We start from the raw sequence: 57671 nt of genomic DNA, 5'->3' as shown, positions 1-57671 counted from the left end.
ACAGCTGACGGCGCTGCTGGAGGGCAGCACGGCATGAGCCGAAACGCCGACCTGGCCCGACGTTTCGGGTCCCCGCTCTACGTCTACGACCTCGACCGGGTCACGGCCGCCCGGCGCGACCTGTTCGCCGCGCTGCCCGACGGGGTCGCGCTGTACTTCTCGTTCAAGGCCAACCCGCATCCGGAGATCGCCCGCGCGCTGCGCGTCGCCGAGAACGGGGCCGGCGACGGCCGGGTCTGCCGCGCGGAGGTCAGCTCGACCGGGGAGCTCGCGGCCGCGATGGACGCCGGGTTCGACGCCGCCGACGTGCTCTACACCGGGCCGGGAAAGACGAACGGCGAGCTGACCGCCGCGATCGCCACCGGCGTGCGCGTGTTCTCCGTGGAGTCGCTGTCCGATCTGCGCCATGTCGGCGCGGCCGCGACCGGGCACGGCGTCACCGTGGACTGCCTGCTGCGCGTCAACAGCGCCAGCACCAGCTCGTCGACCAGCATCCGGATGACCGGCACCCCGTCGCAGTTCGGCCTGGACAGCGAGACGCTGCCCGAGATCCTGGCGGAACTGCGGGACGTGCCGGGCACACGGCTGGCCGGCATGCACCTGTTCTCGCTGAGCAACGCCCAGGACGAGGCCAGCCTGATCGCGGAGTTCCGGCACACCATCTCGGTGGCCGCCGACCTGCACCGCCGGCTGGGCCTGCCGGTGCGGCTGCTGGACATCGGCGGCGGCTTCGCCGCCCCGTACCTGGTGCCCGGCGACCGGCCGGTGTACCCGGGGCTCCGGTCGGCGCTGGCCGCCACGCTCGACGAGCACTTCCCGGACTGGCGGACCGGCACGCCGGAGGTCGCGTGCGAGTCCGGCCGGCACCTGGTCGGCGACGGCGGACAGCTGGTGTGCACGGTCGTCAACGTGAAGGAGAGCCGCGGCCAGCGGTTCGTCATCCTCGACGCCGGCATCAACATCCTCGGCGGGATGTCCGGGCTGGGCCGGCTGCTGCCGGTCACCGTCGGCTTCGACGAGGAGGCGATGGCCGGCGAGGTCGACCTCGGCCGGTTGGAGACGGCCAACCTGGTCGGCCCCTTGTGCACGCCCGGCGACATTCTCGGCCGCGGCGTGCCGGCGCCGGCGCTGTCCCCGGGCGACGTTGTGACCATTCCCAACGCGGGAGCCTACGGGGTGACCGCGAGCCTGCTGATGTTCCTCGGCCGGCCGGCGCCGGTCGAGGTGATCCTGCGCGGCGACGAGGTCGTGTCCGCGTCCCGCATCGAGTTCCACCGCAAGTACGAGTGACCGTCGACCGAGCCTGGGGAGCGAGCCCGACATGACCAGTTCCGAGCACAACGCCGCGGCGCCGTTCCTGCTCGAACTGCACGCCGCGCCGGCCGGCGAACGCCGCCGCCGGTTGGTGGACCTGGTCGCCGAGCGGACTCGGGAAATCCTGCTGGCGCTGCTGCCCGACGCGCCCGACCGGATCGACCCGGCGCTGGGCTTCCGCGATCTCGGCCTGGACTCGTTCGGCGCGGTGGACCTGCGCGACCAGTTGACCGAGGACGTCGGCCGGCCGCTGCCGGTGACGATCGCGTTCGACCACCCCACGCCGGCCGCGGTCGCCGACTTCCTGATGGCGGAGCTGTTCGGCGACGCCGACGGCGCGGACGAGGTGCGCGCGGTCGTGGCTTCCGACGAGCCGATCGCGATCGTTGGCATCGGTTGCCGCTACCCGGCCGGCATCAACACCCCCGAGGACCTGTGGCGGTTCGTCGTCGACGGCCGGGAAAGCCTGACGCCGTTCCCGACCGACCGCGGCTGGGACCTGGACCAGCTGTTCGACGACAACCCGGACGCCGTCAACACCAGCTACGCGCGTGAGGGCCACTTCCTGCACAACGCCTCGGAGTTCGACCCCGACTTCTTCGGCATCAACCCGCGCGAGGCCGTCGCGATGGACCCGCAGCAGCGGCTGGTGCTGGAGACGGCGTGGGAGGCGGTCGAGCGCGCCGGCATCGATCCCCGGTCGCTGCGCGGCAGCCAGACCGGTGTGTTCATCGGCGCCGAGCCGCAGGACTACGGCCCCCGGCTGCACGAGGCACCGGCCGAGGTCGAGGGATATCTCGTCACCGGCAACGCGCCGAGCGTCGTGTCCGGGCGCGTCGCCTACGTGTTCGGCTTGCAGGGACCCACGTTCACGGTCGACACCGCGTGCTCGGCCTCGCTGGTCGCGCTGCACCTGGCGTGTCAGGCGCTCCGCACCGGTGAGACGGGGCTGGCGCTGGCCGGCGGCGTGACCATGATGTCCACGCCGGGCACCTACACCGCGTTCAGCCGGCAGCGCGCCATCGCACCGGACGGGCGGTGCAAGGCGTTCGCCGCCTCGGCCGATGGCACCGGCTTTTCCGAGGGCGCCGGCATCCTGCTGCTGGAGCGGTTGTCGGACGCGCAGCGCAACGGGCATCCGGTGGTCGCGGTGATCAGGGGTTCCGCGATCAACCAGGACGGCGCCAGCAGCGGCCTCACTGCGCCCAACGGTGTCGCCCAGGAGCGGCTGATCCGCCAGGCGTTGGCCAACGCCGGGCTGACCGCGGCGGACGTGGACGCCGTCGAGGCGCACGGCACCGGAACCCGGCTCGGCGACCCGATCGAGGCGCACGCGCTGATGGGCACCTACGGCCGCGACCGGGGCGAGCGCCCAGACCTGCGCCTGGGGTCCATCAAGTCGAACATCGGCCACACCCAGGCGGCCGCCGGCTCGGCCGGCGTGATCAAGATGGTGATGGCGATGCGGCACGGCGTGCTGCCCCGCACACTGCACGTGGACGAACCGTCGCCGTACATCGACTGGTCGCGCGGCGGCGTGCGGCTGTTGACCGAGAACGTGCCGTGGGACAAGGAATCCGGCCCGCGCCGAGCGGGCGTGTCGTCCTTCGGCGTCAGCGGCACGAACGCGCACGTGATCCTGGAGGAGGCGCCGGCCACGCTCCCGGCCTCCTCGCAGCCGTGGGACGGGCCGGTGCCGGTCGTGGTGTCGGGACGCACCGAGCAGGCGCTGCGGGCCCAGGCCGAACAGCTCGCCGCCCAGCTGGCCGGTCATGTCGGCGATGTGTCCCTTGTGGACCTGGCGTACTCCTCGCTCATCACGCGATCGCAGTGGGAGCACCGCGCCGTCGTGGTCGCGGACGATCGAGCGGAGTTGGTCGCGGGCCTGACCGCGCTCGGCGCCGGTGAGTCGGCGGCGAACGTCGTGCCGGGCACGGCGCAGGCCGCCGATGCCGGGCCGGTGTTCGTGTTCCCCGGCCAGGGATCGCAGTGGGTGGGCATGGCGGTGGAGTTGCTGGACTCCTCGCCGGCATTCGCCGAGCGGTTCCGGGAGTGCGCGGCGGCCGTCGAGCAGTTCGTGGACTGGTCCGTCGAAGATGCGGTGCGAGGCGTGCCCGGCGCAGCGTCGCTGGAGCGCATCGAGGTCGTGCAGCCGGTCCTGTTCGCGGTCATGGTGTCGTTGGCGGCGTTGTGGGAGTCGGTGGGCGTCCGGCCGGCCGCCGTGGTGGGCCACTCGCAGGGCGAGGTGGCCGCCGCGTGCATCGCCGGTGGGCTGTCGGTGGTCGACGCGGCCTGCCTGGTGGTGCTGCGCAGCCGGCTGTTCGCCCGCGAACTCGTCGGCAAGGGTGGCGTCGTCGCGGTCGCCCTCGGCGCCGACGAGCTCACGGATGTGCTGACGCCGTGGGCGAATCGTCTCTCGATCGGCGGCATGAACGGCCCGCGTTCGTCCACTGTGGTCGGTGAGCCGGACGCCCTCGCGGAGCTCGTCAAGTGGTGCGAGTCGCGAGAGATCCGAGCGCGGCTGATCGCCTCCACCGTCGCGTCGCACTGCGCCCAGGTGGATCCGCTGCACGACGAGCTGGTGGACATGCTGGCCTGGATCGACCCGCGGTCCGGAGGTGTGCCGTTCTACTCCACCGTGACCGGCGAACTCGTGGACACCAGCGAGCTGGGCCCGGAGTACTGGTTCGACAACGCCCGCCGCCCGGTGAACTTCCGCGGCGTGATCGAGCGGCTGGCGGCCGCCGGCCACCGGGTGTTCGTGGAGGTCAGCCCGCATCCGGTGCTCACCGTCGGTGTCGAGGACACGCTGGCGGCGGCCGGTGTCGACGGCGTCGTGGTCGGGACGCTGCGCCGTGATGAGGGTGGGCTGAAGCGGTTCCTGCTGTCGGCGGCCGGGTTGCACGTCGGCGGCGTGGCCGTCGACTGGGGCATCGACGGCAACCAGGTCGAGCTGCCGACGTACGCGTTCCAGCGCGAGCGCTACTGGCTCGACGTCGTCGCGACGGTTGGCGACGTCGCCTCTGCCGGCCTGATCTCCGCCGAGCACCCGTTGCTCGGCGCGGCGCTCGCGTTCGCCGACTCCGACGGAGTCGCCCTGTCCGGGCGGTTGTCGCTGCGCTCGCACCCGTGGCTGGCCGACCACGCCGCCAACGGCCAGATCCTGTTCCCCGGCACCGGGTTCGTCGAGATCGCGGTGCGCGCCGGCGACCAGGTCGGCTGCGGCTTCCTGGAGGAGCTGACGCTGGAGGCGCCGCTGCCGCTGCCCGAGACCGGCGGCGTCCAGCTCCAGGTGCTCGTCGGCGCCCCCGATGATTCGGGCCGCCGGCCGGTGAGCGTGCATTCCCGCGCCGATGACGAACAACCGTGGACCAGACACGCCACCGGATTCGTGGCCGTCGATGGCGCGTCCGAGGCGTTCACCCTCGCGGAATGGCCGCCGGCCGACGCGCAAGCCTTTGACCTGACCGGCTTCTACGAGGGACTCGCCACCCAGGGCTACGGCTACGGCCCGGCCTTCCAAGGTGTGCGGGCCGCGTGGCGGCGCGGTGACGAGATATTCGCCGAAGTGGCGCTGCCCGAGAAGATCGACGCCGGTGCGTTCGGCCTGCACCCGGCGTTGCTCGATGCGTCGCTGCACGCGGAATCGCTGCTGAACAACGGAACCGAAGGCGTGAGCCTGCCGTTCGCGTGGAGCGGGTTCGCGCTGCACGCCGCCGGCGCCGCCGCGCTGCGGGTGCGCCTGTGGGCCCCGTCATCGGACACGGTGTCGTTGCAGCTGGCCGATTCCTCCGGCACTGCCGTCGCCACGGTCGAGTCGCTGGTGTCCCGGCCGATCGCCCCGGCCACACAGCCGGCGGCCCGGGCGGACTCGCTGTACCGGGTCGACTGGGTGCCCGCGTCGGTGGACGCGCCGTTCCCGGGTCGGGCGGCGTCGCTGGGCGCCGATGACGCCGAGGGCGCGGACGTCGTGTTCGTCAACTTCGAAGCGGCCTCGGACGTTCTGGGCGCGGCTCATGCCGATGCCCACCGCGCGTTGGAACTGGCCCAGTCATGGGACGGTGACGGCAAGCTCGTCTTCGTCACGACCGGTGCGGTGGCGGCCGGCGCCACCGACGAGGTGCCGGACCTGGCGCACGCCCCGCTGTGGGGCCTGATCCGCACGGCCCAGACGGAGAACCCCGACCGCTTTGTGTTGCTGGACCTGGACTCGGCCGATGCGCCGATGGACACGGTGCTGGCCGCGATCGGCGCCGGCGAGCCGCAACTGGCCGTGCGCGACGGCGTGGTCCTCGCGCCTCGACTGGCCCGCGCGGCCACGAGCGAGTCGCTGTTGCCGCCGGCCGGCGTGGCCGAGTGGCGGCTGCACTCCGCGAAGAAGGAGAGTCTGAGCGACTTGGAGCTGGTGCCGTGGCCGCAGGCCGCCGCGCCGCTCGCGCCGGGCGAGGTGCGGGTGGCCATCCGGGCCGCCGGGCTGAACTTCCGGGATGTCGTCGTGGCGCTGGGCATGGTGCCGGAGAACGACGAGCCGATCGGCGGCGAGGTCGCCGGTGTGGTGCTGGAGGTCGCCTCGGACGTCACCGATCTCGCGCCCGGCGACCGGGTGATGGGGTTGCTGGACGGCGCGTTCGGGCCGGTGGGCGTGACGGATCGCCGGCTGCTGGCCAGGATGCCCGAAGACTGGTCGTTCACCAGGGCCGCCTCGCTCCCGGTGGTCTACCTGACCGCGTACTACGGGCTGATGGAGCTCGGTCGGCTGCGGGCCGGCGAGTCGGTGCTGATCCACGCCGCTGCCGGTGGTGTCGGCATGGCCGCGGTTCAGCTGGCTCGGCACCTCGGCGCGGAGGTGTACGGCACGGCGAGCCCGGTCAAGTGGGGCGTGCTGCGCGGGCTGGGGTTGGACGACGAGCACATCGCGTCGTCGCGGACCCTCGAGTTCGCGGAGAAGTTCGGTGGCGTGGACGTCGTGCTCAACTCGCTGTCCGGTGAGTTCACCGACGCCTCACTGCGGCTGCTGTCGCCGGGCGGCCGGTTCCTGGAGATGGGCAAGACCGACCAGCGCGATCCCGGCGAACTGCCCGGCGTCGAGTACATCGTCTACTCGCTGATGGAGGCCGGGCCGGACCGCCTGCGGGACATGCTGGCCACGGTGCTGGCACTGCTGGAGCAGGGGGCGGTGCACCCGCTGCCGGTGCGCGCGTGGGACGTCCGCCGGGCTCGCGACGCGTTCCGGTTCATGTCACGGGCCAAGCACATCGGCAAGGTCGTGCTGACCATGCCGTCCGCGCTCGACCCCGCCGGCACCGTGTTGATCAGCGGATCCGGGACGCTCGGCGGCATCGTGGCCCGGCACCTGGTGACCGCGCACGGTGTCCGGAACCTGGTGTTCGCCAGCCGCGGCGGCGGCAGCGCGGACGTCGCCGACGAGCTGACCGAACTCGGCGCCTCGGTGACGACTCGCGCGTGCGACATCGCCGACCGGGAAGCGCTGGCGCGGTTGCTGGCGGAGATTCCGTCGCTGACTGGTGTGGTGCACACGGCCGGCGTGCTCGACGACGGCACGCTGGGATCGCTGACCCCGGACCGGATCGACACCACCTTCCGGCCGAAGGTCGACGCCGCCTGGCAGCTGCACGAGCTGACCAGGGACAAGGACCTGGCGATGTTCGTGCTGTACTCCTCGGCCGCCGGCATCCTCGGCGACGCCGGCCAGGGCAACTACGCGGCGGCCAACACCTTCCTGGACGCGCTTGCCGCGCACCGCCGCGCCGAGGGGCTGCCCGCTTCCTCGCTGGCGTGGGGCTTCTGGGCGCAGCGCAGCGAGATGAGCGCCCACCTGGGCGACGCCGACGTGGCCCGGATGGAAGGTGCGGGCAGCCGGGGCATCTCCGCCCAGGAAGGCATGGCGCTGTTCGACCGGGCCCGTGTGGTCGACGAGCCGCTGCTCGTGCCGATCCCGTTGAACACGGCGAACATGCGCGATGTGCCCGCACTGCTGCGCGGGTTGGTCCGCTCGCCGGCGCGACGGATCGTGGACGCGAGCGCGACCCCCGCCGCCGGCTCCGCGCTCGAACAGCGGCTCGCGGCCCTGCCCGCCACCGAACAGGACCGCGTGCTGGTGACGCTGGTGCGTACCCAGGCGGCCGCGGTGCTCGGCCACGCCGACCCGGGTGCGGTGGATGCCGTGCGCGCGTTCCGGGATCTGGGCTTCGACTCGCTGACGGCGGTCGAGTTGCGCAACCGGCTCAACGCCGCGACCGGCCTCCGGCTGCCGGCCACCGTCGTGTTCGACCACCCGAACGCCACCGAGCTCGCGCGGTTGCTGAAGGCCAAGGTGCTCGGCGCTGTCACGGCGGCCGAACCGCCGGTGCCGGCGGTTCGGGCGGCGGACGACGACCCGATCGTCATCGTGGCGATGAGCTGTCGCTATCCGGGCGGCGTCGAATCCCCGGAAGACCTGTGGCGGCTGGTGGTCGACGGCGGCGACGCGATCTCCGCCTTCCCCGCCAACCGCGGCTGGGACCTGGCCGGCCTGTACCACCCCGATCCAGCCAACCCGGGCACGAGCTACTCCAACGAGGGCGGATTCCTGCACGACGCCGACGAGTTCGACGCCGCGTTCTTCGGCATCTCGCCGCGTGAGGCGCTGGCCACCGACCCGCAGCAGCGGCTCACGCTGGAGGCGGCATGGCAGGTGCTCGAACGGGCCGGCATCGATCCTCGTTCGCTGCGGGGCAGCTCGACGGGCGTCTTCGTCGGCGCGACGGCCACCGGGTACGCCGAGGGCCGGTCCACCCTGCCCGACGGCGTCGAGGGGTACCTGACCACCGGCGTCTCGACCTCGGTGATCTCGGGGCGGGTGGCCTACGTGCTCGGCCTGGAGGGGCCGGCCGTCACCGTCGACACCGCCTGCTCGTCCTCGCTGGTGACGATTCACCTCGCCGCGGAGTCGTTGCGGCGCGGCGACAGCACGCTGGCCATCGCCGGTGGCGTCACCGTGCTGTCGACGCCCGAGCTGTTCGTGGAGTTCTCCCGGCAGCGGGGGCTGGCCGCCGACGGCCGCTGCAAGGCGTACTCCGACTCCGCGGACGGGACCGGCTTCGCCGAGGGCGCGGGCATGGTGTTGCTGGAACGGCTGTCCGACGCCGAGCGCAACGGACACCCGGTGTTGGCGGTCGTGCGTGGCTCGGCGATCAACCAGGACGGCGCGTCCAACGGCCTGTCGGCGCCGAGCGGACCCGCGCAGCAACGGGTGATCCGCCGCGCGCTCGCTGCCGCCGGGCTCTCGGCGTCCGATGTGGACATTGTCGAAGGACACGGCACCGGCACGACGCTCGGCGACCCGATCGAGGCCCAGGCGCTGCTGGAAACCTATGGGCAGGGACGCGCCGACGGGCAGCCGCTGTGGCTGGGCACCGTCAAGTCCAACATCGGCCACTCCCAGTGCGCGGCCGGCGTGGCCGGTGTGATCAAGATGGTGATGGCGTTGCGGCACGAGGTTCTGCCCCGCACGCTGCACGCGGAGCCGCGATCGTCCCATGTGGACTGGACGGCGGGTGCGATCGAGCTGCTCACCGAGAACCACCGGTGGGACAAGGACTCCGGGCCGAGGCGCGTCGGCGTGTCCTCGTTCGGCATCAGCGGCACCAACGCGCACATCATCCTGGAACAGGCGCCGCCGACCCGGACTCCGGACGCCGTCGAGTTCGGTGGGCCGCTGCCGGTCGTGGTCAGCGCCCGCTCCGAGGCGGCGTTGCGGGCCCAGGCCGCTCGGCTGTTGGAGCTGGACCGCCCGAACCCCGCCGACCTCGCGTACTCGCTGGCCACCACGCGATCCGCGTTCGAGCACCGGGCGGTTGTCCTCGCCGACGACCTCACGCGCGGCCTGACCGCGTTGGCCGAGGGGGCGACCAGCTCTGACGTGATCAGGGGCGAGGTGTCCGACGGCAAGCTGGCGTTCCTGTTCACCGGCCAGGGTAGCCAGCGACTCGGCATGGGCCGCGCCCTGTATGACGTTTTCCCGGCGTACACAAAGAAGTTCGACGAGGTCACAGCGCTGCTGGAGCCGTCGACGCGGGCGGTGATGTTCGGCGACGACGCCGAGCTCCTGCACCAGACCGTGCACGCCCAGGCCGCTCTGTTCGCGGTCGAGGTGTCGCTGTTCGCGCTGCTGGAGTCGTGGGGTGTTCGGCCGGATTACCTGGTGGGACATTCGATTGGCGAGATCGCCGCGGCCCACGTGGCCGGTGTGTTGTCCCTACCGGATGCCTGCCGGCTGGTGAGCGCCCGTGGCCGGCTGATGCAGGCATTGCCCGGCGGTGGCGCGATGATCGCGGTGCAGGCCACCGAGGAGCAGGTCCTGCCCCTGCTGTCGGACGGCGTGTCGATCGCCGCGGTCAACGGGCCGTCGGCCGTCGTCGTCTCGGGTGACGACGACGCCGCCGAAGCGGTGGCGACGCACTTCGCCGACCTGGGGCACAAGACGCGTCGACTCAAGGTCTCGCACGCGTTCCACTCGCCGCGGATGGAGCCGATGCTGGCCGAGTTCCGCGAGGTGGCGGAGTCGTTGAGCTACCAGGCGCCGAGCATCCCGATCGTCTCCACCCTCGGTGACGGCGACGTCGCCGAGGCCGAGTACTGGGTTCGCCAGGTCCGTGGGGCCGTCCGTTTCCTCGACGCGGTGCGGCATCTCGACGTCGAGGGGGTGACGACGTTCCTGGAGCTCGGGCCGGACGGTGTGCTCTCGGCGATGGCGCAGGACTGCTTGGACGGCGGGAACAGGGCGTTTGTGCCGCTGCTGCGCAAGGACCGCGACGAGGTCCACGCCGCCGTGTCGGCGCTGGCCTCAGCCTTCGCACGGGGCGTCGCGGTGGACTGGGACGGCGTGTTCGCCGGCGGGCGGCGGATCGATCTGCCGACCTACGCCTTCCAGCGGGAGAACTTCTGGCTGACTGCCGGCGGTGCGGTCGGCGACGCCTCCGGGCTCGGCCAGCAGGCGGTCGGACATCCGTTGCTGGGCGCGGCCGTGACGCTGCCGGATTCCGGCGGGGCCGTGCTGACCGGCCGGTTCTCGGTGAGCAACCAGCCGTGGCTGGCCGACCACGTCATCCTGGACACCATCTTGTTCCCCGGCACCGGCTTCATCGAGCTGGCGCTGCGGGCCGGCGATCAGGTCGGCTGCGAGTCGATCGAGGAGCTGACGCTCGAAGCGCCGCTGGTGCTGACCGCTCACGAAGCCGTGGACGTGCACGTCACCGTCGACGCCGCCGACGATTCCGGGCGACGCCCGATGTCGGTGTATTCGCGGACATCCTACGGACCGTGGACCCGGCATGCCACCGGCGTGCTGACGACCCGCGACCGCACGGCGGACTTCTCCCTGGCGGAGTGGCCGCCGGCCGAGGCGACGCCGATCGACGTCGACGACCTGTACGACCGGATGACCAGCGAGGGAGTGGGCTACGGGCCGTCGTTCCGTGGGCTGCGCGCGGCCTGGCGACGTGGCGAAGAGGTGTTCGCCGAGGTCGAGCTCCCGGCCCAGGCAGCAGATGATGCCGGGCGGTTCGGCGTGCATCCCGCGTTGCTCGACGCCGCCCTGCACACGGTTGAGCTGGACGGGAATGCCGAAGCAGGCCAGCCGCAGTTGCCGTTCGCATGGAGCGACATCACCCTGCACGCGACGGGGGCGGCGAAGGTTCGCGTCCGTATGGTGCGCACGGAAACGGAAGCGGCGTCGCTCCAGTTGGCCGACGTCACGGGCGCACCGGTGGCCGAGGTCGGCGCGCTGGTCATGCGCCCGGTTTCCGCGGACCGGCTCAACGCCGGCAAGGCTGTCCCGAACGACTCGCTGTTCCTGGTCGAATGGACCGGCGTGCCCACCGACGACGCTCAGCAGGATGTCTTCGTGTTCGGCGAGGAGGAGGGTCTGCTGCTGACGGCGCTGCGATCCGCCGGCGTCGCGGCCAAGTCTACTGTGGACGCTCAGAACATGACCCTGCTCGACGTCGGCCAGGCGGACACGGCGAAGGAACTCACGCGGCGCACGCTGGCGTTCTTGCAGTCCTGGCTACGGGACGAGGACTCCCCGGTGCTCGGCGTGGTGACCTCGGCCGCGGTGGCAGCCCGGCCCGAGGATGCCTTGGTCGACCCCGCGCACGCCGCGCTCTGGGGCCTGGTGCGGGCGGCACAGGAGGAGAACCACGGCCGGCTGAGGCTGATCGACGTCGACGGCAGCGACGCGTCCTACCGGGCGCTGCCCGCGGCGCTGGCCGGCGACGAACCGCAGCTGGCGCTGCGTGAGGGCGAGGCGCTCGTGCCGCGCCTGATCAGAACGTCCGATGTGGAAACTCTGGCCACGCCCGACGCGCCGTGGCGCTTGGACATCACCGCCCAGGGCACCCTGGACAACCTGGCCCTGGTCGAGTGCGACACCGCCGATCGGAATCTGGCGCCCGGCGAGGTGCGGATCGCGGTCCGGGCGGCCGGCGTCAACTTCCGTGACGTCCTGATCTCGCTGGGCATGTATCCCGGCAAGCCGGAACTCGGCTGCGAGGCCGCTGGTGTCGTCGTGGCCGTCGGCCCAGAGGTTGCCGAGTTCGCCCCGGGGGACGAGGTGCTCGGTCTGTTCGACGGCGGCTTCGGCCCGTACGCCGTCGCGGACCGGCGAATGGTTGTGGCCAAACCGAAGCGGCTGACCTTCGCCGAGGCCGCGTCCGTGCCCGCGGTGTTCGCCACCGCCTACTACGGTCTGGTCGACCTCACGGGGCTGCGTGCGGGGGAGAAGGTGCTCGTACACGCCGCCGCCGGTGGCGTCGGCATGGCGGCCGTGCAACTCGCCACCCACTTGGGGGCCGAGGTGTTCGGCACGGCCAGCAGGGGGAAGTGGTCTGTCCTCAGTGGACTCGGCATCGACGAGGACCACATCGCCTCGTCCCGTGACGTCGAGTTCGTCACGCGCTTCGCCGAGGTGACCGGGGGAAGCGGCGTCGATGTCGTGTTGAACTCGCTGGCCCGCGAGTTCGTCGACGCCTCGCTCGACCTGCTGCCCAGGGGCGGCCGCTTCGCTGAGATGGGCAAGACCGATGTCCGCGAGGCCGGCGAGGTCGCACGCGATCACGCCGGCGTGGACTACCGGGCGTTCGACCTGTCCGATGCCGGACCGGACCGGACCAAGGAGATCCTCACCGAGCTGGTCGGCCTGATCGAGCGGGGCGTGCTCACGCCGTTGCCGCTGCGGACCTGGGATGTGCGCAAGGCCCCGGACGCGTTCCGGTACCTGGCCCAGGCCAGGCATGTCGGCAAGGTCGTGCTCACCGTGCCGAACGCGGACCCGATCCGCGGTGCCGTACTGGTCACCGGCGGCACCGGCGGCTTGGGCAGCCTCGTCGCCCGGCATCTGGTCACCGAGCACGGCGTGCGCGACCTGGTGCTGACCAGCCGACGCGGCATCGACGCGCCCGGCGCACAGCAGCTGACCGACGAACTCGCCGAACTCGGTGCGCGGGTCCGCGTTGTCGCCTGCGACGTGTCCGACCGCGACGCACTCGCCGCGGTGATCGACGGCGTCGACCTGAGGGCAGTCGTGCACACGGCCGGCGTGGTCGACGACGGCGTGTTCGGTTCGCTCACGGACGAGCAACTGGACCGGGTCTGGGACCCGAAGGCGGATGCGGCGCGGCACCTGCACGAGCTGACCCGCCATCGCGATCTCGACGCGTTCGTGCTGTTCTCCTCGTCGGCCGGGACGTTGGATGGGGCCGGACAGGGCAACTATGCTGCCGCCAACGCGTTCCTGGACGGCGTCGCGGCGCGGAGGCGGGCCAGCGGCCTGCCGGCCGTCTCCCTGGCGTGGGGCATGTGGGCTCCCGAGACCGGCGGCATGACCAGCAAGCTGGCCGACGTCGACATCCAACGGCTGAACCGGTCCGGCGTGTTGCCGCTGTCCGGGCAGCGCGGACTGGCGCTGCTGGACGAGTCGTTCGCCCGGCCCGAGCCGACTCTGGTCCCGATCCGACTGGACCTCGCCGCGCTGCGGTCGCGACCCGAAGGGACGCAGGCGATCCTGCGGGGCCTGGTGGGCAAGGCCGTGCGGCGAACGGCATCGGCGGCGACCGCGGATACCGAGCTGACCCTGGAACAGCGGCTCGGCTCGCTGACAAGGACGGGTCGGGAGCGGCTGCTGACCGACCTGGTGTGCGACCACGTCGCCGCGGTGCTCGGACACACCAGCCGGGCCGCGCTGGATCCCAACCGGCCGTTCAAGGAACTGGGGTTCGACTCGTTGACCGCGGTGGAACTGCGCAACCGGCTGAGCACGGTGGCCGACGTGCGGCTGCCGGCGACGCTCATCTTCGACCACCCGACGCCGGCCGCGGTCGCCGACCTCATGCGCACCGAGCTGATGGGGGAGGACGAGCCGGAGCTGTCGCCGATCGAGGCCGAGCTGGCCCGCCTTGAGTCCATTGTGGACGAGGCGGCGTCCGGTGGGGCGCTGCCCGACGACGCGGCGCGGCAACGCATCGCGGCCCGCCTGCGGGCGCTGGCCGCGAACTGGGGCGAGCAGTTCGGCCCCGCGAACGGGAAGTCGGAACGAGGTGATATCGCGGCCGCCACCGCTGAGGACCTGTTCGACATCCTCGACAGTGAGCTCGAGACGTTTAACTAGTGCGACACCACGACGCTGGGGGCGTCTCGTGAGAGGAGAAACACGCGTGACGAGTGCGAACGCACTTCCGAAGTTTCCCATGGGCCGGCGGCCGGCGTGTCCGTTCGCCCAACCGGAAGGCTACGCCGAGCTTCGAGACACAGAACCGATCGCGAAAGTGGAGTTGCCCACCGGCGGCACCGCCTGGCTGGTGACCAGGATGGCCGACGCGCAGGCTGTGCTGAGCGACCCGCGCTTCAGCAACAACTCGGCCCGCGACGGCTATCCAGTGCTGCAACCGGGGCAGGCGCTGTCGGCCGACGAGCGCACGCCGATCTTCGTCGAGATGGACGAGCCGGAGCACACCACTTACCGGCGGATGCTCATCCCCGAGTTCACCGTGCGGCGGGCCAAGGAGATGCGGCCGGAGATCCAGGGCCAGGCCGAGGAACTGGTCGACCAGATGCTGGCGAACGGCAGTTCGGCCGACCTGGTGCAGACCTACTCGCTGGCCCTGCCGTCGCTGGTGATCTGCGGGCTGCTCGGAGTTCCCTACGAGGACAGGGACTTCTTCCAGTCCAGGGTGTCGGCGGCGGTCAGCCTGGCGTCCTCGCCCGCGGACTTCGAGGCCGCGTTCGCGGACATCGTCGAGTACATCGGCAAGCTGGTCGCGGAGAAGATGGACAACCCGACCGACGACGTGATCGGCCGGCTGGTCACCGGCCCGATGGCCGACGGGAAGCTCGACCACGAGCGGCTGTCCAGCATCGGCGCGCTGTTGCTGGCCGGCGGGCACGAGTCCACGGCGAACATGATCTCGCTGGGCATCGCGCACCTGATCACGGCGCCCGAGCTTCGGGAGACGCTGCGGCAGCAGCCGGAGCGCTATCCGGACGTGGTCGAGGAATTGCTGCGCTACCACTCGATCGCCGACGTCAACGTGACGCGGGTGGCGCTGGCGGACGTCGAGGTGGGCGGTCGGCTGATCAGGGCCGGCGAGGGCGTGGCGGTGTCGCTCGGCTCGGCCGACCACGACGAGTCGGTCTTCGCCGAGCCGGCCGGGTTCGACATCGATCGCCGCAACAAGCGGCACATCGCCTTCGGCCACGGCTATCACCAGTGCCTGGGGATGAGCCTGGCCCGGGTGGAGCTGGAGATCGCCTATCGAACGATTTTCGACAAGATCCCGAACCTTCGGCTGGACGTGCCGCTGGAGGAGTTGCCGTTCAAGTACAACGGAATGCTGTTCGGGCTGCACGCGCTGCCGGTGAGCTGGTGACGGCCGCCCGGTAGCCGATGCGCGGGAACAGTCCAGGTCCAGGGCCGGCCAGGGCCCTGGGCCTGGTCGCGCCCAAGCGATAATCGCTCGCGTAACAATTTGCCTTGGCGCACAACGGACCCAGTCGTTTTCTCCCCGAAAACCGTTGCCACGCGTATGGTTCGGCCATGACGAGCGGAATCGTGAAGGCTGGGCCGCGCGAGTGGGTCGCTCTCGTGGTGCTCATGCTGCCCGTACTGGTGATCGCCGCCACCGCGACCGTGCTCAGTTTCGCGCTGCCGTTCGTCAGCGCGAGCCTGGCGCCGACCAGCGTCGAACTGCTGTGGATCGTCGACGTCTACGCCTTCGTGCTGTCAGGTTTGCTGCTGGTGATGGGCAATCTCGGTGATCGGATAGGCCGACGAAGACTGTTGCTGATCGGCACAGCCGTGCTCGCGGTCTTCTCGGTGGCGGCCGCGGTCACCGGCACGGCCTGGGTGCTGTTGCTGATCCGGGCGGTGCACGGCGCCGCCGCGGCGGCGGTGATGCCGTCCACGTTGTCGCTGATCCGCACGATATTCCGGGACGGGCAACAGCGCCGGTTCGCGATCGCGGTGTGGGCCGGCACGTTCGCCGCCGGCGGCGCGCTCGGCCCGATCGCCGGCGGGCTGTTGTTGCAGCATTTCGGCTGGGGATCGGTGTTTCTGGTCAACGTGCCGCTGCTGCTCCCGGCGCTGCTGTTCGGCTGGCGGCTGCTGCCCGAGTACCGTGATCCGCGCCCAGGGCCGTTCGACCTGCTCAGCGTGACGTTGTCGCTCGCGGCGGTGCTCCCGGTGATCTACGGGATCAAGTCCATCGCCGCGGAGGGTCCCGGCTTGTTCGACGTCGTGCTCATCGCCGCCGGCCTCGGTGTCGGCGTGCTGTTCGCGCGCCGCCAACGGCGGCTCGCGCAACCGATGCTGGATCTCGGGCTGTTCAGGAACATCTCGTTCAGCACGGCGCTGCTGTCCACCACGATGGCGGTGTTCGCGCTGGTGGGCATGTTCTTCTTCGTCGGCCAGTACCTCCAGTCGGTGCTGGGCATGGGGCCGCTGGAAGCGGGCCTGTGGACGGTGCCGGCGGCCGTGCTCGCCGGCGTCGGTGCGACCGGCGCGGCCGCACTGGCCAAGTGGGTCAAACCCGGCGTGGTCATCAGCGTCGGAATGATGTTGGCCGCGGCCGGTTTTGTGCTGCTCGCCGTCACCGACCGGGTGAACGGCCTGGTGCTCCTGGTCGCCGGTTTGTCGTTGGTGGGCTTGGGCATCGGCATCGTGCAGTCGTTGGCCACGGACATGGCCGTGGCCAACGCGCCGATCGAGCGGGCCGGTGCGGCGTCGGCGGTGCTGGAGTCCGCCACGGAGTTCGGCGGCGCGATCGGCATCACGGTCCTCGGCAGCGTCGGCGCGGCGACCTACCACCGTGAGCTGGCGCGGCTCGCGCCGGCCGACCTGCCGGCGACCGCGCTGCACGCCGCCAGCCAGACGGTCGGTGACGCGGTGGCGATCGCGCGGGGGCTGGGCGGCGAGGCCGGCCGGGAACTGCTGGCCGCCGCGCGAATGGCCTTCGGCGAGGGTATGCACGCGGCCGCGGTGGTCGGAGCCATCCTCATGATCGCGGCGGCGCTGCTGTGCGCCGTGGTGTTGAGCCGTGACACGGTGCGGCGAACGGAGTAGTCGGCGAGCCGATCGACGGTAGACTTATGTCCTCAGGGTAGCTGAGGGATTACCAGGGGTATCCTCCCGATGTGCGTGTGGTGCGCCGGCACCTAGTGTCGGTCACGACAATCTGGTTGGAACGCATGGAGGTTTGGATGCTTTCGTCGGTGTCAACGGTTGTCCCGGCGCCTCGCCCATCCCGGCCGGCCTCGGCGGTGGAGATCACGGGGCTGTGCAAGCAGTTCGGCGATGACGTCGTCGTGTCGGGGTTCGGCCTGTCGGCGCGGCGGGGCAGCGTCGTCGGGGTGGTCGGCCGCGGCAAGACGACGGTGCTGGCGATGCTGGCCGGTGTGCTGCCGCCGGACGAGGGCACCGTCGAGGTCCTCGGCGTCGACGTGTGGCGGGAACGGCGCCGCGCGAGCGCGCTGATGGCCAGCACCCCGTTGGACGGGGCCGCGCCGCCGTCGCCGGCCCTGACCGGATGGGCGATGCTGGTGGGCGCCGGCCTGCTGCAGGGCATGGGCGCGGAGCAGGTGGTGGACAAGACGGGGGAGTTGCTCGGATCGACCGGACTCGCCCACGCCGGCGGAGAACTGGTGGAGAGTTACACGCCCGGCATGCGCAGCCGGCTCCACCTGGCGCGGGCGCTGTTGAGAAGTCCGCGGCTGCTGGTGCTCGACGAACCGTTCCGCGACGTGGACGCGGGCTCCGCCCGGACGATCGCCGCCGTGTTGGACGAGTTCACCGCGACCGGCGGAACCGTTGTGCTCTCTGGCGACCACCCCGATGGAGTGTGCGATGACGTGTTGCTGCTGGGCGCACGTTAGGTGCCGAACGGACGTGCAGGTCACGGTCACGCGGTCGGGCGATCTGGAGCTGATTGCCACCGCGACGGGATCGAGGTACCGATGCGGACCGCTGATGACCGCGATGTGGATCGTGCTGCGTCAGCACAACTGGTGCCTCGACTCGGCCGTGGGGACGCTGGCCGAGGCGTGGCGGGAGGACAGCAGGTCGGTCCGCCGCAGCCTGGACGCGTGCCTCACCACTCTCCTTGACGCACGCCTGGTCGACTTCCGGGCGTGATCCGCCCGGCCGCGGTACGAGCTACGGCAAATTTCGGCCCTGCCGGGCAACAGCAGGTCCAAGGGATTGACCATGACGTGTTCTTGCATGAGCATTAACAGCTGTTACGTGTGAGCGTGGCGCTGGAGTTTGGGGGATGCCGGATCCGCCGGAGAGCGCGGCCCAGCGAGGCGGGCGCGGTCGGCCGGTGACCGGTGCAACGAGGTTCTGGTCCGTGGTCGCCATTCGGTGGACATGAGGCCGGCTGGGGATGGTGTCGTGGATGTCGTTCGTGCATCGTGCCGAGGAGTTGGCCGCCTTCCGCGCCGCCCTCGCCGACACGAGGCAGGGCAAGGGGCGGGTGCTGCTGGTCACCGGACCGCTCGCCGGCGGCAAGACCGCGCTGCTGCGGCGGTTCTGCGACGACGCGGTCGCCGGCGGGGCGCAGCTGCTGCTGGCCACCGGCTCGCGGGCGGAGCGCGGGCTGCGCATGGGTGTGATCGACCAGTTGTTCCGCACGCCCGCGGCGCCGGCCGAGATCATGGAGAAGGCTCGGCCGCTGCTGTCGGGCGAACCGTCGGACGCGAGCTCGCCTGACGACGATCCGTCGACTTCGCAGCAGTCGGACCCGCGTACCGTCCGTGCGCTGTGCGACCTGCTGCTGGAGTTGGCCAACCGCGGTCCGCTGGTGATCGCGATCGACGACGTGCACGTCGCTGACGAACCGTCGCTCCAGGTCCTGCTGTACCTGCGCCGAAGGGTCAAGCGGGCGCGGATCCTGTTGGTGATGACCGAATGGGCGCGCCCGTCGCCGACGCACCCGATGTTCCGTGCCGAGGTCATGCGGTTGCCGCACCGGCATCTCAACCTGGGTCTGCTGCCGCCGGAAGCCATCGCCGACCTGGTGACCGCCGCCGGCGGCCCGCCCGTGACCGCGGCGACCGCCCGTGCCTACCACTCGTTGACGGGCGGCAACCCGCTGCTGGTCGGCGCCCTGGTCAAGGACAACCCGGAGCTCGGGGCGGGGGAGCAGCCGGTGGTGGGCCGCGCCTACCGGCAGGCGGTGCTGGCCTGCCTGCACCGCTGGGAACCGCGGCTGCTGGTGGTGGCCAGGGCGGTGGCGATGCTCGACGGGCACGCGACCGTGGATCTCGTCGCGGCGCTGGCCGGTCTGCCGCCGACCGCGGTGGCCTCCGAGCTGGAGGTGTTGACCAACGCCGGTCTGCTGGTCGACTCCCGGTTCCGGCACGTGCAGGGCACCGCCGCGGTGCTCGACGCCATCGCCCCCGCGCAACGGATTCCGATGCACGCGCGCGCGGCCGAGATCCTCTACCGACACGGCGCGCCCGCGGCCGAGGTGACCAGCCAGTTGATCGCCGCCGGGGCGGCGCCCGGCGCGTGGGCGGTCGGCGTGCTCCGGGAGAGCGCGAACCAGGCTCTCACCGCCGACAACGTCGAGTTCGTCGTCGAGGCGCTGGAGCTGGCCGCGTCGTCGTGCGGGGACGAACGCGAACGCGTCGAGATCCTGCTCGCGCTGGTCCGAGCCCTGTGGTGGGTCAACCCCACGCTCGCCGGCCTGCGGCTGTCCCCGCTGCTGGAGGCGTTGCGGGAGAACAGGTTGTCCGCGATGGACATGTCCATGGTCATCCGATATGTGCTGTGGCACGGCAATGCGGATGATCACCACGCCGGCATCGCGCGGGTGATGGCCGTGGACAGCGCGACCGACGACCCGGTCAGCGCCGCGATGTTCCTGGTCGGGCACCAGTGGGTGTACGGCCTCAGCGACGAGTGCGGGTGCGTCGCCCAGGCCGAGCGACTGTGCGCCGACAGCCCCAGCCCGTGGATCCGGGCCGCGCTGTCGTTGCGCTCGGTGTTCCGCGCGGACCACAACGACCAGGTCATCCGCAACGCCAGCTACATACTGCGCAGCTACCGGCTCGGCGAGAACATCCCGGAGATGATGACCTCGGCCGTGTTCGTGTTGATGTACGCCGGCCGCCCGGATCTCGCGGCCTACTGGTGCGACGGCCTCATCGAGGAAGCGACCCACCGCGGCGCCGTCACCGGTCAGGCGCTGCTGACCGCTGCACGGGCGGAGATCGCGTTCCGCCAGGGTGAGCTGGAGAACGCCATGGCGCTGGCCCGGCGGGCCCTCACGGTGTTGCCCGGGCCGAACTGGGGCGTGGTCGTCGCGGTGCCGCTGTCGGTGCTGGTGCTGGCCGCCACCGCGCTGGGCCGGCACGACGAGGCGGCCGACGTGCTCGGCGAGCCCGTGCCGGTGGCGATGAGCGAGACGATGCTGGGTTTGTGGTACGTGCGGGCGCGCGGACACCACTACCTGGCGACGGACCAGGTGTTGGCAGCGGTCGCCGACTTCGCGCATTGCGGCGCCCTGGCCCAGAGGTTGCGCATCGACATCCCCGAGCTGGTGCCGTGGCGCAGCGACCTGGCCGAAGCCCACCTGGTGCTGGGCAACGAGAAGCTGGCCCACGACCTGGTCCGCGAGCAGTTGGAGCTGGCCAAGGGCGGTCTGAGCCGGGCACGGTCGCTGCGGGTGCTCGCGGCGTGCAGCGACCCGCGCGAGCGTCCCGGTCTGCTCAACGAGGCGATCGACGCGTTGCAGGAATACGGGGACCGGATCGAGCGTGCCCGGGCGATGGCGGAGCTGAGCAAGGCCTACGACGAGCTCGGCGACTTCTCGCGGGCCCGGACCGTGGCGCGCTCGGCCGACCACGAAGCCAACGGGCAGCACAGCGGGACGAAGTCCGCCCAGGTGGTCCGGGTCAGCGACAAGGAGCCCGCCGCGGACACGCCGATACTCAGCGACGCCGAGCTGAGGGTGGCGCGGTTGGCCGCGCGTGGGCACACCAACCGGGAGATCAGCAACCGGCTGAGTATCACGCCGAGCACTGTCGAACAGCACCTGACTCGGATCTACCGCAAGCTCAACGTGAACAGTCGGGTGGACTTGCCGGACCGGCTGTCGGCGCCGCCGGGCATCGAGTCCTAGCGCGTTGCGGACCCTGGTGGCTGTTCTCCGCAGTCTCACCGGACTCCTGTCGGGCTCGGTTCCTCGATTCCGGCTCTGACCTGCCGATCCGTGGCGGGCCGAGTCGTATTCGCTTGTCACCCCGGCAAGGTCGGTTCGACGCCAGACGCGGCAGTCGGCGAGATCAGGTAAAGCAGCGAGAACAGCACCTCGTGATCATTGCAAGCGGCTACCTGGCAACCAGGAACGCCCAGGTCTGATACCCAAGCGAGTTTCCGAGCCGCACAGGTCCCCACCGCACCGCAAGCACCGAGGATGAACGCGTTCGCCGAACGCTGGATCTGCTCGCTCCGACGTGAATGCACCGATCGACTGCTCATCACCGGCCGTAGCCACCTCCACCACGTGCTGGACGCGTATCAAGCGCACGAGACGCCTCGCGGGACTACTTTTCGACCACGACAAGGAATTTCTCTGTGTCAGCAGGGGGAGTCGGACACGGTGTCGCGGCGCCCAACACAGAGCTGAGTGTTCATGGCGTAAACATGCCAAATATCCCCGGTTGGTGACTGATGTTGACAACCACGACCCTCACCGGTCGGTAGCGGCTGGCTGGTCGGCCACGTGATGTGGCTACCGGTTCCGGTCCGAACGACAGGCGAACGTCAAGCTTTCGTCATAGAGGTTCCGGCCCGGGACGGAGAGGATGTGCTGCAACGGCAGTCGGCGCCGGACCGAGGCCGGGGCCGATCCTCGACCGAACGGAAAGAAACACCGCATGAAGACAATGGTGAGGACCCGGGGCGCCGTTACGGGGATGCTTGCGACCTTTGCCGTCCTGGGCTGCCTGGCGTTGAGCGCGATGCAGGCCTCAGCCGTGACCCCACGACCGATGCCGGCCGCCGCCGCGCTGCCCGTCGTTGACATGGAAGCCGTCGTCCTGGCCGCTCAGATCGATCCCCGGCGTGCCGACAACACGCTGACCCCGGGTGCCAAGGACTCCGTTCTGGCCGTTGAGCGGGCACTCCAGGCCTGCAATCTGCTCGACGCCCGCTGGGTCGACGGCTATTTCGGAACCACGACCATCGCGGCGTACGCGGCCTACCAGCGTTCGCTCGGGTACACCGGACTCGCCGCGAACGGGCTGCCCGGCGCGGGTTCGTTGACCACGCTCGGGCAGGGCCGGTTCACCGTCACCCGCGTGATCGGACCGGGCGCGCGGGTTCAGCGCGACGGGTACGTCATCGACTCCCGCACCCAGGCGATGCTCACCGAGACCGAACGCCTGCTGGGCTTTCGTCTCGTGCTGTCGCAGGGCTCCTACAACCCTGGCGGCGACCCGACGTCCGCCGGCACCCACGACGGCGGCGGCGTCGTGGACATCAACATCGACGGCCTGTCCGCCGACACCCGCACCGCCGTCGCCCGTGCACTGCGCCAGGTCGGATTCGCGGCCTGGATCCGCAACCCGACCCAGGGCGACTGGCCATGGCACATCCACGCCGCGGCGATCAGCGACACCGACCTGTCCACCCAGGCCCAGAACCAGACCGGTGACTACTACCTGGGCTTCAACGGCCTCGCCAACCACGGCCCCGACGACGGGCCCCGGATCCCGATCCAGACGTGGGAGGACTACCAGCGCGCGCACTGACCACAAGCCGGCTCCGATCACTGACACCGCACAAAGGGGAACCGTGAGAAACGCACGCATGATGCTCGCCGTAGCCGGGGCCGCACTAGCCCTGGTCGCCCCGCTCCTGGCCGCCACCGCCTCGCCCGCGTTCGCCGCCGGCCGGGACGGGACCTGCGACAGCGGCGAGTTCTGCTACTACTACAACAGCAACGAGGCCGGCTCGCTCTCCGACTTCACCGGCTCGATCAGCGACCTCGGCGCAACCCAGCCGACCTGCTACGACTTCAAGAGCGCCGGCGCCGGCCAGGGCGTGTGCGTGAAGAACAACGCGGCATCGGTGTGGAACCGCACCTCGTACACGGTGCGGGTCTACTTCAACAGCGGCTTCGGCGGGGCGAGCCAGGACTTCGCGCCCGGCGCGAAGGGCAACCTCAACGCCACGCTGAAGAACAACAACGCCAGCCACCAGTTCCTCACCGGGGGCGGCGGCGCGCAAACCCCGCGCAACGACTACGACGGCAATGCCCGGGGCTTCGCCCAGAACAACTGCACCGCCTTCGCGGCCTACCGGATCGCCAGCAGGCTCGGCGTCCCCAACTTCAGCAACTCCTACGGCGGAACGACCTGGGGCAACGCCGGGACCTGGGACGACGCCGCCCGCCGCGTCGGCGTCAAGGTCGACACCACCCCGCAGGTCGGCGCCATCGCCGTCAACGACGTGCACAAGGTCGGCCACGTCGCCTATGTCAACGCGGTCTACTCCGACGGCTCGTTCGACGTCGAGGAATACAACTGGAACAACCCCCTCGCCTACGGCACCCGCTCGCACGTCCACGTGAGCAGCGCCCAGGCCGACTTCCAGTGGATGCTCCACTTCTGACCGGCCAGTGACCACCCTCGGGGTGCCGGCAGCCCATGCCGGCACCCCGACGCAATGCCCTGCCCACTTTCCAGAACCGGTTGAAGCCGCACGGCCCGCTGACGAGAGCGGTCTGACTGGCCTGTGCCGTCTCGGCGGCTGACTGTTTCCAGGGGCAGGAAATGGGCGCAGGGAGCTGCGGCACTCCGGCGATCATGCTCGCGTGGGTGATTGACACCAACGGGTTCGCACTCGACCACTTCTTCGATCGGCCCGGCCGCGTGTCGTGTCACCGTGGCGCGGCGGTCGACTGTCCATTGTGGAGTCGTCGGTCCACGGCGCTCGGCCGGCTCGTGGCGAGCGGCGCGTGATCTCGGCCGGGATCGACCATTGCTGGACGGACGTCCAAGTCCTCGTGAGCAACGCCGGCGTCCTCGCGGTTGGCGCGGTCCACGAGATCGACACCGACGAGTTCGGCTGCGAGATCGACGTGAACCTGTTGGGCGCGCGCCGGTTGGTCCGCGCACTCGTGCCCGGCATGGTGGCCCGCCGGCGCGGCGACGTGGTGTTCGTCTTCTCCTGCACGGCCCGGCCACGGTCTACGGCCACAGCTGTCGGACTATGTTGCACGGAGTTGTGATGTTGTGTAGAACCATGCAGAACTAGCTCTGCCCTCATTGTTTCGGTCTAACAAGGTCGAAGCTGGGCAATAAGGCGTCCCCGGCATCATGTCGCCATGCAATCGCTTGTATTCGCAATTCTAGATTCCCAATGCGGGCGGGGCGTGAGGTAGTGCATCTCGGCCACCGTGTCATAGGACCGGCGGTTCGGGGGGCCTGTAGCTGCGCGGGAGGAAATCCGCCTCAGCGACGGCAGGGGCTGGAAACCTCGGGCCCGCAGGTCCGCGAGGAACCCCGCTACCCCGCGCATAGCCTCGATGTGGTGGGCGGTGTCACCGTCCACCCCGGCCGCGCACGCGCCCCGGTTGTTCCACACGCGATCCCAGGCCGCCAGAAGGAAGCCATGATCTTCGGCCATCCGAAATACAGCCATGAATAGTCAAAATAACTTTACCAAACCTGCTGAGGAGTGTAGGGTGGGGTTGTTGGCGACTGTATTCTGGGGGCGAACAGTGGGCGATTACGAAATAAGCCACGAGGACACCATGGGTAGGCAGTTTCGACTGTTCTCGCCCGATGTTGCCTCTGTGATTCGCGACACCGATCGAAAGATGTCACATTTCGCCAAGCGTAACAGATTTGAGCTGTACAACAGTATTCGCGTCGAGCTCAACAAGGTCTGGCGGGTGGACTCGTTCTGCATCGGATTGAGAAGGGCTGACAATGCCGTTTTCTATCCGTACAATTTTGACGACGGGCGCAACTTTCCACCCAACTTCAACGTCTACGGAAGAAACGGTCTTGCGGCCTGGCTGCAGCGAAACGGACGCCCGTACTGGTTCAAGTACGATCAAGGGGCGTTGTTGGCCAATGGGCACCGATTTGGCAATTTCGATAAATCGGCCCGAGATGCGGTCGTCGCTCCCATGCTGGCCGATAACGATGGTCACCGCAGGGTGCTTGGGTCCATCGGCATGTACTCGTACCAACCGGACACCTATGACAGTGAAACCGTGAGCGCCCTCGGCTACATCGCGGCCGCGCTGACGTTGATACTGTTTCATGAGCGCGTAGAATCGTCCACCGGAGAGCTCGACGCCAGCGACCTGCCAACCTATTCAACGCTGATCATCGAGCTGATCGACAGATTCGGCGGCGATCTGGAGCGTGCGATCCAGTCCGTCGACCGCGCCATCGCCGGGATAGAAACGGACATGGCTCACGTCCGGGGTGAGCTGAGCGGGTTCCGGTCGGCCTGTCGGAACCTCCAGGTGGAAGTGATGGAGGCGCTCGCCAGTCCCAACACGGAGCCGGCGCGGCTGATGAATCTGCTCACCCCGAGAGAGCGGGTCGTCGCCAATCTGATCGCGCACGGTTTCGCCAACAAGCAGGTCGCCGAAAGGTTGCACATCTCCGAGCTCACCGCCAAGACGCACACCTCTCGAATTCTGAAAAAGTTCAAGGCGAAGCAGCGGTCCGAGATAGCGACGAAAATATCCTCCATGGTGCAGTTCGGTGGTTCATTCGAAATGATCGAACAACCGTAGTCAGTCTTCGAGGTTCCCGAAGGTGGTCGGAGCGCAGTGACGGCCGGCGTCGCCGGCCGTCACTGCTGACGATCCCGCACGTCTCCAACCGTATTCGCGAAAGATCAAGGCTGTGCGCGCAGCGACATCGACACGCCACGTCCAGCGAAGAAAGTCGCGAAGGTCTGTGCCGCCAGCACGCCATATCGCGCCGCATCACTGTGCCCGGACGGATTCCGGAAATGGATCAACTCCCGATCATGGCCGGTCACCAGAACAAGATGTCCGCCGCGCCCAGGCGCCTCCCGGTCCGGACGACGAATCTCCTTGTGAACCGAGGCCATGACCAACCGGCCCTGATTCAGTTCGTCGCGGATTCCGTCCATTGTGAGGTCTGGGCATACCTGCGCGAAAATGCCGTATGTGGCTCGCACGTAGTCGACGAACGGGCGGTAGAGCAGCCCCGCGATCCCTCCGTCCGGCTGCTCGACATAACCACCGGCAGCAGTGCAGCCGCGCAGCAGCGCGAACAGCGTAGGTGCCTGCCCGTCGCGGTGCTCCAACACCATCTGGAGGCAAGCCATCCCACAACAGTGCCGGCACCACCGCCCGTATTCCGCGCGGCTGGCGGCGCCGGATAGATGCCAGAGCGGATCAGTGGCCGGATCGGCGCCGTCATACGCGATCGCGTCGATGAGATCCGGAGACTGGTATTGGGTTCGGACCATGACGTTGTCATGGACGGTCCGAGACGGTTGCCCATGCCCCGTGCATGCCCGACAGCTCATTCCCCCTCCTCTCGCCGGCCAGATCGACCAAACGCCGGAAGGTTGGCCAGTCGACGTTGCCGCCACTCAGCACGGCCGCGATCCGACCACGTCCGGTTGGCACCAGGTTTGCCGCCACCGCGGCCAGGGCGCAAGCCCCGCTGGGCTCGATCAGCACCTTCAGGTGTTCCAGGCACAATGCCATGGTCTCACTGATCGCATCGTCATCCACCACCACGACATCGTCCAGGAGTCCTCGCAGCACCGCGAACGGCTGCGGACTTGGGGAGGTGTGGCCGAGTCCGTCGGCTATCGTCTTCGACGGCGGTATCACAACCCGATGTCCGAGTCGCAACGACAGCGCGGTGTCGTCGGCGCCGGCGGGCTCAACGCCTATCACCCGAACCGAGTCGCTCATATCCTTGGCGATTGTGGCGCAGCCCGCCGCAAGTCCACCGCCGCCGATCGGCACCACGAGCGTCGAAATGTCCGGTGCGTCCTGGAGAATTTCCAGGCCAACCGTGCCGGCGCCGGCCATCACCCGGGCCGAGTTGGCGGACGGAACGACAGTAAGGCCCTCATCGGCGGCCAGTTCGGCCACCAACGCGTCACGGTCGTCCCGCAAGCGGTCGTAGTAGACCACCTTGGCCCCATGTCGCTGGACCGCCGCGAGCTTGATCTGGGGAACATCCTGGGGAATGACCACGGTTGCCGGCGCGTCGAGCATCTTCGCGGCGACGGCGAGCGCGTGGGCATGGTTGCCGGACGATGCCGCGATCACCCCTTGGGCCAGTTCCCGCTCGGGTATCGCGAGCAGATGGTTGAGAACGCCGCGAAACTTGAACGCCCCCGTTCGCTGAAGATTCTCTGCTTTGCACAGCACGGACGCCCCCACGGCTGCGTCCAACTCGGGAGACGCCAACAACGGCGTCCTGGTTGTACGGGAACCAAGCCGCGTGGCCGCTTTCCTGATGTCTTCTCCGGTTATCACAAGTTTCCTCCCCTGGTCGCGAAGACCCCGCATCGCGGTCACACGCTGGCCGTGCTCGGTGACAATTCCCGTGTGAACGCCGTGTTGAGAATAAGCCGAACCAGTTCGTCGTACCCTATGCCCGCGACCGACGCCATGGTCGCCATATTTCCGCCGGCGGACAGCCCTGGCAGGGTATTGATCTCGAGAATCGCCGGCCCAGCGGGGCCCAGCACGAAGTCGACCCGCGATAGGCCGTGGCATCCGGCGGTCTCGTGTGCGGCTCGGGCCATGTTCCTCAGCTGTGCTGTGAGCTCCTCGTCGAGCCGAGCCGGACAGTGATACGTGTAGAGATCTTCGTTCCGTTTGGCTGAGTAGTCGTAGAACTGGACCTTCGGCTCGATCTCCAATGGCGGCAGGGTCAGCACGCCGTCTTCGCACGCTATGTTGCCGACCGTGAACGAACGGCTGCCCATGAACGGTTCCACCAGGAATTCGCCCCTGTCCGCGCCGACAGCCACCATGGCATCCCGCAGCTCCGCTTCCCTGGTCGCCACCATGATGTCGATGCTGCCCCCTTCGGCCAGCGGCTTCAGAATGACCGGGAAGCCGAACTCCGTCCGGACTTCCTCGGCCAGCTGGCCGATATCCACCCCACCACCGATCACCCGGTCCGGCAGAACCTTGAGGCCGGCGGCGGACAGCACGATCTTGGCGAGTTTCTTGTCCATGCACAGCGCACTGGCCAGAACGCCGGATCCGGTGTACGGAATACCCAGCGTTTCCAGGTAACCTTGGCAGTGTCCGTCCTCGCCCCACTTGCCGGCCAAGGTCAGGAACGCCACGTCCTTGCGCGCCACAGTGGCGGGGAAGTCGCTCTGCTCGGTGTCGACCAGTTGCACGTCGAAGCCCTGCTTCACCAGCGACGCGGTCACCGTTCGCCCGGAGAGCAGGGACCGCGGCCGCTCCCGGGACCGGCCCCCGGCGACGATGGCGATGGCAAGGCGGCTCAGCTCAATCATGGTTGTTCGCTCCTTTTCGTATGGAGCGACCAGGCAACGCGGCCAGCTGTTGTGGCTTGGTCCCACAGCACATCGCGAAGACGCACGCACTGGTCAGCGCGACCGCGCCACAGAACAACCAACTAACCGCGTGTCCGCCCAGTGCCCCCCCAATAGAGAACAGTTCGATGCCAATCAAGTTGCCCGCTACCGCGCCGACCGCCCATCCGACGGAAATGAATCCGAGGTACGCGGCTTGCTGCTCGCGCGGTGCTGCCTCCTGCGCCGCGGCGTCGAGACACGGCGCGACCACCAGCTCGGCCAGCGAGAACAGCACCGTGAACAGGAGTAGGCCCGGCGTTCCGCGCACCCAGACCAGCGCGAAGAACGCGACGGCCATGATCGCCATGCCGACCCCGAGCAGTCGGCCCATCGAGTCGACCCTCTTCATCGTCGGAGCCAGTAGTGGGTACTGAAGCGCGATGATCACCACTGCGTTGAGAGTGGTGAGCAGGCCGACCATGCCTTTCGTGTCGAACGACTCCGACGCGTACAGCGGCACGGTGAGGGTGAACTGGCTGAAGCAGATCCAGAAGCCGACACTCGTCGTCATCAGGACGATCATCCGGCGGTTCTTCAGCACTGCACTGGCTCGCTCGAAAACACCAAGCGATGAATCGCCGAGTCGGCGCACTGGCCGCAGCGAGGCGCAGAGGGAGAGGCACACCAGAAACAGTGCGGAGGAAATACCCAAGGCGACGTCGAATTCGCGATAGAGGACGCCCCCGAGCAGCGGCCCGACACTCGCGCCCGCGTTGGTGGCCGTTGTGCGCAGGACGAACACCTTGCGGCCGAACTTCTCGGAGTACTGCGCCAGCACCGCCTTGGAGGCCGGCAGGAACAGGGCCCCGCCAACGCCTGCGATCGCCATGGCCACCATCACCAACGGCACGCCGCCGGCCATGGTCAGCGCGCCGTAGCCAAGGGCGCACAGTGCGAACCCCAGCACCATCATGCGCCTCGGGCTGTAGCGGTCGCTGGCGATCCCGGAGATGAAGGACCCGCCCCGCTGGGTGAGCACCAGGGTTGTGATCGACAACCCGGCCAACTGCACCGGCATCCCGCGCGAATCGACCAGGAATATTGCGAGCAGGGGGAGGATCATGAACGTCGCGGTGGTCGACAGGCCGATTACGAGCGTGGCGAGAATCAGGTCCCGATGACCAAGCCGCCGGGCGAGCCCGCTGGATCCGCACACTACAGTAACTCCGCGTTGTCCGCTTCGGCGTCGACCGAAGGATCCGTGACCACACGGATATGGCTATCGAGAAACTCCCGCACCCTCGTGATGTTCTTGACGAGCGGATCGACCAGAACATAACGCACACAGTAGTTCCACGGATTGTGATCGGGTTTGATTCGTTGCCCAACGTGGACCTTGACCTCGTACTTCACGACCTGCGGCAGTTCATCCAGGAACTCAAGACCTGTCACCGAGGTCACCACGCCGGCCTCGGCGTAGATCGTGCCTACGAAGCTGAACCTGGAAGCGGCACCGGTGGGCACCGGGTCTACCGATTGTCCGCTGAGCAGCCGCGCGAATGCCAACGGCAGGTTGAACCCCTGAGTCCACCAAATCTGCTCGGATCTCAGGATGCCGGGCAACCGGGCGGCGCATTCAATTATGCGTGGCCCGTCCGGGGAGAGTTTCCACTCGGAGTGGAAGATGCCGAGATCCGCGTTTATGGCCTCCAGGAACCGCTCCTCAGCGTCGATCAACTCCCGGTGACATTCTGGCGAAAGTGGTGCGGGTACGACATTTCCAATCTCCAGGAACTCCGCGGAAAACTCCATGAGCGAGACGTTGTGGAAAATGGCCCGACCGTCCTGGACAAGTGTCTCCACGGATACCTGCGGGCCGGTCAGCCGCTCCTCCGCCATGTACCGCCAGGACAGCGATCGGTCCTTGACGGCGCGCGGTCCCTGGTGCTGCGTGGTGCGCCGCCATGCGGTTTCGGCCTGGTGCGCGCCGGACAGTTCCACGACACCGAGCGAGGCATGGCGGTTGGCAGGCTTGAGGATCACCTCGCCGCCTACCGCCGCTACGAAGTTCCGCACCTCCTGCGCGCTGCTGACCTCGGCGAACGCCGGCTGCCTGATACCCGCCCGCGCACACATCTCGCGCAGCGTCAACTTGTCGGTGCAGGCGTCGATGGCCAACGCGCTCGGTCGCGGCAGGCCGAGCGTGCCGGCTATCTCAAAGGCGGCTATGACGCCGTACTCCCGGCCCGGCATGACAGCGTCGAAGCCGACCTCCTTGTGCCACTCGGCCACGACGTCGCGATAGTCCGAGCTCTGCTGATATCGCGCCGTACGAACGCCTACGATGCCGCCCGCATCGGGGATGTCAAGCCTCAGGTAGGGCATATCCGCATCGTGCAGAGTCGGCTCCTCCAGGAGGTAGACCTTGGTTTCCGAGTCAGTGGTCACGTCAGCGAGAAGCCGAGCCACAGACAAATGGTATCCAACAAGTAGAATATTAACCATTCGACCTTCTGTGTTGATTGCAGTCATCTTTGGCTCGATAAGTCACACTATAGAGACTTTTGTTGGATGTAAAGCTGTCTACGACAAAGTTGTACGTCGCGGACCAGACGGTCGCGAAACCCCAGGTAGTGAGCCAGTCCGGCGGAGATGGGACTGCCTCATCGGCGATGGCCCCATCAAGACGCTCAAGCGGCAGACATGCGGTCGAGCGAAGTGTGGGACGGAATGGACTCTGGCGTCTTGCCGGCCATGACGATGTCCCGCTCGCTGTTGATGGACAAGGTGTGCACGATCGGTAACTCAACGAAGAGTGTTGGAATGCGCTGTCCGGTGGGGTGGGGCAGGGTGGTTTCACATTCGGGTTGCACACCGTCCGGAGACTGACCGCCCTGACCCTAGGTCGATGGTCGAGGCGAGTGCTCACCCACCAGTGGCTACCGGGCACAGAGTCCGTCAGTGTGGCTGACCAGGCAGCTCCCATTAGGCAAACCGGAAGCTGCTACCCCTGATGCGGACAGCCTCTAGTTGGAGAAGTCCTTCCAGTAGCGGGCGGACATCGTGCGGCGGTCGTCGTAGCCGTGGTGCTGATAGAAGGCATTGGCATCGACCCGTGAGCGCAGCGTTGTCACTTCGACGGCGACGCAGTTCCACTGCCGGGCCAGGTCCTCGGCGGCGCTGACCAGCTGGCTGCCCGCCCCCGTGCGGCGGGCCGCTTCGTCGACGACGAGGCTCTCGATGCGGGCCCAGCGCCCGGTTTTCTCGAGGTACGGGATGGCGTGCAGGGAAAGGCAACCGACGGCGCACTGGTTCTGCTCAGCCACGAGGATGGCGCTGAACGGATCGTCGAACCACATTTCGAACCGCCGTGCGACGTCCTGCGCCGTGCTGTCGTACCCGAGTTGGCACATCAGGCTGGCGATCTGGTCGGCGTCCGCGGGAGCAGCTCGGCGTATGGTGACTGTCACGTCGTCAACGTACTACCGCTCGGACTGCGGTGTGCCGGCGATCGCCCGGCGGACGCCCAAACCCGTCATCGAGGATTCGCTTCCGGCACCACGACATCGAAGTCGCTGTCCAATCCCGTGCTGGGGGTGTCGGCCGGAAGAAGCGCGTCCGCTATCCGCCACAGTGCGGCTTTTCTGGATCCCTTGAGGAGCACGACATCGCCGGCGCGCAGTTCTTCACGCAGGAGCACCGTCGCGGCTTCGACGTCCGACACCAGCTCAGAGTGTGTGCCCTGGCCCGCGCTTCTCGCGGCGGCTTCATGGATCTGGCGTGCGTCCTCGCCGATGACCACGACGCGGTCGGCGAACTGCGCGGCGAGCCGCCCCCAGGCGTCGTGCCTGACGTCCGCCGTGAAGCCGGGTTCGCGCGCCGTTCCGAGGAGGGCCCACTTCCGCGCGTTGCCGCCGTTGGCCATCGCGGCGAGAGTGCGCAGGGCCGCATGCACCGATCCCGAGCTCACGTTGCGCGCGTCGTCGATCAGGGTGACCCCGTCCGATGTCCGATGGACAGCCATCCGATGTGGCGGCGTCGTCTCGTCGTTCCGCAAACCGGAGATGACGTCGTCGATCGTTGCGCCGAGCTCCAGCGCGACGGCCGAGGCCGCCAGCGCGTTGTAGATCTGATGCTCGCCGTGGGTCGGCAGTGCTACTCGCGCGGAACCACTGATGCTGGGCAGGTCCACCCGCAAGGTGAACCGCGGTCTTGCGTGATCGTCGAGTTCTATGTCGATGGCGCGAACGTGCGCGTCGGCTCCGCGGCCGGTCAGCACGACTCGGGCCGAGGTGCGGCTGGCCATGGCCGCCACACGCGCGTCGTCGGCGTTGAGGACGGCGACCCCACCGGCGGACGCATCCGGCAATGCCTCCACAAGCTCGCCCTTGGCAGTGGCGATCGCGTCCTGGGATCCGAAACTGCCGAGGTGCGCGTCGCCGACGTTCAGCACGACCCCGATGCGGGGTGGCGCTGTGGCGCAGAGGGCCGCCAGATGACCGATGCCCCTGGTCCCCAGTTCGAGGACGAGATGCTTGGTGTCCGGCTCAAGCCGCAGGACCGTCCACGGTTGTCCCAGCTCGTTGTTGAACGACCGCGGCGACGTGATGGTCGGACCGAGTCGAGTCAGCAGATGACCAATCAGGTTCTTGGTCGACGTCTTGCCGACCGATCCGGTCACACCGACGACAGCGCAGTCAGGCACTTGGCGCAGCACATGGCTGGCCAGCTTCGCCATCGCGGCCAGCACCGCCGCGCCGGATCCGTCTTTGTCGCCGGCCAGCGCGAGCACATCGGAAGGCATGCGGCTGTCCACGAGCGGCACGACGACTGCTGGCGTCGCCACCTCGTGCGCAGCCAGGACCGCGACGGCTCCCTGTGCGACTGCCTGCTCGGCGAACTGGTGGCCATCGGAGTGTTGTCCCGGCAGCGCCACGAAAAGCGACCCCGGCCCCACCTTCCTGCTGTCGAACTCGACGGTGCCATGGACCTGCGGCGAGCCGTCCGTCCGATGGAGGCGACCACCCACCACGGCTACGATCGCGTTGAGATCGAGAGGGATCATTGTTCCTCCGCGGAATCGATGTGCTGCGAGTTCGCAATATCGGTGAGCCGCATGGTCGCGTCCCCAGGCCGCGGCGGCGGGCCGGCGGCGAGATAGGACGGATGATCGAACAGATGTCGACTGCGCAGGTCGTCCTGCTGGCTCAGGAGGAGACGAAGCCGCTCCCGGTCGTCCGACCAACCGAGACCGTCAAAGAACTCCATGCCGGTGAACCTCGTCTTGTACCGGGCGCCCTCGTAGTAACACGTGCCCAGATACACGTGGGAAAAACCGCGGCGTTGCAGCTCGCCGATCGCACAGCTCATCAGGTGCGAGCCGACGCTCAGCTTTCGGTATCGAGCGTCGTAGCAGGCCCGGGCGTAGTAGGCGATAGGCGGTTCAACGTACAGAGCCGCAAGCGCTGCTGGCGACTGGTTGGAGGTATCCGTCAGCGTCAGCAGATGCGTCGTCATCGGAGTGTCCAACCGGGCCACCATGTCCGCGGTCTCGAACTGACGACCTCGCCGTGATGTCCACTGCGAACTCTCGTTCATGTAGCGCACGCACATGTCCAGCCAGGTGTCCTGCGGTGTGAGCTGCGCGCGCGGGAGAAAACTGCGGCTGAGCGTGTCGCATTGCCTCCTGATGTAGCGTTCGCGTTTGCTTTCTGTGTACCGGCCGAGGTCGACCCGCACGCTACGGGCCAGGTAGAACCTGGTCAGCTCCCGGTTGCTCGGCAACATGCCGTGGCTGAACGCGGTGGCGGCCGTCTCGCCTTCGTCCGGAAAGCCCAGCACCTGGTACGGCGCCAGATGGGCGTCGTAATTCGGGGCGCATTCCGAGAAGACCACTCTCATGGCACGTATCCGTCGATCCTGAGGCCGGTGTCGATGAGATCGAACAGATTCGCCGGATTGGCGTCCCTGCCGCCCTGAGGGTGGTACTGAAAATGCAGGTGTGCCGCCCTCGCCGGAATCGACATGCCGCTTGCGACGGCGCCGCCGGTGTGGCCGAGGTACCCGATGACCGTTCCCGCCGTGACCTCAACCGGTCGATCACCCGTGTCGATGAATTCTGCCGGGAACGCGTCGCCGGGGTGCGCGGGGTCGGTGCCCAGGTGGAGATAGTGGTACATGGCGCCGCTCGCCCCGGTCAACCGGACGCGATGACCTCCGCTACGGCCTTCCCGCGCCAGGATGAACTCCGCGGTTCCATTTTCTACCGCGAGCAGCGGGGTACCGATCGGCGCCTTCAGATCGATGCCCTTGTGCAGGTGGGTTTCGCTTCTCTGGTAATGCCATCCGCCTCGGCCCGGCTCGCCGGCGTCCGAGCCACGGAGTTCCGGCCGCTCTCGAAAGTCCGCCCAGCTCATTCCCGCGACGGGGAACACAAAATCCGGCACGTGTTCACACTCCTTTTCGGGCCGAGCTACTCGACCTGGCTGTGTAGACCAACGGCTCGGTTCGCCGGGGTTGCCACCGCCGTCAGCACGCAGCAGGACAGCAGGACGGCTGCCACGACGCCCCATCCGGTGATGGCGAGCGCGGCGACGACGCTGGCCAGCAACGATCCGACGATGTTGCCACCGGTTCGGCCCAGGGCGAAGATCGACTGGTACTGGCCCTGCAGCGCCGGGTCCGCCAGTTCGTAGCTGTAGGTCCACGACGCCGCGGCGGTCCACATTTCCCCGAGCGTGAACAGCACGATGCCGGCTATCAACATCGCGATCGCGACGCCGGTCGTGGTCGTGCTCGCGAGCGCTATGAGAATGAACGCGCCGACAAAGGAAGCCCCGCCGAACAGTGTCACTCTCGAAGCGCCGGCGAGGTCGGCTGCGCCCCGTGAGAAACGCACCTGGAGCACTACCACGACGGCGGTGTTCAGGAACAGGAGAAATCCAGTGAGTCCCAACGGCGCATGCGTGTGTGTGGCGATCCACAGCGGCACGGCCACGGTGAGTATCTTGCTGCGCGCGGTGAGCAGGCCGCACAGAATGGCCATTACAACATAGCGCACGTCGGCGATCGCCATTCGGGTCGACTTCCGAGCTGGCGCTGTTTCCGGATACGGTCCCTTGACTGTGCACGGGACGGTTGCGCCGATGATCACTGCTGTGCCCAGGAAGATGGCCGTGTAGGCCGTGTGGGTGTCAGCCTGTAGCAGGGGAACGACGGCCAATGTGCCGAGCGCGTATCCGACGTTCGACACGGAGCGGCTGTAGGCCTGGTAGCGAACGCGGTCGCCCGCCCCCATGACTCGTCCGATCAGCGCGCGCTGCCCGACCGACATGCCGAGCAGTGCGGAGTTGGAAACACTCTCGAAAAGCACGAACGTGACGAGGGAGTCGATCCAGGCGAAGCACGCCGTTGCCGTGGCCGCGAGAATCGTCGAGATGATAATGACCTTGCGTGGACCGAAACGGTCCACCGCCGGGCCGATCGCGAACAACGCGGCGAAGCTGATCACCCCGACCGCGGCCATGCCAATACCGACCTCGGTAGGCGGCAGGCGCACGGAGCGAATGAGGAAGATCGCTGCCGTGGCCAGAATAGCCCCGGTGCCGGTGGACGTGAAAAGCTGGCCCAGAAGCAGGTAGTTGGCCCTCCCGAATGAGGTCAACGGCGTGGCTTTCTCGCGCAACCACGTACCACGCATAGAATGAAGCTCACCCCCCGATTGGCATGCAAATCCGCAGCCAAGCCCCCCGGCTGGCCGCATGGGTCTTGCGCCAACGCTTCATACCAGCTTCCCGTAGAACTCCCTGACTGTCAAGGTCTTCGTAACCTCACATTCACCTGGATGGTGGAGTGGCGACACCGTTCCGGTCGGTACAGTCGGATCTTCCTGTGGGGGACATCGCTAGGGGGGCGAACAGCACGGCGAGCGCCCGTGCTGTTGCCTGCGCCAATTCAAAGGTCGCGCGGGTTCATCTGACTGTTAGGCCTCGCCCTGTTTCCATCGGGCGGGGAGGCTTCCCTGAGTGCCTCCATGGTCGTGTGCTCCATAGCCTGTGGAGGTGAACTCGCTTGGATTTTGAGCGGCAACGACACAGATGGTCAGATGGCTTCCTGGCCGCTGTTCGGCAGCGAAGGTTCGATGGCCGGGCGGCCCAGTCCGAGCGCGAGAGAATGCGGACACTCGTGCGGGACCATGTTGAGGCGGGCGCCGGATTCCTGATCATGACGGGCCTTGACGCGGCCGAGCAGGACACCTACGAGCAGGTGCTGTTGTGGGTGTCCGACGCGTTGGGAACCGTGATGGCGCAGGACAAGGCCGGCACTCGGGTCCGGGCCGTGCGCAACCGGGGCACCACGATCGGCCAAGGCAAGTCGGCCCGCTACGCGGACTCGCGGCACGGGGGCCACCTGCACACCGACGGTGCGGAGCGTCCGTTCCCGCTGCCGGACTACTTCACCCTCCTGTGCGTGCGGCCGGCGAAGACCGGCGGTGCGTTGAGGCTTGTTCCGGTGGAACGCATCCGGGCTCGCCTGGCCGACCGGCCGGACGTGCTTGCCGTGCTCGAGCAGGACTTCCACTTCGACCGACGCGGCGACCAGGCGCCGGGCGAGCAGGCCACGGTGCGCAAGCCGGTGTTGTTCACGACCGACAACGACAAGCACGCGGTGACCTATCTGCGGCAGTACATCGAGATCGGGCACAGCCAGCCCGGCGCCGAAACGTTGACGCCCGCGCAACGCCGTGCCCTTGACGCGTTCGACTCCGTGCTCGAGGACCCGGCCAGCGCCATCGAGGGCCGGATGGCCGCAGGTGAGCTCGCGGTGTTCAACAACCTGCGGATCCTGCACGGCCGGACCAAGTTCGACGACCACGCCGACGCCGCCCGGGCGCGGCTGCTCTACCGAACATGGATTCAACGAACGCCGGCCGTCCACGACACCGACGGGCAGTGATCGAATGCGGGTTCTGGTCGCGCCCAACGCGTTCCGTGGTGGTCCGGGCGCGCGATGGGTGGGCGAAGCGCTGACAAGCGGACTGATGCGGTCCGGAGTGGTCGGCAGCGTGGTGACGACACCGCTGTCGGACGGCGGTGACGGCGCCCTGGACGTCGCGGCCGAACTGCTGGGCGGCACCCGCGTCCGGACGATGGCCGAGGATCCCCTCGGCGCGCCGGTCGCGGCGGAATACCTGCTGGCCGATGACGGAACCGCGTTCGTCGAGACCGCCCAGGCGAGCGGACTGCGGCTGGTCGCAGCCCGTCCCCGGCAGCCCCTCGTCGCGAACACCAGGGGGACAGGGCAGCTGATCGCGCATGCGGTCCGGCGTGGTGCGACCAGGGTGGTCGTCACGGCGGGCGGAACAGCCTCGGTCGACGTCGGCGCCGGCGCCCTTGCCGCAATGGGGGTTCGCTTCCATGACGCGTCCGGCCGATTGCTCACGCCCGCGCCGCGAGACCTCGTCCACGTACGGCGCGTGGACACCGGTCCCGCGCTCGACCTGCTTCGCGACGTGCGTGTCGAAGTGCTGAGCGACGTCTCCACCCCGCTTCGGCACAACATCGAACGGTTCGGCGCGCAGAAAGGGATCACCCCGTCGGACGCGGCGGTGTTGCGCCGAGGGCTGGACGCGGTGCTGGCCGCGTTCGGCCGTGCGGGAGAGACCTTGGGGGCCAAGCCGTTCTTCGGCGCGGGCGGCGGCCTGGCAGCTGGTCTGCACGCGGTGTTCGATGCGCCGGTCAACCATGGCGGTGAGTACTTTGCCTCGCTGGCCGGGCTGGCCGGCCAGATCGAGCGCGCGGACCTGGTGCTGACGGCCGAGGGCCGGTTCGACCGCGGGTCGTGGGAGGGCAAGATCCCAGGACTGGTCGCCACGATGGCCATGGCGCGGGGCAAGCGCGTCGTGATCATCGCCGGCGAACTGGCCGTGCCCCCCGGCGATCTGCCCGAGGGTGTCCACTGCGTGGAACTGGGGCTCGAACCGCCGACACCGGCCAACGCGGAGACAGCTGAGCGCTGGCACGCGTTCGAGCGCGCGGCCCAATCGGCCCTCGACTGTGGAGTGATGCCGCATGCGCGTTGACCACCGATCACTGCGTGAGTTCACGTCTCGGTGCCTGCTGGCCGTTGGGGTGTCCACAAAGGATGCGACGGTGGTCGCCGACGTCCTGGTGGCAGCGGACCTGCGTGGCGTCGACAGTCACGGCGTGGCCAGGTTGCGCCGGTACGTCGACGGGGTGCGTGACGGCGCGATCCGCCCGGACGCCAGGACCACCGTCCTGGCTGAGACGGCGGCGACGGTGGCCCTGGACGCCGGCAACGGACTGGGACAGCCGGCCTCGTGCACGGCGGTTGACATGGCCATAGCGAAGGGCGTCGAGACGGGGGTCGGGATGGCGACCGTACGCCGGTCGAACCACTTCGGCATCGCCGGCTACTACGCGCTTCGCGCGGCCAGCAGGGGCTTGTTCGCCATAGTCGGCACCAACGCGTCACCTCAGGTGGCTCCCACCAACGGCGCCGCTCCCATGTTCGGCACGAATCCACTCGCGGTCGCCTTTCCGACCGATGCCGACCGGCCCTTCGTGTTCGACGCCGCGACCAGCGTCGTCCCGCGCGGAAGGCTGGAACGCCTGCACCGTGAAGGTGGGGACATGCGAGCTGGCTGGGCGGTCGACCCGAACGGCGAGTCGACCACCGACATCCCGAGGGTGGTCGACGGCCTGAAGGCCCGAGCGGGATACGCCCTTCTTCCGCTGGGTGGCTTGGGGGAGTCGCACGGCGGGCACAAGGGATACGGTCTCGCGACTGTCGTCGAACTGTTTTGCGGACCGCTGGCGGGCGCTCGGTGGGGACGCCACGTCTACGGCGCCGAAGGCGCCGGGCTCGGCCACTTCTTCCTCTGCGGTCAGGTGGCCGCGTTGACCACCGTGGCGGACTTTCAGGCCGAAGCCAACCAGATGTTCGACGAACTGCGGGCCTCGCCGAAGGCGCGCGGGCAGGACCGCGTCCTGATCGCCGGCGAACGCGAGCACGAGACCGAGCAGCAACGGCTGGCGACTGGCATTCCGCTCAGACCTGCTGTTGTGACGGACCTGGCCCGCATCGCGGACCAGTGCGGTGTGGTGCCTCTCGGCCCGATGCCGATGTCCCGGAGCGGGCTTGGCGCGCATGGCGAGAACACCGATGAGGGGGATTGATGAACAGCACGACGAAACTCCGTGAACTGATTGTCGGCCGGCGGATCGCCCGGCTGGCCGGAGCCCATGACCCACTGAGCGCGAGCCTGGTGGAGAACAGTGGTTTCGACGGGGTGTGGGCCTCCAGCTTCACGATCTCGGCGGCCAACGGCCTGCCCGACATGAGCCTGCTGACGATGACCGACTACCTGGAGGCGGCCGGCCGCATGGCGGCGGTCTGCTCGGCGCCGATCCTCGCCGACTGCGACACCGGCTTCGGTGGCGTCCCCAACGTCGCCTACCTGGTCCAGCGCTACGAGGCGGTCGGCGTCGCGGGGGTCTGCATCGAGGACAAGGTTTTCCCCAAGACGAACAGCTTTGTCGACCAGCAGCAGGAGCTGCTCGACGTCGACGAGTTCGCCCGGAAGATCGAAGTGGGCAAGAACGCGCAGCGCGACCCGGACTTCGTGCTCGTGGCGCGCACGGAGGCGCTGATCACGGGACATGGCGTGCCAGAGGCGCTGCACCGCGCCCATCGCTACGTCGACGCCGGCGCCGACGCGATCCTGGTGCACTCGAAGAAGAGGTCCCCACGGGAGGTGATCGAGTTCCTCGACGCCTGGCAGGGGCGGGCGCCGGTGATCGTGGTGCCCACCACCTATCACGACTGGCACTTCACGGACGCGGAGAACGCCGGCGTGTCCCTGGTCATCTACGCCAACCATGCCCTGCGGGCCGCGGTCAGGTCGATGTCCCAGGTGTTGAGCAGCATCGAGTCATCCGGCGCGTCCACCGCGGTCGAGGACCTGATCTCGCCGGTCTCCGAGGTGTTCGAGCTGACCCATCTCGACAAGTGGCTGCACCTGGAGAAGCAGTGATCGGCGCGGAGGAGTTCGCCGCGGCGCTGCTGGCACAGGACTATCGGTTCTTCTCGGGTGTCCCCTGCTCCCGGCTGGCCGGCCTGGTCTCGGTCCTGTCCAGCCGCGAGGGCCGTTATGTCCCGGCGGCCAACGAGGGTGCGGCCCTGGCTGTCGCCGCCGGCGCACGGATGGCCGGCACACGGGCAGCGGCGCTGATCCAGAACTCCGGTCTGGGCAACATGGTGAATCCGCTGACCTCCCTGGTGCTTCCCTACGAGATCCCGGTGCTCGTGGTGGTGAGCCTCCGCGGTTGGCCGGCGGGGACGGACGAGCCGCAGCACAGCGTCATGGGACGCACGACCGTGCCCATGGCCGGTCTCTACGGGGTGTCGAGCATGCTTCTCGGGCCGTCGCTGGATTCGTTGGCGGAGGCCCTGGCCGGCGCGCAGAAGGCGGATGCGGACGGTGAGCCGTTCTTTTTGTTGGTGCCGAAGGGGACAGTGGGGTCGGCCGAGCCGGCCCCAGCCCCCGTGAACGGTGGGCTGAGCCGGGCCGACGTGGTTCGGATGGTCTCGGCGCAGGCTCGTGACGCCGCGATCTACAGCACGACCGGATATACCTCACGCGAGCTGTTCGCTGCCGCCGACCGGCCAGGCAACTTCTATATGCAGGGGTCCATGGGACATGCGCTGGCCCTGGGGCTCGGGACGGCACTGCACCGACCGGATCGACGCGTTGTCGTCCTCGACGGTGACGGCGCGGCGCTGATGCACATGGGCACCATGTCGACCGTGGGCCACCTCGCTCCGGCGAACTTGCTGCATGTCCTGCTGGACAACGGAACTTACGGTTCCACCGGAAGCCAACCGACTACCTCCGCCACGGTGGACTGGCCGGCGTTGGCCCGCGCCAACGGCTATCGCGACGCCTGGTGGTGTGCCGACGGCGCCGAACTGCCGGCCGTGCTGAACAAGGCCCTGACGGAACCGGGACCGTGTCTGGTCGCCGTGCGGATTCGGGCAAGTGAAACCGATGTGCCGCCGCGGGCGAGTGCGGAACTGCCGCTTCCCGGCATCCGCGCCAGGTTCGAGCACGAGCTGGCCGTCGCGCGTGGAGGACAGATGGGATGACCGATGTGGACGATCAGCGTCAGGTCGAGGTGATCGAGGGCGCCGGAGTCGCCGCGAGACTGCCGGTGGTGCTGCGAAGAATGCAAGCCCAGCGCGTTCTCGTGGTGGCGACGCGAAGCGCGGTGCGTCGTACTGGCGCGGCCGGGTGGCTGGCGCGCCACACCCACGACTACTTCTACGATGTGGCACCGAATCCGCAGGCCATGGACGTTGTCCGAGGCGCACGGGCCGTGGTGCGCTACCGGCCGGATGTCGTGATCGGCATCGGTGGCGGTTCCACTTTGGACACCGCGAAGGCCGTCCGACTGCTGCCGACGACCAGGAGGGAGGCCGAGCGGGTCCTGCGCGGGGTGGACCCGATCCGGGCGGCGAGGCCGCCGAGGCTCGTGGTGATCCCCACGACGGCCGGCCCGGGCAGCGAGGTCACGGCTTTCGCCACGATCTACCTCGGCAGCCGAAAGTACTCACTGGACCATCCGGCCGTGAAGGCGGATGTGGCGCTGGTCGATCCGATGCTCACGCACACGTGTCCGCCGATGCTGACCGCGCACTGCGCACTCGATGCCACCGCGCACGCCATCGAGTCGTGGTGGTCGCCGCGCGCCAGTTCGTCGTCGCGAGAGCTGGCTCGAAGTGCGTTGTCGCGCTTGGCTCCCATACTGAGAAAGGGCTTCCGTGACACCACAGCCCGGCAGCGCGAGTTGCTCAGCAACGCCGCGGTCGCGGCCGGTCACGCGATCGACTTGACCCGCACGACGGCGGCGCACGCCTTCGCGTACCCCACAACCGCACAATTCGGCGTGCCGCATGGGCTCGCGTGCGCACTGCATCTGATCTGGCTTCTGCCTTTGACGCTCGGCGCACTCGACAGCGGGCCGTCGAGTTCTCGTATGACAGCGGAGGAGATCGAACACATGCTCACGCTTCTCGGCGCGCGAAGAGCTGCCGATTCCGGAACCGCCTTCGCGCGGCTGCTGCGTCAGGCCGGGTGCCCGACCCGGCTGGGCGAGGTCGGGGTCCGCGCCTCGGACCTGGAGTCGATGTTCGATGAGGCGCTGAGCAACAGCCGCGCGCGAAACCATCCGATCGAGCTGCGCCGGGACTCGGTTCTCGGCTTGCTGCGATCCCGGTTGTGAGCGATCGAGGGGAGACCCCACGTGGACACCGTCAACCTTCGGATTTCCGGTCCGACACCGTTGCCGCCAAGAGTCCGGGCGGCCCTGTCCACCGACATGGTCAGCCACAGATCGGCGGCGTTCCGGGACGTCCTCGCCGAGGTCCTCGGGGGTCTCGCGCCCGTTTTCGGCGGTCCGGCGACCATTCTGCCGTTCACCTGCTCGGGCACCGGTGGACTTGAGGCGGCCGTGGTCAACACGGTGAGCCCAGGACAACGGGTTGTCGTGGTGTCAATCGGGTACTTCGGCCGGCGAATGGCCGAGATCGCCCTGGCGGCCGGCCTCGCCGTCGAGTTGGTCGAGGCGCCGTGGGGCCGGGCGGCTGATCCCGGTGACCTGGAGGCCATGCTCCGGCGCCACCGTGACGTGGCGGCGGTCCTGATCACGCACAACGAGACGTCCACCGGTGTGCTGAACCCGATGCCCGAGCTGAGTCGGGTGGTGCGCGAGTGCAGCGACGCGTTGCTGGTCGTTGACGTCGTCAGCAGCCTCGGTGCGACACCGGTGCTCATGCGGGACTGGGGAGTCGATGTCGCGGTCGGAGTCAGTCAGAAGGCCCTGATGGCGCCACCTGGGCTGGCGCTGCTCGGCGTGAGCACGCGGGCCCTCGACGCGGCCACGGCGAACTCGGCTCGTCGGTACTACTTCGATTTCACCGCGATGGCTCAGGCCGTCGAGGAGAACACGACCACCTACACCCCCGCCATCCCCGTTTTCCATGCGCTCCGGGAGTCATTGCGGATGATCGCGGATGAGGGCTGGGACCAGGTTCTCGCCCGGCACCAACGGCTTTCCGAGCAGTGTCGCGGCGGGCTGGCCGACCTGGGGCTGGCACTCGCGGCCGACCGGCCGCACGCCTCTCCGACCGTGACGTCCTTTTTCGTGCCCGCGCAGGTGCGGGCCAGTGACATCCGGGAGCGGATGGCGGTGGAACACAGGGTGCAGGTCGCGTCGGGGCGGGCGACGTGGAAGAACAGCGCGCTTCGTGTCGGCCACATGGGATACGTCAGCGACGGGGAGGTCGCGCAGGTGCTGGACGCGCTCGGCGCGGTGCTCGAGAAGGGGAGTGTGCGTGGTGGCCGGCAAGCCTGACGACCTGAAGGCAGCTGCGGATGGCGCCTACTGTCGGCTCGTGCAACGGCGCCTGTCCGGCCTCATTTCACCGGTGCTCGCGCGTCGGTTCGGTCCGAATATGGTGACCACGTTCGACCTCATCGTCGGTGTAGCGGCCGCTGCCTGCATTCTGGTCGGCCAGCTGCTGGCCGGTGGATTGTTGATACAGGTCTTCGGCGTGTTGTCCTGCTCCGACGGGGAGGTCGCCCGGATACGGGCGGAGACGTCGGCGATAGGCGACTTCTACGACACGATGACGGACCGGATCGTCGAAATGGCCCTGATCATCGCCATCGCCGTGCGGCTGTACTCGTCGATCGGCGCCGAGGCGCTGTGGGTCGGCCTCCTGACGCTCGCCGGCGCCCTGTTGCTCGCGGTGAGCTCCGAGAAGTTCCACTCCGCGTTCGGCGTGCGCTATCTGAAAGCGCATTGGGAGAAGCCCTTCATCTGGATCAGCGCGGGCAGTGACGCCCGAATGCTGGTGCTGACCGTCATTCTTGTCATGTGGGCGGCGTGGGGACCAGGTCCCGCGCTGGTGGTTGCGTGGGTTCTGGTCGGCGCGATCGGCCTGAATCTGGTGGCACGCGGGTACCGGGTCAAGTCCATCGCAATGGGAGGCTCGTCATGAACGGTGCGCTTCGTGCGCTTGCCCCCCATTCGTCGAAGCGGATCTCGGAGTACGCTCAGCGTCATCCGGGAACGGTCGACCTGACCGTCGGCCTGCCGGCGTTCGGTCCGCCGCGGTCCTTCAACGAGCGGTTGGCCATGGTGTCGAGTGGTCCCAGCGGCAGCGCTCGACCCGAGGACCGTTACGCGCACTCGAGGGGCGCGATCGAGCTTCGCGCGGCGATCGCCCAGGTGTACAAGTCGGAACAGGGAATCGACCTCGATCCGGACTCGCAGCTGCTGGTCACCAATGGGGCGGCGGGCGCGCTCTGGATCGCGGTTCTGACGTTGACCGAACCCGGCGACGAGGTTCTCCTCGCCGACCCGGCCTACATGATCTACCCGCCGATGATCGAGCTGCTGGGGCGGCGTGTGGTCCGCGTCCCGACCAGCCCGGCCGACGGCTTCCTCCTGCACGTCTCGGACCTGAACAAACACCTCACCCAACGCTCGCGGGTGATCGTGGTGAACTCGCCCGGCAACCCGACCGGCAGAGTGTCCAGCGGGGACGAGCTGGCCGAGCTCTGCGCCTTCGCGGCCGAGCACGGTCTGTATGTGGTCCATGACGAAGTGCTCGACCGCTTCGCCTACGGAATTGAGCATCGCTCGGTTATCGCGCTGGACCGCCACGGCCTCGGCGTCGCGGTCAATGGCCTGTCCAAGCGGTTCGGCATGTCGGGATGGCGAATCGGATGGATGGCCGGCAGTCCGGCGGTCATCGCCGAGGCGGCCAAGGCGCACACGTTCTTCATGCTCGCGGTGAGTCATGCGGTGCAGTTGGCGGCCGCCACGGCTTTACTCGACCCAGAAGCGGACAACGAGGTGTCCGCTCATGCCGTGGAGATACGTCGCCGCGGCGAGCTGTTCCTGGCCGACCTCGCCCAGATTCCCGGTCTGGGTGAGACGGCACTTCCCGACGGTGGGTTCTACGCTTTTGTCGACGTAGGCGAGTTCGCACGGCTGCGAGGCATTCGTGCGCAGGAGTCGATCGGCGCCGCCGTGGCCGACTACCTGCTTCATGAGTGTGGTGTGGCGGTGGTGCCGGGAACGGCGTTCGGCCGGGCGGGCGAGAGCTTCGTCCGAATGTCGTTCGCGGGCAGTTCGGAGCAACTCGACCGTGCGATAGAGAGGCTGGCAGGGTGAAATGGGGCGTGAGATGAGAGTGATCATCCCGGCGGCCGGGGTCGGTTCGCGGCTGCGGCCCTACACCGAGGAGGCGCCGAAGGCGCTGGTGCCGATCGCCGGCACGCCGCTGATCTGGCACACCATGAGGCGGCTGGCCAAGGCGAAGGTCTCGGAGGTGGTGGTTGTCTGCGGCTACATGTCCGAGTTGCTCCGGGCGTCACTGGTCGCCTGCCCGGACGCGCCGCCGCTGCGGTTCGTTGAGAACCCGGACTTCGCCAGCACCAACAGCATCGTGTCGCTCGCGCTGACCAGGCCGTTCTGGGACGAGCCGTTCTGCGTGATCGACGGGGACGTGCTGGTCAGCTGCGACCTCTTGCGGCGGATGCTCGACTCCCCGCGAGATGTGCTGGCCGTGGACACAAGCAAGTCCTACGCGGACATCGACATGAAAGTCCGGATCCAGGACGGCCGAGCCGTCGACTTCGGGAAGGACCTTGAACCCTCGGCGCGCCAGGGCGAGTTTTTCGGCGTGAGTCGGTGGAGCGGCGCCAATGCGGCCCGGTTCTCGTCGGCCATCGATGAAATGCTGGCCGAGGGCCGGGTCGGTGACTGGTACGAGTTCGCCATGCGGAAGCTGGCGATCGAGCGCGGGCTGGACGTGCTCGACGCGACCTCCAGCGAGTGGGCTGAAGTCGACTCCGCCGAAGACATCCCCGCCGCGACCACCCTCGTCGAACGCGACGAGGTGAGTTTCCGGTAGCGCTGCGACCGACTCCGGGCCGGTTGGCGCCGTCCCGGAGTCGCCGTCCTCAGTCGAGGGACAGGCGGTGGCCCTCGGCCCCGGCGCCAGGAGTAGCAGCACTCGGGGACTCTCGGAGCCGCCCGCCGACGCGATCTCGATAGGACGGCAGGGTAGAACAAGGCCAACCATGACTGGCGCTCTCGCCGTTCAGTCTGACGTAGGGAGCACGCCTTACATTGTCGGCATGACCATCACCGTTGGGGTCGTACTGCACGCGAGGAGCCGTCCGGTCTTCGAGGCGGCGGCCAGCACGCTGACCGGGGTGACGCTGCGCTGGGCGGTCTACCCCACCGATGCCGACATTCCCGCGGCCGCGGCGGATCTGCTCGGCGGTGAGCGGCTGGACGGTCTGCTGCTCGGTCTGCTCCCGTACGACGCGTGCCGGCAGCTGTGGCCGCCGGAATTGCCGATAACGGTCATCCGACCGTCGGCTCTGTCGCTCGCACTGGCGTTCTCGGCGGCGCGGGAGCGCAAGCTCAAGCCGACGGTCAGCATCGACACCTTCGAGCCGGACACGGTTTCCGAGGTGACGACGGCGCTCGGGTTGCGCCCCAGCCAGGTGCACTCGCTGCCGTACCGGCCAGGACAGCCGGCGCCCGAGATCGTTCAGCACCACCTGGGTGTGCTGCGGCGCGGCGGACACGTGATCACCTCGCGGTCGGAGGTCGCGAACCGGCTGCGCGGAAAACTTCCGGTGGTGCAGAGTCTGACCGTGCCTTCGACCGTACGGGCCGAGCTGAATGCCCTGACGCTGCGGATCAGGTCCCAGTGGGCCAACGAGTTCCGGTTCGCTGCCGGGGTTTTCCTGGTGTCCGACCAGCCGAGGGACCAGGACGTGGACCGCGCTCGCGTCGGCCTGACCACTCTGCTGGTGAACACGCCCGAGTTCGCCGACGCGTGGATCGAGAACCGAGGTCGGCGTGGGCTGGTTGTGTTGGCGCACAAGGCGTTGTTCGACGACGTCACGCACAACTGGGTTACTGTCCCGGTCCTGGACCGAGCCGACGAACAGTTGGGCGTCCGGGTCGCGGCCGGTTTCGGCATCGGCGGATCGGCCCGCACGTGTGTGGCGCTGGCCGAGCGGGCGGCGGCGCGGGCCGAGGCCGAGGGGCAGCCGGCCGCCTACCTGATCGAGGACACCGGCGTGATCATCGGCCCGATGACCCGTGACGGCCGGCCAACGGAATTCACCCTGCGCGACCACGGTCCTGAGCTGGAGACGCTGGCTGGCCGGGTGGGGCTCAGTCCGGCGACGTTGTCCCGGCTGGTGTCCGTGGAACGGCGGCAGCAGGGGCAGACGCTGTCGCCGAGCGAGCTGGCGAACGCGCTGGGCATCACCGATCCCAGCGGCCGGCGGCTGGTGCGCAAGCTGCTGTCCGCCGGCTTGATCGTTCCCGACGGCAGCGCGCAGACCCACCGCAAGGGCCGGCCGACCACGCTGTACCGGTTGGGCATCGATCGGGCGCTGTCAACGATCCTGGATACATAAATCGAGGGCCATTGACCGGGCTCGCGGTTCGGGCGCATCCTGCTTGGGCAACAAACGAACTATTTACGAGCATAGGTCGTTTGAGGAGGCCCGATGGACCGACGGAGCTTCCTGCTCGCGACCGCGACCCTGCCGCTGCTGGCCGGCTGCGCGGGCCGCGGCAGCGACGGCACGGTCCGCTTCGAGGGCTGGGACTACGAGGCGCAGCTGGTGCAGCGCAACATCGACCGCTTCACCCGGCTGACCCCGGACGTGCCGGTGTCCTACACGCCGATCACCAGCGCCCAGTTCATCCAGAAGATCACCGCGGAGTTCCTCGGCGGTGGCGGGCCGGACGTGCTCTACATGTACGACGACTCGCTGGCCGGCTCGGTCGACGCCGAGTACCTGCAACCGCTGGACGACATCGCCGGCATCGACGCGATCTACAACGCCATCTACCCGTCCAACGCCGCCGCCATGACGTACCAGGGAAAGCGCTGGGGCCTGCCGTACTACACCGACATGCAGGCGCTGGTCTACAACGCCGAGATTCTCGCCAAGGCCGGCATCTCGGCGCCGCCGACTTCGCTGGACGAGCTGGAACAGCAGGCGCTGCGGATCAAGCGCGCCGGTGTGTTGCAGTACCCGTTGGGAGTGCCGGCACAGCTCGCCGACACCGCAGCACTGTGGTTGTGGGCCTTGGTGTTCGCCAACGGCAGCGATCTGTTCGATCAGGACCTCCAACCGCACATGAGCCCGCTCACCGGTGTTTTCGAGTGGGTGCAACGGGTGAGCCGGCAGTCGAAGGTGCTCGATCCCGCCTGTGTGCAACTGCTTCCCGTCCCGATGGACAACGCCGTGATGGCCGGCCGCTACGCTTTTGTCCTCGCACCAAGGTATTCGCTGCGCACCTACAACGATCCGGCCAAGTCCAAGGCCGCCGGCAAGATCAAGATGGCACAGGTGCCGAGCCTGGACGGCCACAGCCAGGGCACGGTCAGCAGCACCCGGATGTACTGCCTGAACGGGACAACTCAGGTTCGGGACAAGGCCATCCGCCTGCTGAAATACTTGGGCGGCTTCGACTCCACCGGTCTGCCGTATACCGCGAAGTACTGGTTCATCCAGCGCGGACTGGGTTTCCCGTTCCACTCGCTCACGACCGACCCAGATGTCCTCACCGTGCTGGGAAAGTTCGCCGATTCCACGGTCTACGCCCAACTCGCCCAGGTCGCACGGGCGCGTATCGGCACGTCCGCGCCCTGGTACCCGCAGTTCGAACAGGCGATGCAGCGAGCGACCCAGCAGGTTGTGATCGGGTCGACGACGCCGGCCGCCGCGACGGCGAGCCTCGACGCCACGGCCCGATCGCTCGCGCGGAGCTTCGCATGACCGACACCCGCCGTGCCTACCTGTTCAACACGCCGGCGCTCGTTGTCCTGCTCGCGCTGGTCGCCTATCCGATCGGCTACTCGTTCTGGGTCAGCCTGCACCGCTACAACCTCAAGCGTCCCAAGGCGATCCGGTTCATCGGTCTGGACAACTACCTGTCGCTGTGGCAGGACCCGGAATTCCTGAGCTCGCTGCGCACGACCGCGTTGTTCGTGCTGTTGGTCGTGGCGATGACTGTCGTGCTGGCGGTGATCCTCGCCTTGGTGCTGAACGAGACTTTTCTCGGTCGTGGCGTGCTGCGCAGTCTGGCGCTGCTGCCGTGGGCGATGCCCGGCGTGGTCAACGGCCTGATGTGGCGGACCATCTTCGACGCCAAGACCGGGGTGCTCAACGGTTTGCTCGTCTCATTAGGGCTCATCGACGGCTATCAGGCGTGGCTGTCCTCGCCGACCGGCGCGTTCCTGCTCACCGCGTTCGCCCAGGTTTGGAACACGTTGCCGTTCGCGGTGATCCTGCTGTTGGCCGGACTGTCCACCATCCCGTCCGACCTCTACGATGCCGCCAGGGTCGACCGCGCCGGGGTGGCCCGTCGATTCAACGAGGTGACGCTGCCGTGGCTGCTGCACCCGCTGTTGATCGTGCTGATCCTGGAGACGATGAACGCCTTCCGCGCGTTCGACACGATCTACGTGCTCACCGGCGGCGGTCCGGGTGACGCGACCGAGGTGATCGCCGTGCTGAACATCAGGACGGCGCTCACCTACACCGACTTCGGCCTGGGCAGCGCATACTCGTGGGTGATCACCCTGATCACGCTGCTGGTCTCGGCCGGTTATGTGACCCTGCTCTACCGGAGGGGGAACTTCGAGCCGTGAACGCCGTTCCGCTCCGTTACCGGATGCCGTGGAAGAAGATCGCGGTCTACGCGATCGCCGCCTGTTTCGCGCTGTACCTGGTGCTGCCGTTCTACTGGATCTTCGCGATGAGCTTCATGCCCGAGGTTGACGCGATCTCCGTGCCGCCGCAGTGGTTTCCGGCGCATCCGACGCTGGAGAACTACCTCAGCTTCCTCAAGCCGAACGCCGGCGAGGCGCTGGTCGGCGGCCGCGCGATCGAGGAAACCCCGTACGCGCTGGGAAACAGTCTGATCGTCGCGGTGTCCACGGCCGCGTTGAACCTGCTGCTGGCCGTGCCGGCCGCCTATGCCTTCTCCCGCATGCGTTTCCGGGGCAGCAAGATGCTGCTGATCGGCTACCTGATCACGCGGATGGTGCCGAGCGTGGCGATCATCATTCCGTTCTATCTCATGATGCGGGCGGTCGGCCTGCTCGATACCTACGGTGCGCTGATCCTGAGCTATCTGACGTTCTCGCTGCCAGTGACGATCTGGGTGCTCAAGGACTTCTTCCGGGCTGTGCCAAGGGAGTTGGAGGACGCGGCGCGGGTGGACCGCTGCGGCTGGCTGCGCACGATGTGGTCGGTGTTCCTGCCGGTGGCCGCGCCGGGGCTGGTCGCGGCCGCGGTGTTCTCGTTCATGACCGCGTGGAACGAGTTCATGTTCGCGCTGTTCATGACATCAACGAAGGCGGCGAAGACGATTCCGGTCGTGGCCGCGGATTTCGCCACCGACATGAACACGCAGTTCACCCTGATGGCGGCGGCCGGGGTGCTCGCGGTGCTGCCGCCGCTGGTGTTGGTGCTGGTTTTCCAGCGGCTGCTCGTGCGGGGCATGGCCGCCGGCTCGGTCAAGGGGTGAGCGGATGGCACAGGTGCGGTTGGAGAACCTGCGCAAGAGCTTCGGTGACATGGTCGCTGTCGACGGGATCGACCTCACCGTCGCCGACCGCGAGTTCCTGACGCTGGTCGGGCCGTCCGGCTGCGGCAAGTCGACGACGTTGCGCATGGTGTGCGGGTTGGAGAAGGCCAGCTCGGGACAGGTGTACTTCGACGAAGTCCCGGTCGGTTACCTACCGGCGAACAAGCGCGACGTGGCAATGGTGTTCCAGAGCTACGCGCTCTACCCACACAAGACAGTCGCACAGAATATCGGCTTCGCGCTGCGCATGATGCGGGTGCCCAAGGACGAGATCGCCCGCCGCGTGACCACCACCGCTCGAACCCTGGGCATCGAGAAGCTGCTGAACCGTCGGCCCCGCGAGCTTTCCGGCGGTCAGCGACAGCGGGTCGCACTGGGCCGCGCGATCATCCGTGACGCCGGCGCGTACCTGCTCGACGAGCCACTGTCCAATCTGGACGCACAGCTGCGCGTTGAGATGCGGGCCGAACTCAAGCGCCTGCACGCCGACCTGGCACGCACCTTCATCTATGTCACGCACGACCAGGTCGAGGCAATGACCATGTCAGATCGGATCGCCGTGCTCAACAACGGCAAGGTGGAGCAGTGCGCGCCGCCGGAGGAGATCTACGAGCGGCCGGCCACGATGTTCGTGGCGTCGTTCATGGGCAGCCCGGCGATGAACTTCCTGCCCGGTCAACTGGCCGGCGAACGCCAGTTCCGCGGTCCCGCGTGGTCCCAGGAACTGCCGGTTCCCGTTGCGGTGTCCGGTGATGTCGTACTCGGTGTGCGGCCGGAGGATGTGCGGCTCGGCGATCCGGACGGGACGCCGGGCAGGGTGTTCGTGGTCGAACCGCTCGGCGCCGACGTGCTGGTGACCGTCGATGTCGGTGGTGTCCATGTCAGGGCTCGTGTCCCGGCGCCGTTCCGCGCGGCACACGACGACGCGGTCACGGTGACGTTCCGTCCGGACCGCCTGCACCTTTTCCAGGCACAGGGCGGCGCGGCCGTGCACGCGCCAGGAAGGTGACACCATGACCCGCGATCCCGAGGCGGCGGACATCCAGGTGCCGCGACCCGCGGACTTCGCCGAGTTCTGGGCGGAGACCATGCGGTTGACCACAGCACACGATCCGGCGCCGGAACTGCGTTCCCGCGGTGACCTGTCGTCGGATCAGGTCGATGTGGTCGAACTGAGCTACACCAGTTTTCAGGGCGTTCGCGTCACGTCCTGGTACGCGGCCCCGGCCGGCCCCGCGCCCGCCGGCGGCTGGCCTGTCGTCCTGCACATTCCCGGCTATATCTCGGAACCGGCCATCATGAAATCGTGGGCCGCGCGGGGCTACATCGCGATCGATCTCGCGCCGCGCGGCAAACTGCGGTCGAACGGCGTGGTGAACCCCGGCTACCCGGGTCTGCTCACCCACAACATGGTCGACCGGTTCTCCTACGACTACCGGGGGTTCTACGCCGACATCGTACGGGCGCTCGACGTCGTCGCCGCGCTGCCGCAGGTCAATTCGAACCGGATCGGCGTGTGGGGTTCCAGTCAGGGCGGCGGTCTCGGCCTGGTAGCCGCCGCCATGCGCCCGGAGTTGGTGCGTTGCGTCGCGGCCGGCGCGCCCTATCTGTGCGGGATCATGGAGTCAGCCAAGTTGACGCATTCCTATCCCTATGAGGAGATCACCGAGTACCTGCGGGTGCATCCCTCGCACGAGCCACTGCTCGCGGAGACCGCCAGCTACTTCGACGTGCTCAACTTCGCGCCGCAGGTGCAGGCGCCCACGCTGGTGTACCTCGGGATGGAAGACGACGTGTGCCCACCGGAGACCGGGTTCGCCGCCTTCCGGCTGTTGCCGCAGACCAAGCAGCTGCTGACGTACCAGCGGTGCGCGCATCACGCCGGCCTGCACTGGGTGATCACCGAGGTGGAGAAGTTCCTCGCCGGACATCTGGAGGCAGTGTGAATTCCATTCGGGTGAGCTTCTGGAACACGGTCGACGCCGAACTGGCCGCGTTTGCGGCGCGACCGGTCGTCGACCAGACGCCCGCTCGGTCCACTTCGGACTTCACCGGCTACGAGGTGCACCTCACTGGCCTCGACGGCTACCGGCTGTTCGGCTACCTCAGCGTGCCGACCGGACCAGGTCCGTTTCCCGCCTTGCTTGAGATTCCCCGCCATGGCAGCGTGAACAATCCGCCGCACTACATCGACCGGCTCCGTTACGTCGTGTTCACTCCCATGCATCGCGGGCAGCGTCGCTCCGACAGTCCTTTCGCCGCAGCCTATCCCGGCCTGTTCACCCTCGACATCACCGACTCCGTCCGTTACATCTACCGCTCGATCGTCGCGGACTGTCTACGCTTCGCCGAGTTCCTTCTCTCATTGCCCACTGTGGACGGCTCTCGTGTGGGCGTTGTCGGCGACGACCTGGCTCTCCTCACCGCCGCCCGCCGCCCCCTGTTCACCGCCGTCCAGGTCAACACCCCCTTGCTGCACAACGCCTTGCAGCGTCGTCTCACGACGACCGAGTACCCGTTGGAGGAGCTCAACGACCACCTCCGGCTCCGTGCCGGCGACGAGTCCTTGATCGCCTCCACTCTCGCCCTGTTCGATCCCGTCTCCCATGCCCGCGACGTCACCGCCCATACGCTGCTCGCCGTGCCCAGCGTCGACTCACCGTGGAGCGCCGACCTGCTCGCGGGTTTGCGACACCTGGAGACCTACCAACTCACCAACGAGGACGCCGTGGACGTCCGGTCCATGGACACCTGGCTGGCAGGACAGCTCGGTGTGGAGCCGAAAGCACGGTTCGCCGCATGATCGAACTTCGACCCGTGATCAACGCCGCCGCCACCCTTACCCGCCTGGGCGGCTCGCGGCTCGCACCGCCCGTCATCGAGGCCATGACCGCGGCCTCGCAGTGTTTCGTCGACCTGCCCGACCTTCAGCGGCAAGTCGGCGCCGAGCTGGCCCGTCTGACCGGCAACGAGGCCGGCTACGTCAGTTCCGGAGCCTCCGCCGGCATCACCCTGTCCGTGGCCGCCTGCGCCGGCGGCTCCTTCCCGCGCGACTTCGAGGTCGCCATACTTCCCCAGCACCGCAACCCCTATGACTTCGCCGCCCGCCTACTCGGCGCTCGCATCGTCGACCTGGACGCCACGAGCCCCGACACCGCCTGCCTGCTCTGGTTCGCCGGTGCCCACTACGGCGATGCCGACCTCGGCAAGGCCATCGCCCTCGCTCACTCCTACGGTGTCCCCGTCCTCGTCGACGCCGCCGCCCAGGTGCCGCCCATCTCGTCGCTGTGGTCCTTCACCGTCGATGCCGGCGCCGATGCCGTCATCCTCAGCGGTGGCAAGGGTTTGCGCGGGCCGCAGTCCAGTGGGCTCGTGCTCGGGCGGGCCGACATCGTCGAGGGCTGTCGCCGGTTCGGCTCGCCCAACCACGGTGTCGGCCGTGGGATGAAGGTGGGCAAGGAGGAGCTTCTCGGCCTGCTCGCCGCCGTTGAGTGGTCGCTGGCCCAGGACGAGCCAGCGCTGCTCGATTCGTACGAGCGCGTCGTCACCGACTGGCTCACCGCGCTCAACCGCTTCCCCGGCGTCACCGCCGTCCGCGGCTTCCCCAGCGAGGCCGGCCAGCCCCACTCCCGCGCCCTCGTCCGCGTGGCCGGTTGGTCCGCCCCCGCCCTCGCCGACGCCCTCTGGTCCGGCTCTCCCCGCGTAGCCGTGCTCGTCGTCGACGACGCCATCGCCCTCAACCCTCAGACCCTCGCTCCCGGTGAGCACTCCCTGGTCCTGGACGCACTGGTCGCCGTGGTGGCAAGTTCCCGCTTCGAGCCCATCTGACACGATCGCCGGCCCGCGCCGTCTACCTGTGTCCGAACAACTTCCTCGCCCGCACAACGCGATTCAGTGGTCCGCCCGCACCGGGAGGATGATCGCGGACGGGCGGGACGGGTCGTGGTGGACGGTCTGGTTGGCGCTGATCATCGTGGTGGCGGTGGCCAGCGGCTCGCCGGTGCCGGGGTTGCGGGCGAAGCGGGGGAAGGCGCCGCTGGAGACTTGGACCCGGATCCGGTGTCCGCGCTGGAATCGGTGCGCGGTGGGCCAGAGTCCGACGACGGCTCGACGCGTTTCGTCGGCGTCGGTGAGGCTGACCAGGCCGTCGCAGACGTTCCAGGAGCGACCGGCCGGATCGACGTCGCAGAGCCGGACGAACACGTCGGCGTGGGCCAAGCTGGATCGGAACCAGATCTCGGCGCTCACCTCGCCGATCACCTCGACGTCCTCGTCCAGGACGGGGGTGGTGTACGTCAACACGTCCGGTCGGGCCTCCAGCGCGGTGTTGTCCACGCGGCCGCGGTCCTTGGACATGCGCACACCGCCGGCGGCGGGGGTCGGATCGACCGGGTCGTAGCGGTAGTGGTCGGGGTCGGACTCGACGGGGTCGTCCGCCAGCCCGCCACTGGGCTGGAGATGGAACCGGCGGGGCGCGTAGCCGGCCGGGGGCCAGGATGCGAAGTCGCGCCAGGTGTTCTCGCCCATGACGTACAGCCGGACGGGCGGCCGCTGTGGCGGTTGTTCGCCGCGAGCCAGCGGCAGTCCGAACTCGATGGCCTCGGTGAAGGGGGTGTTGGTCATGTCCACGTGCGTCCACGGTCCGACGGTCAGCCGGGCCGGCCGGCCCGCGTCCCGCAGGATCTGGAAGTCCCGTAGCTGGCCGGGCAGGAAGATGTCGTACCAGCCGCCGATGGAGCTGACCGGCGCGGTCACCTTGGCCACGTTGTCACGCTGGTCGAATCCGTGCCACCGCGGGGAGTCGGCGTCGTGCACGAGGATGTCCTGGATGTACTGGGAGCGCTCGCCGATTGCGGCCAGGTCGGCCTGACTGAGCGGCAGGGTCAGCAGGGCCTTGGCGGTTCGCGGACCCTGGATGATCTGGCGGGCCAACGCCAGCGGCCGTTCCTGGGTGCCGACCATCGCGCCCCAGCCGAAGGGAGTCTCCAGCGACATGCCGTCGGCGCGCAGGAACTCGAGGGTCAGCGCCGACTCCGTGACGACCGGGATGAGCGCCTTGACCTGAGGCGGCAGCCGGTCGGCGACCGCCCACTGTACATGGCCCAGGTAGCTCATCCCGAACAGCACCATCGCCTCGCCGAACCAGGGCTGGGTCAGCACCCAGTCGATCGTCGCCAGGCCGTCCGACCTTTCCTGCCGCATCGGGTCGAAGACGCCGCCGGAGCCGAACCCGCCGCGGACGCTCTGGATCAGCACCTGGTATCCGCGTTCGGCCAGCGGGCGGGCCATTCCCGTGCCGATCAGCCCGCTGCGCCCGTACGGCGACCGGATCAGCGCGGTCGGCAGGCCGTCGCCGCCGTGGCGCGGGGCCCACCGGTCGGCCAGCAGCTCGACGCCGTCCGGCATCGGCACCCGGAGGTTCCGGTGGACCACGACGTCCCGGGTGGACGGGGGAGGCAGCTTCAGCTGGCGCTGGATGAGGTGGCTGATCAGGCTCATGGCCGGTCCTTCCGGTCCGAAGTGGATTCGGCCGCGTGCAGGACGGAGGTCACGCGCAGCAGCCGGTCGGTGAATGCCTCGGGATCGAGCGGGTCGGGTCCGTCGATCACCCAGGCTCGGACGAAGGCGGCCGCGCCGCCGGTCACGAAGGTGGCGATGTCGTCGAGCTCGGAGGGAGTGAGCCCGGCGCCGTGCAGCTGCCGGATGCCTTCCCGGTTCAGCGGCCGGAGCAGGGTGATCAGGCCCTGGTCCACCGCGAGCGCGGTGGGTCCGGTCATCAGCGCGCGGTAGAACGGCCGGTGGCCGGCGAAGTGGCGTGCCACGGCGAGGGCGCCGCCGCGTGCGTCCGGTGTCCGGCCGTCGTCGGCGGGGCGGGCCAGTAGTTCGTTGCTGGCCAGGTCGACGGCGGCGGCCACCAACAGCGCGTCGCGATCGCCGAAGTGCTGGTACACGACCTTTCGGCTCACGTCCGCGGCATCCGCGAGATCGGAGAGCGGGATGGCGGCCGTGCCGCGTTCGGTGACCAGGTCCACCGCGGCCTGCATCAGCGCGGCACGTGAGCGACGCACGCGACGGTCCTGCGACGGCTCGGGCGGGGTCAGGTCCACGCCCAAAAAGTACACACTCGTGTCTAAAGATACAAGTGTTCCCTAACGGCCTGACCTTGTGTCGGTCACCAGGTGACGGGCGGCGTCACCAGACCGCCGGTCACCGTTGTCACGGCGGCCAGTTCCGAGGCGCGGTAGGGGGGCGCCGAGTAAGGATTTCGCCGTGCTGCCGGTCTGGCCGGGGTCTCCTTGCGAACGGTTCTCGAATTAATCGAATTGAGGGCTAATCGCAAAGAGTCGTTGAAGCATTCCTACGTTCGTCGGTGCCGTTGTCGGCAGGGCGCGGGTTAGGTTCGGGGGACCTGCTCCCCGGGGGCGGGAACGACCAGGCCCGCAGACCGTAAACGAGAGTTCCTCAGCTCGCGCTCATGGTGGCGGCGAGGTGTGTTGAGCCAGTCGGGATGATCACGACACGCCGACCGTAATGATCGACTGTCGTAGCAGTGAGGT

General features: G+C 68.4%; 42 protein-coding genes (1 of these 42 cut by a window edge). 30 read left to right on the top strand and 12 right to left on the bottom strand.

What is annotated here, in order from left to right:
* The 12 genes from JJ691_RS15835 to JJ691_RS15780 form a co-directional block, all read left to right on the top strand.
* Positions 1 to 37, top strand: partial view of an AMP-binding protein gene (locus tag JJ691_RS15835; RefSeq protein ID WP_211769524.1) — the final stretch only. The gene continues 1454 nt to the left of window position 1, outside the view; only the last 37 of its 1491 coding nucleotides appear in the window; its start codon lies beyond the left edge, outside the window; its stop codon occupies positions 35 to 37.
* Entirely contained in the window at positions 34 to 1290 is a 1257-nt protein-coding gene (locus tag JJ691_RS15830) for a type III PLP-dependent enzyme (RefSeq protein WP_211769523.1), read from the top strand. Before JJ691_RS15835 ends, JJ691_RS15830 begins: the two co-directional genes overlap by 4 nt.
* A gap of 31 nt (positions 1291 to 1321) precedes the next feature.
* Entirely contained in the window at positions 1322 to 13978 is a 12657-nt protein-coding gene (locus JJ691_RS15825) for a type I polyketide synthase (RefSeq protein WP_211769522.1), read from the top strand.
* A 157-nt stretch (positions 13979 to 14135) separates the two neighbouring features.
* On the top strand, positions 14136 to 15236 hold the full coding sequence (locus JJ691_RS15820) for a cytochrome P450 (protein ID WP_211769521.1): 1101 nt from the start codon (positions 14136 to 14138) through the stop codon (positions 15234 to 15236).
* A gap of 167 nt (positions 15237 to 15403) precedes the next feature.
* The gene (locus JJ691_RS15815; RefSeq protein WP_211769520.1) at positions 15404 to 16927 is read left to right on the top strand and encodes an MFS transporter; all 1524 of its coding nucleotides are present in this window, start codon (positions 15404 to 15406) and stop codon (positions 16925 to 16927) included.
* Positions 16928 to 17076: 149 nt separating this feature from the next.
* Positions 17077 to 17736, top strand: coding sequence for an ATP-binding cassette domain-containing protein (locus tag JJ691_RS15810; RefSeq protein ID WP_211769519.1), 660 nt, complete (start codon positions 17077 to 17079; stop codon positions 17734 to 17736).
* A gap of 94 nt (positions 17737 to 17830) precedes the next feature.
* Positions 17831 to 17995, top strand: coding sequence for a hypothetical protein (locus tag JJ691_RS15805; protein WP_211769518.1), 165 nt, complete (start codon positions 17831 to 17833; stop codon positions 17993 to 17995).
* Between the two features lie 262 nt (positions 17996 to 18257).
* On the top strand, positions 18258 to 20987 hold the full coding sequence (locus JJ691_RS15800; RefSeq protein ID WP_211769517.1) for a helix-turn-helix transcriptional regulator: 2730 nt from the start codon (positions 18258 to 18260) through the stop codon (positions 20985 to 20987).
* A gap of 796 nt (positions 20988 to 21783) precedes the next feature.
* A complete protein-coding gene (locus JJ691_RS15795) occupies positions 21784 to 22620 on the top strand; it encodes a peptidoglycan-binding protein (protein WP_211769516.1) in 837 nt (278 codons plus the stop codon).
* A 43-nt stretch (positions 22621 to 22663) separates the two neighbouring features.
* Positions 22664 to 23482: a CHAP domain-containing protein gene (locus JJ691_RS15790; RefSeq protein WP_211769515.1), complete on the top strand. Its 819-nt coding sequence runs from the start codon at positions 22664 to 22666 to the stop codon at positions 23480 to 23482.
* Positions 23483 to 23828: 346 nt separating this feature from the next.
* Positions 23829 to 24101 carry an SDR family NAD(P)-dependent oxidoreductase gene (locus tag JJ691_RS15785; protein ID WP_249227957.1) on the top strand — a complete coding sequence of 91 codons (273 nt, stop codon included), beginning with the start codon at positions 23829 to 23831 and terminating at the stop codon, positions 24099 to 24101.
* A gap of 456 nt (positions 24102 to 24557) precedes the next feature.
* Positions 24558 to 25628 (top strand): helix-turn-helix transcriptional regulator, encoded by a 1071-nt coding sequence (locus JJ691_RS15780; RefSeq protein ID WP_211769513.1) that lies wholly within the window; start codon positions 24558 to 24560, stop codon positions 25626 to 25628.
* 104 nt (positions 25629 to 25732) lie between these two features.
* On the opposite strand, the gene JJ691_RS15775 is transcribed toward JJ691_RS15780, so the two are convergent.
* From JJ691_RS15775 to JJ691_RS15730, 10 genes are all read right to left on the bottom strand, one after another.
* Complete coding sequence (locus tag JJ691_RS15775; protein ID WP_211769512.1) at positions 25733 to 26335, bottom strand: C39 family peptidase; 603 nt, start codon at positions 26333 to 26335, stop codon at positions 25733 to 25735.
* Positions 26336 to 26342: 7 nt separating this feature from the next.
* On the bottom strand, positions 26343 to 27398 hold the full coding sequence (locus JJ691_RS15770) for a threonine/serine dehydratase (protein WP_256449434.1): 1056 nt from the start codon (positions 27396 to 27398) through the stop codon (positions 26343 to 26345).
* Positions 27399 to 27403: 5 nt separating this feature from the next.
* Positions 27404 to 28366, bottom strand: a complete 963-nt coding sequence (locus JJ691_RS15765; RefSeq protein WP_211769511.1) for a D-alanine--D-alanine ligase family protein — start codon at positions 28364 to 28366, stop codon at positions 27404 to 27406.
* Positions 28359 to 29603: an MFS transporter gene (locus tag JJ691_RS15760; protein ID WP_211769510.1), complete on the bottom strand. Its 1245-nt coding sequence runs from the start codon at positions 29601 to 29603 to the stop codon at positions 28359 to 28361. Before JJ691_RS15760 ends, JJ691_RS15765 begins: the two co-directional genes overlap by 8 nt.
* A complete protein-coding gene (locus JJ691_RS15755; protein WP_211769509.1) occupies positions 29603 to 30856 on the bottom strand; it encodes an ATP-grasp domain-containing protein in 1254 nt (417 codons plus the stop codon). The genes JJ691_RS15760 and JJ691_RS15755 overlap by 1 nt, the downstream gene beginning before the upstream one ends.
* Before the next feature lie 557 nt (positions 30857 to 31413).
* Positions 31414 to 31857 carry a GNAT family N-acetyltransferase gene (locus tag JJ691_RS15750; protein WP_211769508.1) on the bottom strand — a complete coding sequence of 148 codons (444 nt, stop codon included), beginning with the start codon at positions 31855 to 31857 and terminating at the stop codon, positions 31414 to 31416.
* A 65-nt stretch (positions 31858 to 31922) separates the two neighbouring features.
* The gene (locus JJ691_RS15745) at positions 31923 to 33452 is read right to left on the bottom strand and encodes a UDP-N-acetylmuramoyl-tripeptide--D-alanyl-D-alanine ligase (protein ID WP_211769507.1); all 1530 of its coding nucleotides are present in this window, start codon (positions 33450 to 33452) and stop codon (positions 31923 to 31925) included.
* A complete protein-coding gene (locus JJ691_RS15740; protein ID WP_211769506.1) occupies positions 33449 to 34288 on the bottom strand; it encodes a GNAT family N-acetyltransferase in 840 nt (279 codons plus the stop codon). Before JJ691_RS15740 ends, JJ691_RS15745 begins: the two co-directional genes overlap by 4 nt.
* Positions 34285 to 34833, bottom strand: a complete 549-nt coding sequence (locus tag JJ691_RS15735) for a M23 family metallopeptidase (RefSeq protein ID WP_211769505.1) — start codon at positions 34831 to 34833, stop codon at positions 34285 to 34287. Before JJ691_RS15735 ends, JJ691_RS15740 begins: the two co-directional genes overlap by 4 nt.
* A gap of 26 nt (positions 34834 to 34859) precedes the next feature.
* Complete coding sequence (locus JJ691_RS15730) at positions 34860 to 36071, bottom strand: MFS transporter (protein ID WP_211769504.1); 1212 nt, start codon at positions 36069 to 36071, stop codon at positions 34860 to 34862.
* A 386-nt stretch (positions 36072 to 36457) separates the two neighbouring features.
* On the opposite strand from JJ691_RS15730, the gene JJ691_RS15725 reads away from it, so the two are divergent.
* The 18 genes from JJ691_RS15725 to JJ691_RS15640 all read left to right on the top strand — a co-directional run bounded on the left by JJ691_RS15725 (position 36458) and on the right by JJ691_RS15640 (position 54942).
* Positions 36458 to 37342 (top strand): TauD/TfdA family dioxygenase, encoded by an 885-nt coding sequence (locus JJ691_RS15725; RefSeq protein ID WP_211769503.1) that lies wholly within the window; start codon positions 36458 to 36460, stop codon positions 37340 to 37342.
* A 4-nt stretch (positions 37343 to 37346) separates the two neighbouring features.
* Positions 37347 to 38468 (top strand): glycerate kinase family protein, encoded by a 1122-nt coding sequence (locus tag JJ691_RS15720; protein ID WP_211769502.1) that lies wholly within the window; start codon positions 37347 to 37349, stop codon positions 38466 to 38468.
* On the top strand, positions 38458 to 39585 hold the full coding sequence (locus tag JJ691_RS15715) for an Ldh family oxidoreductase (RefSeq protein WP_211769501.1): 1128 nt from the start codon (positions 38458 to 38460) through the stop codon (positions 39583 to 39585). The genes JJ691_RS15720 and JJ691_RS15715 overlap by 11 nt, the downstream gene beginning before the upstream one ends.
* The gene (locus tag JJ691_RS15710; RefSeq protein WP_211769500.1) at positions 39585 to 40442 is read left to right on the top strand and encodes an isocitrate lyase/phosphoenolpyruvate mutase family protein; all 858 of its coding nucleotides are present in this window, start codon (positions 39585 to 39587) and stop codon (positions 40440 to 40442) included. Before JJ691_RS15715 ends, JJ691_RS15710 begins: the two co-directional genes overlap by 1 nt.
* Positions 40439 to 41554, top strand: coding sequence for a phosphonopyruvate decarboxylase (gene aepY, locus JJ691_RS15705; protein WP_211769499.1), 1116 nt, complete (start codon positions 40439 to 40441; stop codon positions 41552 to 41554). The genes JJ691_RS15710 and aepY overlap by 4 nt, the downstream gene beginning before the upstream one ends.
* Complete coding sequence (locus tag JJ691_RS15700) at positions 41551 to 42690, top strand: phosphonoacetaldehyde reductase (protein WP_211769498.1); 1140 nt, start codon at positions 41551 to 41553, stop codon at positions 42688 to 42690. Before aepY ends, JJ691_RS15700 begins: the two co-directional genes overlap by 4 nt.
* Positions 42691 to 42711: 21 nt before the next feature.
* Complete coding sequence (locus JJ691_RS15695; protein WP_211769497.1) at positions 42712 to 43821, top strand: pyridoxal-phosphate-dependent aminotransferase family protein; 1110 nt, start codon at positions 42712 to 42714, stop codon at positions 43819 to 43821.
* Positions 43802 to 44470 carry a CDP-alcohol phosphatidyltransferase family protein gene (locus tag JJ691_RS15690; protein ID WP_211769496.1) on the top strand — a complete coding sequence of 223 codons (669 nt, stop codon included), beginning with the start codon at positions 43802 to 43804 and terminating at the stop codon, positions 44468 to 44470. The genes JJ691_RS15695 and JJ691_RS15690 overlap by 20 nt, the downstream gene beginning before the upstream one ends.
* On the top strand, positions 44467 to 45651 hold the full coding sequence (locus JJ691_RS15685) for a pyridoxal phosphate-dependent aminotransferase (protein WP_211769495.1): 1185 nt from the start codon (positions 44467 to 44469) through the stop codon (positions 45649 to 45651). The genes JJ691_RS15690 and JJ691_RS15685 overlap by 4 nt, the downstream gene beginning before the upstream one ends.
* A gap of 13 nt (positions 45652 to 45664) precedes the next feature.
* Entirely contained in the window at positions 45665 to 46393 is a 729-nt protein-coding gene (locus JJ691_RS15680; protein ID WP_211769494.1) for a phosphocholine cytidylyltransferase family protein, read from the top strand.
* A gap of 226 nt (positions 46394 to 46619) precedes the next feature.
* Positions 46620 to 47924, top strand: coding sequence for a hypothetical protein (locus tag JJ691_RS15675; protein WP_211769493.1), 1305 nt, complete (start codon positions 46620 to 46622; stop codon positions 47922 to 47924).
* 93 nt (positions 47925 to 48017) lie between these two features.
* A complete protein-coding gene (locus JJ691_RS15670; protein WP_211769492.1) occupies positions 48018 to 49298 on the top strand; it encodes an extracellular solute-binding protein in 1281 nt (426 codons plus the stop codon).
* The gene (locus JJ691_RS15665) at positions 49295 to 50173 is read left to right on the top strand and encodes a carbohydrate ABC transporter permease (RefSeq protein WP_211769491.1); all 879 of its coding nucleotides are present in this window, start codon (positions 49295 to 49297) and stop codon (positions 50171 to 50173) included. The genes JJ691_RS15670 and JJ691_RS15665 overlap by 4 nt, the downstream gene beginning before the upstream one ends.
* Entirely contained in the window at positions 50170 to 51054 is an 885-nt protein-coding gene (locus tag JJ691_RS15660) for a carbohydrate ABC transporter permease (protein ID WP_211769490.1), read from the top strand. The genes JJ691_RS15665 and JJ691_RS15660 overlap by 4 nt, the downstream gene beginning before the upstream one ends.
* 4 nt (positions 51055 to 51058) lie before the next feature.
* Entirely contained in the window at positions 51059 to 52123 is a 1065-nt protein-coding gene (locus tag JJ691_RS15655; RefSeq protein WP_211769489.1) for an ABC transporter ATP-binding protein, read from the top strand.
* Between the two features lie 4 nt (positions 52124 to 52127).
* The gene (locus JJ691_RS15650; protein ID WP_211769488.1) at positions 52128 to 53060 is read left to right on the top strand and encodes an acetylxylan esterase; all 933 of its coding nucleotides are present in this window, start codon (positions 52128 to 52130) and stop codon (positions 53058 to 53060) included.
* Positions 53057 to 53917 (top strand): acetylxylan esterase, encoded by an 861-nt coding sequence (locus JJ691_RS15645; protein WP_211769487.1) that lies wholly within the window; start codon positions 53057 to 53059, stop codon positions 53915 to 53917. The genes JJ691_RS15650 and JJ691_RS15645 overlap by 4 nt, the downstream gene beginning before the upstream one ends.
* Complete coding sequence (locus JJ691_RS15640; RefSeq protein ID WP_211769486.1) at positions 53914 to 54942, top strand: aminotransferase class V-fold PLP-dependent enzyme; 1029 nt, start codon at positions 53914 to 53916, stop codon at positions 54940 to 54942. The genes JJ691_RS15645 and JJ691_RS15640 overlap by 4 nt, the downstream gene beginning before the upstream one ends.
* A gap of 63 nt (positions 54943 to 55005) precedes the next feature.
* Here JJ691_RS15640 and JJ691_RS15635 read toward each other — a convergent pair whose 3' ends face one another.
* Together JJ691_RS15635 and JJ691_RS15630 are read right to left on the bottom strand one after the other, a co-directional pair.
* On the bottom strand, positions 55006 to 56613 hold the full coding sequence (locus JJ691_RS15635; protein WP_211769485.1) for a CocE/NonD family hydrolase: 1608 nt from the start codon (positions 56611 to 56613) through the stop codon (positions 55006 to 55008).
* The gene (locus tag JJ691_RS15630; RefSeq protein WP_249227954.1) at positions 56610 to 57221 is read right to left on the bottom strand and encodes a TetR/AcrR family transcriptional regulator; all 612 of its coding nucleotides are present in this window, start codon (positions 57219 to 57221) and stop codon (positions 56610 to 56612) included. Before JJ691_RS15630 ends, JJ691_RS15635 begins: the two co-directional genes overlap by 4 nt.
* Between the last annotated feature and the right edge of the window lie 450 nt (positions 57222 to 57671).

This window comes from Kutzneria sp. CA-103260 (assembly GCF_018263855.1).
In the GTDB taxonomy this organism is placed as follows: domain Bacteria; phylum Actinomycetota; class Actinomycetes; order Mycobacteriales; family Pseudonocardiaceae; genus Kutzneria.
Note: the sequence above shows the minus strand (reverse complement) of the source record. Positions and strands in the feature narration are given on the sequence as shown.

What these genes read in the sequence shown, in the direction of transcription:
- JJ691_RS15680 (WP_211769494.1), top strand. Translation starts at nt 45,665, where the DNA reads ATGAGAGTGATCATCCCGGCGGCCGGGGTCGGTTCGCGGCTGCGGCCC.
- JJ691_RS15765 (WP_211769511.1), bottom strand. Translation starts at nt 28,366, where the DNA reads ATGATTGAGCTGAGCCGCCTTGCCATCGCCATCGTCGCCGGGGGCCGG.
- JJ691_RS15745 (WP_211769507.1), bottom strand. Translation starts at nt 33,452, where the DNA reads ATGATCCCTCTCGATCTCAACGCGATCGTAGCCGTGGTGGGTGGTCGC.
- JJ691_RS15715 (WP_211769501.1), top strand. Translation starts at nt 38,458, where the DNA reads ATGCGCGTTGACCACCGATCACTGCGTGAGTTCACGTCTCGGTGCCTG.
- JJ691_RS15775 (WP_211769512.1), bottom strand. Translation starts at nt 26,335, where the DNA reads ATGGTCCGAACCCAATACCAGTCTCCGGATCTCATCGACGCGATCGCG.
- JJ691_RS15665 (WP_211769491.1), top strand. Translation starts at nt 49,295, where the DNA reads ATGACCGACACCCGCCGTGCCTACCTGTTCAACACGCCGGCGCTCGTT.
- JJ691_RS15655 (WP_211769489.1), top strand. Translation starts at nt 51,059, where the DNA reads ATGGCACAGGTGCGGTTGGAGAACCTGCGCAAGAGCTTCGGTGACATG.
- JJ691_RS15815 (WP_211769520.1), top strand. Translation starts at nt 15,404, where the DNA reads ATGACGAGCGGAATCGTGAAGGCTGGGCCGCGCGAGTGGGTCGCTCTC.
- JJ691_RS15635 (WP_211769485.1), bottom strand. Translation starts at nt 56,613, where the DNA reads ATGAGCCTGATCAGCCACCTCATCCAGCGCCAGCTGAAGCTGCCTCCC.
- JJ691_RS15640 (WP_211769486.1), top strand. Translation starts at nt 53,914, where the DNA reads ATGATCGAACTTCGACCCGTGATCAACGCCGCCGCCACCCTTACCCGC.
- JJ691_RS15710 (WP_211769500.1), top strand. Translation starts at nt 39,585, where the DNA reads ATGAACAGCACGACGAAACTCCGTGAACTGATTGTCGGCCGGCGGATC.
- JJ691_RS15825 (WP_211769522.1), top strand. Translation starts at nt 1,322, where the DNA reads ATGACCAGTTCCGAGCACAACGCCGCGGCGCCGTTCCTGCTCGAACTG.
- JJ691_RS15650 (WP_211769488.1), top strand. Translation starts at nt 52,128, where the DNA reads ATGACCCGCGATCCCGAGGCGGCGGACATCCAGGTGCCGCGACCCGCG.
- JJ691_RS15830 (WP_211769523.1), top strand. Translation starts at nt 34, where the DNA reads ATGAGCCGAAACGCCGACCTGGCCCGACGTTTCGGGTCCCCGCTCTAC.
- JJ691_RS15795 (WP_211769516.1), top strand. Translation starts at nt 21,784, where the DNA reads ATGCTTGCGACCTTTGCCGTCCTGGGCTGCCTGGCGTTGAGCGCGATG.
- JJ691_RS15720 (WP_211769502.1), top strand. Translation starts at nt 37,347, where the DNA reads ATGCGGGTTCTGGTCGCGCCCAACGCGTTCCGTGGTGGTCCGGGCGCG.
- JJ691_RS15805 (WP_211769518.1), top strand. Translation starts at nt 17,831, where the DNA reads ATGACCGCGATGTGGATCGTGCTGCGTCAGCACAACTGGTGCCTCGAC.
- JJ691_RS15700 (WP_211769498.1), top strand. Translation starts at nt 41,551, where the DNA reads ATGACCGATGTGGACGATCAGCGTCAGGTCGAGGTGATCGAGGGCGCC.
- JJ691_RS15800 (WP_211769517.1), top strand. Translation starts at nt 18,258, where the DNA reads ATGTCGTTCGTGCATCGTGCCGAGGAGTTGGCCGCCTTCCGCGCCGCC.
- JJ691_RS15675 (WP_211769493.1), top strand. Translation starts at nt 46,620, where the DNA reads ATGACCATCACCGTTGGGGTCGTACTGCACGCGAGGAGCCGTCCGGTC.
- JJ691_RS15685 (WP_211769495.1), top strand. Translation starts at nt 44,467, where the DNA reads ATGAACGGTGCGCTTCGTGCGCTTGCCCCCCATTCGTCGAAGCGGATC.
- JJ691_RS15670 (WP_211769492.1), top strand. Translation starts at nt 48,018, where the DNA reads ATGGACCGACGGAGCTTCCTGCTCGCGACCGCGACCCTGCCGCTGCTG.
- JJ691_RS15770 (WP_256449434.1), bottom strand. Translation starts at nt 27,398, where the DNA reads ATGCGGGGTCTTCGCGACCAGGGGAGGAAACTTGTGATAACCGGAGAA.
- JJ691_RS15740 (WP_211769506.1), bottom strand. Translation starts at nt 34,288, where the DNA reads ATGAGAGTGGTCTTCTCGGAATGCGCCCCGAATTACGACGCCCATCTG.